52 protein-coding genes (1 of these 52 running past the window's edge) are annotated in these 57,671 nt (G+C 44.6%); 35 read left to right on the top strand and 17 right to left on the bottom strand.

Translation table 11 applies throughout. The features are described from left to right. On the bottom strand, nucleotides 1-249 hold a 249-nt coding region (panD, locus tag ABZD21_RS09700), incomplete at its 3' end, for an aspartate 1-decarboxylase (protein ID WP_372774778.1). An 82-nt stretch (nucleotides 250-331) separates the two neighbouring features. Then, on the bottom strand, nucleotides 332-1,171 hold the full coding sequence (gene panC / locus ABZD21_RS09705; protein ID WP_372774779.1) for a pantoate--beta-alanine ligase: 840 nt from the start codon (nucleotides 1,169-1,171) through the stop codon (nucleotides 332-334). 153 nt (nucleotides 1,172-1,324) lie between these two features. Here panC and ABZD21_RS09710 point away from each other — a divergent pair, with 153 nt between their 5' ends. The 5 genes from ABZD21_RS09710 (at nucleotide 1,325) to ABZD21_RS09730 (ending at nucleotide 7,560) form a co-directional block, all read left to right on the top strand. Then, nucleotides 1,325-2,128 carry a glycogen/starch synthase gene (locus ABZD21_RS09710; RefSeq protein WP_372774780.1) on the top strand — a complete coding sequence of 268 codons (804 nt, stop codon included), beginning with the start codon at nucleotides 1,325-1,327 and terminating at the stop codon, nucleotides 2,126-2,128. A gap of 533 nt (nucleotides 2,129-2,661) precedes the next feature. Beyond that, nucleotides 2,662-4,500, top strand: coding sequence for a glutamine--fructose-6-phosphate transaminase (isomerizing) (gene glmS, locus ABZD21_RS09715; RefSeq protein ID WP_372774781.1), 1,839 nt, complete (start codon nucleotides 2,662-2,664; stop codon nucleotides 4,498-4,500). Between the two features lie 86 nt (nucleotides 4,501-4,586). After that, a complete protein-coding gene (locus ABZD21_RS09720; protein WP_372774782.1) occupies nucleotides 4,587-6,488 on the top strand; it encodes an Ig-like domain-containing domain in 1,902 nt (633 codons plus the stop codon). After that, entirely contained in the window at nucleotides 6,403-7,269 is an 867-nt protein-coding gene (locus ABZD21_RS09725; RefSeq protein ID WP_372774783.1) for a DUF3108 domain-containing protein, read from the top strand. Before ABZD21_RS09720 ends, ABZD21_RS09725 begins: the two co-directional genes overlap by 86 nt. Nucleotides 7,270-7,272: 3 nt before the next feature. After that, complete coding sequence (locus tag ABZD21_RS09730; protein ID WP_372774784.1) at nucleotides 7,273-7,560, top strand: hypothetical protein; 288 nt, start codon at nucleotides 7,273-7,275, stop codon at nucleotides 7,558-7,560. Nucleotide 7,561: 1 nt separating this feature from the next. Here the strand turns inward: ABZD21_RS09730 and ABZD21_RS09735 are convergent, their stop codons facing one another. Then, nucleotides 7,562-7,963: a DUF3859 domain-containing protein gene (locus ABZD21_RS09735; RefSeq protein WP_372774785.1), complete on the bottom strand. Its 402-nt coding sequence runs from the start codon at nucleotides 7,961-7,963 to the stop codon at nucleotides 7,562-7,564. 410 nt (nucleotides 7,964-8,373) lie between these two features. Here ABZD21_RS09735 and ABZD21_RS09740 point away from each other — a divergent pair, with 410 nt between their 5' ends. The 4 genes from ABZD21_RS09740 (at nucleotide 8,374) to ABZD21_RS09755 (ending at nucleotide 11,188) form a co-directional block, all read left to right on the top strand. Next, entirely contained in the window at nucleotides 8,374-9,294 is a 921-nt protein-coding gene (locus ABZD21_RS09740) for a hypothetical protein (protein ID WP_372774786.1), read from the top strand. Between the two features lie 249 nt (nucleotides 9,295-9,543). Next, nucleotides 9,544-10,005 carry a hypothetical protein gene (locus tag ABZD21_RS09745; protein ID WP_372774787.1) on the top strand — a complete coding sequence of 154 codons (462 nt, stop codon included), beginning with the start codon at nucleotides 9,544-9,546 and terminating at the stop codon, nucleotides 10,003-10,005. Between the two features lie 15 nt (nucleotides 10,006-10,020). Beyond that, nucleotides 10,021-10,428: a hypothetical protein gene (locus ABZD21_RS09750; RefSeq protein WP_372774788.1), complete on the top strand. Its 408-nt coding sequence runs from the start codon at nucleotides 10,021-10,023 to the stop codon at nucleotides 10,426-10,428. 205 nt (nucleotides 10,429-10,633) lie between these two features. Continuing rightward, entirely contained in the window at nucleotides 10,634-11,188 is a 555-nt protein-coding gene (locus ABZD21_RS09755; RefSeq protein ID WP_372774789.1) for a ClpP family protease, read from the top strand. 69 nt (nucleotides 11,189-11,257) lie between these two features. Here the strand turns inward: ABZD21_RS09755 and mgrA are convergent, their stop codons facing one another. Beyond that, the gene (gene mgrA / locus ABZD21_RS09760; RefSeq protein WP_372774790.1) at nucleotides 11,258-12,247 is read right to left on the bottom strand and encodes an L-glyceraldehyde 3-phosphate reductase; all 990 of its coding nucleotides are present in this window, start codon (nucleotides 12,245-12,247) and stop codon (nucleotides 11,258-11,260) included. Nucleotides 12,248-12,360: 113 nt separating this feature from the next. On the opposite strand from mgrA, the gene ABZD21_RS09765 reads away from it, so the two are divergent. Continuing rightward, nucleotides 12,361-13,251 carry a pyruvate, water dikinase regulatory protein gene (locus ABZD21_RS09765; protein ID WP_372774791.1) on the top strand — a complete coding sequence of 297 codons (891 nt, stop codon included), beginning with the start codon at nucleotides 12,361-12,363 and terminating at the stop codon, nucleotides 13,249-13,251. A gap of 148 nt (nucleotides 13,252-13,399) precedes the next feature. Then, nucleotides 13,400-14,380, top strand: coding sequence for an ROK family protein (locus tag ABZD21_RS09770; protein WP_372774792.1), 981 nt, complete (start codon nucleotides 13,400-13,402; stop codon nucleotides 14,378-14,380). A 165-nt stretch (nucleotides 14,381-14,545) separates the two neighbouring features. Here the strand turns inward: ABZD21_RS09770 and ABZD21_RS09775 are convergent, their stop codons facing one another. The 7 genes from ABZD21_RS09775 to dusB all read right to left on the bottom strand — a co-directional run bounded on the left by ABZD21_RS09775 (nucleotide 14,546) and on the right by dusB (nucleotide 21,209). Continuing rightward, nucleotides 14,546-15,595: an NAD-dependent epimerase/dehydratase family protein gene (locus ABZD21_RS09775; protein ID WP_372774793.1), complete on the bottom strand. Its 1,050-nt coding sequence runs from the start codon at nucleotides 15,593-15,595 to the stop codon at nucleotides 14,546-14,548. 149 nt (nucleotides 15,596-15,744) lie between these two features. Then, nucleotides 15,745-16,227, bottom strand: a complete 483-nt coding sequence (locus ABZD21_RS09780; protein WP_372774794.1) for a pyridoxamine 5'-phosphate oxidase family protein — start codon at nucleotides 16,225-16,227, stop codon at nucleotides 15,745-15,747. A 13-nt stretch (nucleotides 16,228-16,240) separates the two neighbouring features. After that, a complete protein-coding gene (gene dnaG / locus ABZD21_RS09785; protein WP_372774795.1) occupies nucleotides 16,241-18,214 on the bottom strand; it encodes a DNA primase in 1,974 nt (657 codons plus the stop codon). Nucleotides 18,215-18,430: 216 nt separating this feature from the next. Next, on the bottom strand, nucleotides 18,431-19,183 hold the full coding sequence (locus tag ABZD21_RS09790) for a sulfite exporter TauE/SafE family protein (protein WP_372774796.1): 753 nt from the start codon (nucleotides 19,181-19,183) through the stop codon (nucleotides 18,431-18,433). A gap of 166 nt (nucleotides 19,184-19,349) precedes the next feature. Beyond that, nucleotides 19,350-19,685 carry a hypothetical protein gene (locus ABZD21_RS09795; protein WP_372774797.1) on the bottom strand — a complete coding sequence of 112 codons (336 nt, stop codon included), beginning with the start codon at nucleotides 19,683-19,685 and terminating at the stop codon, nucleotides 19,350-19,352. 130 nt (nucleotides 19,686-19,815) lie between these two features. Further along, on the bottom strand, nucleotides 19,816-20,199 hold the full coding sequence (locus ABZD21_RS09800; RefSeq protein WP_372774798.1) for a YkvA family protein: 384 nt from the start codon (nucleotides 20,197-20,199) through the stop codon (nucleotides 19,816-19,818). After that, entirely contained in the window at nucleotides 20,196-21,209 is a 1,014-nt protein-coding gene (dusB, locus tag ABZD21_RS09805) for a tRNA dihydrouridine synthase DusB (RefSeq protein ID WP_372774799.1), read from the bottom strand. The genes ABZD21_RS09800 and dusB overlap by 4 nt, the downstream gene beginning before the upstream one ends. Before the next feature lie 702 nt (nucleotides 21,210-21,911). Here dusB and ABZD21_RS09810 point away from each other — a divergent pair. After that, nucleotides 21,912-22,856 (top strand): lysostaphin resistance A-like protein, encoded by a 945-nt coding sequence (locus ABZD21_RS09810; RefSeq protein ID WP_372774800.1) that lies wholly within the window; start codon nucleotides 21,912-21,914, stop codon nucleotides 22,854-22,856. Here ABZD21_RS09810 and ABZD21_RS09815 read toward each other — a convergent pair. The 3 genes from ABZD21_RS09815 to ABZD21_RS09825 all read right to left on the bottom strand — a co-directional run bounded on the left by ABZD21_RS09815 (nucleotide 22,853) and on the right by ABZD21_RS09825 (nucleotide 28,150). Next, entirely contained in the window at nucleotides 22,853-23,581 is a 729-nt protein-coding gene (locus tag ABZD21_RS09815) for a hypothetical protein (RefSeq protein ID WP_372774801.1), read from the bottom strand. The genes ABZD21_RS09810 and ABZD21_RS09815 overlap by 4 nt on opposite strands. A gap of 174 nt (nucleotides 23,582-23,755) precedes the next feature. Continuing rightward, entirely contained in the window at nucleotides 23,756-24,748 is a 993-nt protein-coding gene (gene nadA, locus ABZD21_RS09820; protein ID WP_372774802.1) for a quinolinate synthase NadA, read from the bottom strand. Between the two features lie 180 nt (nucleotides 24,749-24,928). After that, nucleotides 24,929-28,150 carry a glycoside hydrolase family 2 TIM barrel-domain containing protein gene (locus ABZD21_RS09825; protein WP_372774803.1) on the bottom strand — a complete coding sequence of 1,074 codons (3,222 nt, stop codon included), beginning with the start codon at nucleotides 28,148-28,150 and terminating at the stop codon, nucleotides 24,929-24,931. A gap of 452 nt (nucleotides 28,151-28,602) precedes the next feature. Between ABZD21_RS09825 and ABZD21_RS09830 the strand changes: the two genes are divergently transcribed. The 6 genes from ABZD21_RS09830 to ABZD21_RS09855 all read left to right on the top strand — a co-directional run bounded on the left by ABZD21_RS09830 (nucleotide 28,603) and on the right by ABZD21_RS09855 (nucleotide 35,614). After that, complete coding sequence (locus ABZD21_RS09830; RefSeq protein WP_372774804.1) at nucleotides 28,603-31,896, top strand: TonB-dependent receptor domain-containing protein; 3,294 nt, start codon at nucleotides 28,603-28,605, stop codon at nucleotides 31,894-31,896. 428 nt (nucleotides 31,897-32,324) lie between these two features. After that, nucleotides 32,325-32,867, top strand: a complete 543-nt coding sequence (locus ABZD21_RS09835) for a hypothetical protein (RefSeq protein WP_372774805.1) — start codon at nucleotides 32,325-32,327, stop codon at nucleotides 32,865-32,867. A 60-nt stretch (nucleotides 32,868-32,927) separates the two neighbouring features. After that, nucleotides 32,928-33,263 carry a PadR family transcriptional regulator gene (locus ABZD21_RS09840; RefSeq protein WP_372774806.1) on the top strand — a complete coding sequence of 112 codons (336 nt, stop codon included), beginning with the start codon at nucleotides 32,928-32,930 and terminating at the stop codon, nucleotides 33,261-33,263. Between the two features lie 38 nt (nucleotides 33,264-33,301). Continuing rightward, nucleotides 33,302-34,915 (top strand): PspC domain-containing protein, encoded by a 1,614-nt coding sequence (locus ABZD21_RS09845; protein ID WP_372774807.1) that lies wholly within the window; start codon nucleotides 33,302-33,304, stop codon nucleotides 34,913-34,915. Beyond that, nucleotides 34,905-35,393: a DUF4252 domain-containing protein gene (locus ABZD21_RS09850; RefSeq protein ID WP_372774808.1), complete on the top strand. Its 489-nt coding sequence runs from the start codon at nucleotides 34,905-34,907 to the stop codon at nucleotides 35,391-35,393. Before ABZD21_RS09845 ends, ABZD21_RS09850 begins: the two co-directional genes overlap by 11 nt. Before the next feature lie 20 nt (nucleotides 35,394-35,413). After that, entirely contained in the window at nucleotides 35,414-35,614 is a 201-nt protein-coding gene (locus tag ABZD21_RS09855) for a PspC domain-containing protein (protein ID WP_372774809.1), read from the top strand. Nucleotides 35,615-35,797: 183 nt separating this feature from the next. Here ABZD21_RS09855 and dcp read toward each other — a convergent pair whose 3' ends face one another. Both dcp and nudC read right to left on the bottom strand, forming a co-directional pair. Continuing rightward, nucleotides 35,798-37,924, bottom strand: coding sequence for a peptidyl-dipeptidase Dcp (gene dcp, locus ABZD21_RS09860; protein WP_372774810.1), 2,127 nt, complete (start codon nucleotides 37,922-37,924; stop codon nucleotides 35,798-35,800). A gap of 202 nt (nucleotides 37,925-38,126) precedes the next feature. Beyond that, nucleotides 38,127-38,999 (bottom strand): NAD(+) diphosphatase, encoded by an 873-nt coding sequence (nudC, locus tag ABZD21_RS09865; RefSeq protein WP_372774811.1) that lies wholly within the window; start codon nucleotides 38,997-38,999, stop codon nucleotides 38,127-38,129. A gap of 375 nt (nucleotides 39,000-39,374) precedes the next feature. Here nudC and ABZD21_RS09870 point away from each other — a divergent pair, with 375 nt between their 5' ends. The 5 genes from ABZD21_RS09870 (at nucleotide 39,375) to ABZD21_RS09890 (ending at nucleotide 45,645) form a co-directional block, all read left to right on the top strand. Continuing rightward, nucleotides 39,375-40,223 (top strand): HAD family hydrolase, encoded by an 849-nt coding sequence (locus tag ABZD21_RS09870; RefSeq protein ID WP_372774812.1) that lies wholly within the window; start codon nucleotides 39,375-39,377, stop codon nucleotides 40,221-40,223. Nucleotides 40,224-40,245: 22 nt separating this feature from the next. Beyond that, entirely contained in the window at nucleotides 40,246-41,472 is a 1,227-nt protein-coding gene (locus ABZD21_RS09875) for a glucosyl-3-phosphoglycerate synthase (RefSeq protein WP_372774813.1), read from the top strand. A 96-nt stretch (nucleotides 41,473-41,568) separates the two neighbouring features. Further along, a complete protein-coding gene (locus ABZD21_RS09880; protein WP_372774814.1) occupies nucleotides 41,569-43,275 on the top strand; it encodes a sugar phosphorylase in 1,707 nt (568 codons plus the stop codon). Nucleotides 43,276-43,408: 133 nt separating this feature from the next. Beyond that, entirely contained in the window at nucleotides 43,409-44,542 is a 1,134-nt protein-coding gene (locus ABZD21_RS09885) for a glycerate kinase (RefSeq protein ID WP_372774815.1), read from the top strand. Between the two features lie 386 nt (nucleotides 44,543-44,928). Next, complete coding sequence (locus ABZD21_RS09890; RefSeq protein ID WP_372774816.1) at nucleotides 44,929-45,645, top strand: PmeII family type II restriction endonuclease; 717 nt, start codon at nucleotides 44,929-44,931, stop codon at nucleotides 45,643-45,645. Here ABZD21_RS09890 and dcm read toward each other — a convergent pair. Beyond that, nucleotides 45,614-46,864 (bottom strand): DNA (cytosine-5-)-methyltransferase, encoded by a 1,251-nt coding sequence (gene dcm, locus ABZD21_RS09895; protein ID WP_372774817.1) that lies wholly within the window; start codon nucleotides 46,862-46,864, stop codon nucleotides 45,614-45,616. The two genes, ABZD21_RS09890 and dcm, sit on opposite strands and share 32 nt — an antisense overlap. A 400-nt stretch (nucleotides 46,865-47,264) precedes the next feature. On the opposite strand from dcm, the gene ABZD21_RS09900 reads away from it, so the two are divergent. The 12 genes from ABZD21_RS09900 to ABZD21_RS09955 all read left to right on the top strand — a co-directional run. After that, nucleotides 47,265-47,564 (top strand): ArsR/SmtB family transcription factor, encoded by a 300-nt coding sequence (locus tag ABZD21_RS09900; RefSeq protein WP_372774818.1) that lies wholly within the window; start codon nucleotides 47,265-47,267, stop codon nucleotides 47,562-47,564. Nucleotides 47,565-47,622: 58 nt separating this feature from the next. Next, nucleotides 47,623-47,886, top strand: a complete 264-nt coding sequence (locus ABZD21_RS09905) for a thioredoxin family protein (RefSeq protein ID WP_372774819.1) — start codon at nucleotides 47,623-47,625, stop codon at nucleotides 47,884-47,886. Between the two features lie 11 nt (nucleotides 47,887-47,897). Beyond that, entirely contained in the window at nucleotides 47,898-48,335 is a 438-nt protein-coding gene (locus ABZD21_RS09910) for a nitrophenyl compound nitroreductase subunit ArsF family protein (protein WP_372774820.1), read from the top strand. 2 nt (nucleotides 48,336-48,337) lie between these two features. Further along, complete coding sequence (locus ABZD21_RS09915; protein ID WP_372774821.1) at nucleotides 48,338-49,036, top strand: aromatic aminobenezylarsenical efflux permease ArsG family transporter; 699 nt, start codon at nucleotides 48,338-48,340, stop codon at nucleotides 49,034-49,036. Nucleotides 49,037-49,087: 51 nt separating this feature from the next. After that, the gene (locus tag ABZD21_RS09920; protein ID WP_372774822.1) at nucleotides 49,088-50,215 is read left to right on the top strand and encodes a permease; all 1,128 of its coding nucleotides are present in this window, start codon (nucleotides 49,088-49,090) and stop codon (nucleotides 50,213-50,215) included. Nucleotides 50,216-50,226: 11 nt separating this feature from the next. Further along, nucleotides 50,227-51,060, top strand: coding sequence for a C-GCAxxG-C-C family (seleno)protein (locus ABZD21_RS09925; protein WP_372774823.1), 834 nt, complete (start codon nucleotides 50,227-50,229; stop codon nucleotides 51,058-51,060). 46 nt (nucleotides 51,061-51,106) lie between these two features. Continuing rightward, nucleotides 51,107-51,880: a pyrroline-5-carboxylate reductase family protein gene (locus tag ABZD21_RS09930; protein WP_372774824.1), complete on the top strand. Its 774-nt coding sequence runs from the start codon at nucleotides 51,107-51,109 to the stop codon at nucleotides 51,878-51,880. Nucleotides 51,881-52,202: 322 nt separating this feature from the next. Continuing rightward, on the top strand, nucleotides 52,203-52,781 hold the full coding sequence (locus tag ABZD21_RS09935) for a TetR/AcrR family transcriptional regulator (RefSeq protein WP_372774825.1): 579 nt from the start codon (nucleotides 52,203-52,205) through the stop codon (nucleotides 52,779-52,781). A 9-nt stretch (nucleotides 52,782-52,790) separates the two neighbouring features. Further along, nucleotides 52,791-54,317, top strand: coding sequence for a TolC family protein (locus ABZD21_RS09940; protein WP_372774826.1), 1,527 nt, complete (start codon nucleotides 52,791-52,793; stop codon nucleotides 54,315-54,317). Between the two features lie 37 nt (nucleotides 54,318-54,354). Then, nucleotides 54,355-55,341, top strand: coding sequence for an HlyD family secretion protein (locus ABZD21_RS09945; RefSeq protein WP_372774827.1), 987 nt, complete (start codon nucleotides 54,355-54,357; stop codon nucleotides 55,339-55,341). A gap of 1 nt (nucleotide 55,342) precedes the next feature. Then, nucleotides 55,343-56,524 (top strand): ABC transporter permease, encoded by a 1,182-nt coding sequence (locus tag ABZD21_RS09950; RefSeq protein WP_372774828.1) that lies wholly within the window; start codon nucleotides 55,343-55,345, stop codon nucleotides 56,522-56,524. Between the two features lie 5 nt (nucleotides 56,525-56,529). Beyond that, a protein-coding gene (locus tag ABZD21_RS09955) for an ABC transporter permease (protein WP_372774829.1) crosses the window boundary here: on the top strand, nucleotides 56,530-57,671 show its 5' portion. The gene runs 85 nt beyond the window's last position; 1,142 of the gene's 1,227 nt are visible here — the first part of the coding sequence; its start codon is at nucleotides 56,530-56,532; the stop codon falls past the right edge of the window.

Genomic DNA, 57,671 nt, shown 5'->3' on the forward strand with positions numbered 1-57,671 from the left:
GTCGCCAACAGCCACTTTACGGGCAGCCGGGCCATTCAGACAAATAACACCTGTGTCGCGTTTTCCCTTTATGACGTATGTTTCCAGCCGTTCGCCATTGTTGATGTTCACAATCTGAACCTTTTCATTTTCGATCAAATTGGCAGCATCCATCAAGTCCTCGTCAATCGTGATACTTCCGACATACTGCAAGTTGGCCTCCGTAACGGTCACTTTGTGAATTTTCGATTTACAAACTTCAATATACATCTCGTTCTTGTTTATAGTCTTTGATCTGCTTTTGTTTTCAAGCCCGGCCTTTCGGCCGTTTTTTTCGTTTAGAAATTCAGATTCAGAAAACCAGATTATCGATTAATCGAACCTCACCACAAAAAACAGCTATGCAAGCTACTTTGTTTACCGGGTCGTCCCATCGTAACACAGGTTTCAGATCTGTATCGTTCACAATTTCAAAATATTCAGTCTCTAAAAAAGCATTGGCGTTAATCTCTTCCACCACTTGCCTTTTAACTTCTTCTACGCTCAAGTCGGGTGCATTGTTCCTGGCTTGGCATAGTGTTTTATAGATCAGTGCCGCATTTTCGCGTTGCTCTTTGCTTAGCCGTTCGTTGCGCGAACTCATAGCCAAACCACTGGCTTCGCGAACAATTGGACAGGCGATAATTTCGACCGGCAAATTTAGTTGTTTTACCATTGCTTTCACAATTACGAGCTGCTGAAAGTCTTTTTGGCCAAAAAATGCCTTGTCGGGCTTTACAATTTCAAATAGTTTACTCACAATTTGTGCCACCCCATTAAAGTGCCCCGGACGAAACTGACCTTCCATTACTTGCTCCAGCTCACCAAATTGAAACTGGCGTTTGTCAGGCTCCGGATACATGGTTTCTACCTTGGGTGAAAACACAAGCTGACAGGGAGTTGATTCCAGTAGTTTCAAATCGGCTTCCAGTGTCCTGGGGTATTGATCCAAATCTTTTGGGTCGTTGAATTGGGTTGGGTTAACAAAAATACTAACCACCACAAAATCGGTCTGTTTGCCCGCTTGTTCCACCAACGATAAATGTCCCGAATGCAGGGCGCCCATCGTTGGAACGAATCCAATTGTTTTTCCTTCAGCTTGTTGGGCTTGAAGCAGCCCTTGTAAATCCCTAATTTCCCGTATCAGAATCATGGGTGAAAAATTTGGCTGCAAAGTAAATAAATTAATCCTTACAAAGTCGCCCGAATAGGTCGCTTTCCGCCAAATTCCTCGAACAATGGCGGTTCGAATTGAATATTCGCTATATTTTTACTAATTTTGCCGAATCAATTTCAGCATACTTCCATGGAAAAGAAAAGAATCTTATTCATTTCTCAAGAGATAACACCTTACCTTCCCGAATCAGAGATGTCCGTAAAATCCAGATATTTGCCACAAGGCATACAGGAGCGCGGACGTGAAATTCGGACATTTATGCCCCGTTACGGGAGTGTAAACGAACGACGAAATCAACTGCATGAGGTCATCCGCTTGTCGGGTATGAACCTGGTGATCAGTGATGCAGACCACCCTCTAATTATTAAAGTTGCGTCCATTCAGGCTGCCCGAATGCAGGTATACTTTATTGACAATGAAGACTATTTCCATCGCAAGCACGTGCTGAGGGATGGAAAAGGAAGAGAGTTTGAAGATAACGACGAGCGCGCTGTTTTCTTTGCCCGCGGGGTATTGGAAACCGTGATCAAGTTACGCTGGGCTCCGGATATCATCCACTGTCATGGCTGGCTCAGTTCGTTGGTGCCTTTATACATCAAAAAAGCTTACCACGACGATCCGTTATTTGCCAAATCGAAGGTGGTTTATTCGGTTTATAATGAAAACTTTAAGAAACCGTTAAATTCAAAAGCTGCGGAAAATGTCCTGATCGACGGGGTTGGAGCAGGAGATGTGGAAATTTTAAAGGAATCGACCTATGAGAGTATGTCGAAATTAGGTATTCAATATGCTGATGGCGTTATTCAAGGCAGTGAGGAAATTAACCCGCAGCTGGCTGAATACATAAGCGCTTCGCAGAAACTTAACCTGGGGTACCAACCGGAAGAAACCTATTTGGACGCGTATAACGAATTTTACGATAAAGTTTTATAAGCGTATAGCACGATTCTGAATCGTTGAAAAGTCATTCTGAAGAAAATTCAGGGTGACTTTTTTGTTGCTGGGCTATTGGTCCGAAAGCAGGCTGGTGATGATTTGGCTCCGGTGCAAACCAAGGAACGCCAATCGAACAAGTAAACCACAACAGCGTTACCGACTTTCAGCGTTTTGTGTCGCTTGTCTGCATCGTATTAAACCCGAACTTCGCTGTTAAGCTGATCGGTGGACAATCAATTTCATCCGGTTTTATCGCTGATATGCCATCTTGTGTTGCTTATTTGCGAAAAAAGCAAAGTGAATATTCGGTGAAGTTTGTAGCTTTGGGACATTTATTTTTCCGACTCAACGGCCGGGCTGGAGATTTACTTTCGCTTGCCGGAAGTTCTGCTTCCTGAAAAATTGGAGCACTAACGGAATAATTGACGAATTTAATCGTTGATTATTAAAGTTTTAGAGGCGGAAGGAATTTAGAAATAGGAAATTACGAACAGACAGTCATCTTTTATGCTGTCTCCAAACAGAAAAATATGTGTGGTATAGTTGGTTATATCGGCGATAAAAATGCTTATCCAATCCTGATCAAGGGCCTACAGCGGCTGGAATACCGTGGCTACGATTCAGCCGGAATAGCGATTTACAACGAGAATTTAAGGTCCTATAAAAAGAAAGGCAAAGTGAGCGAACTCGAAGCTTTCGTTGCCGATAAAGATGTTCACGGGCACATGGGAATTGGTCATACCCGTTGGGCAACACATGGCGAGCCCAGCGACCGGAATGCACACCCGCAGTGCTCAATGAACAACGATTTTGTGCTGGTGCATAACGGGATTATCGAAAACTATGCGGAGCTGAAGAAAGATTTGATGGCGAAAGGCTATTCGTTCCAGAGTGAAACCGATACCGAAGTGCTGGTTAACCTGGTCGAGTATTTTTATCGCATGGAAGAGGTAAACAGTGCTGAAATAGCGGTTCGTCTGGCCTTGTCGAAAGTAGTTGGCGCCTACGGTATAGTGGTGCTTTGTCAACACGAAAAGCATCGCATGATTGCTGCTCGTATGGGCAGTCCACTGGTAATTGGACTTGGACAGGGTGAATATTTTCTGGCTTCGGATGCCAGCCCCATTGTTGAATATACCGACAGCGTAATTTATATGAACGATGGCGACGTTGCCATCATCGAGAAAAATAGCCTGACCCTGAAAACGCTGGACAACGATCCGGCGAACTTCAAAATAACCAAAGTCGATCTGAGTATTGGTGATCTGGAAAAAGGAGACTTCGAGCACTTCATGCTGAAAGAAATCTTTGAGCAGCCCAATACAATTCGCGATACTTTCCGGGGTCGCATCCATGACGGTCAGGATGATATTGTGCTGGGTGGATTGATGGATGTTTTCCCAAAGATTGTTGCTGCTAACCGGATCATCATTCTGGGTTGCGGAACCAGTTGGCATGCTGCCTTGGTTGCCGAATACCTGATTGAAGAATATGCCCGTGTGCCGGTTGAGGTGGAATATGCCTCCGAATTCAGATACCGGAAACCGATTATCCATCCCGGTGATGTCATCATCGCTGTCAGTCAGAGTGGTGAAACTGCCGATACGCTGGCAGCATTGAAAATGGCCAAAGCGCAGGGAGCCATCATTCTTGGCATTTGTAATGTGGTGGGCTCCAGTATTGCCCGCGAAACCGATGCCGGTGTTTATACGCATGCCGGTGCCGAAATTGGCGTGGCTTCAACCAAAGCCTTTACAGCTCAGGTAACCGTACTCACCTTGTTCGCCTTTAAATTGGCTAAGGAGCGTGGAGAGATTGATGCTGAAACCTTAAAAATGTTTATTCGCGAAATGCTTGAAATTCCGGAGAAGGTGGAGAGCATTCTGTTAAAGCATCCGCATATAAAAGCGGTAGCCGAAAAATACTATAACGCTACAAACGCGCTCTACCTTGGGCGAGGTTATTTATTTCCCGTAGCACTTGAAGGCGCTCTAAAACTGAAGGAAATTTCGTACATCCATGCTGAAGGCTACGCCGCCGGTGAGATGAAACACGGACCAATCGCGCTTGTTGACGATAACTTGCCGGTGGTGGTGGTTTCGGCTAAAGATAGCTACTACGAGAAGGTCGTGAGCAATATTCAGGAAGTGAAAGCCCGAAAAGGAAACATCATCGCAGTCGTTACCGAGGGCGATAACGGATTGCGTAATATGGCAGATGATCTGTTTGAAATTCCCGAATCGCACCCTGCCGTAGCAGCATTGTTGACGGTTGTGCCCTTGCAGTTATTCTCCTACTACATTGCTCTCATGAGGGGATGCGATGTCGATCAACCGCGGAATTTGGCAAAATCGGTGACGGTAGAATAGTGATCTAGAAAGTAACCGTTTAACTTCAGAAGGAAAGGACAGAGACTGAAGTCCAGAACGGAAGGAATTATTTGGATAAAAAGCAAATGAAGAGATACATACTAACCATGATATTGGGCTACCTTAGCTATCTGATTTTCACAACTTCCTGTGCAAATCAAGGGATGCCTACAGGCGGCGATAAAGATTCGATTGCGCCGGTAGTTTTAAAAACGGTTCCGTTAGCCGGGGCCCGGAACTACAAGGGAAGCACGGTGAACCTTACCTTCGACGAGTTCATTGTGTCAACCGATGTTTCCTCGAATTTGGTGGTTTCTCCGCCCCTGAAAAAGCAGCCGATAGTCAGAACCAAGTCGAAAACGCTGATTGTTGATTTTGGCGAACAACTGAAGCCCAACAAAACCTATTCACTCGATTTTAAAAGTTCGATCGTCGACAATAACGAGAAGAATCCACTGGTCGACTATCGTTTCGCATTTAGCAACGGCCCGGAATTCGATAGTTTAATGGTTGGTGGCTATGTGCGTATGGCTGAAAATATGGAACCGGTAGAAGAAGTTTTGGTTTTGCTCCATTCAGTGGATAGTTTGCATTATTTCCGCGACAGTATTCCCGACTATATTGCCAAAACCGACGACGAGGGTTTTTATCTGATTTCGAATGTAGCTCCGGGGAACTATCGTTTGTATGCTGTTCAGGATGCCGACAATAGCCTCACCTTCAATCAAACGTCCGAATTAATAGCATTCTACGATTCCCTTGTTGTGCCGGCTGCACCAATTGTTGCGGATTCCATTCCGGGCGGGCACAAGGCTTCGGATCGAAACGGTCCGGGGAGGGAACACGAGCACGACCATAGTCAGTACAATACGAAGCCTTACTATTTGTTGTTGTACGAGGAAGAGTCTTATAACCAATACCTTGAAGATTCAAAACGAGATCGGGCGGATTTATGTCAGTTCTTTTTCGATGAATCTGTGACCGATTCGTTTCGGGTGGAATTAGTGAAACCGAAACTTGCAACCGATTGGGCTTTGCTGGAGTTTTCAACCAAGCGCGATTCGGTGAATCTTTGGATAAAAGATACAACGCTAAGCCAGCAAGACACCCTTATTTTTCAAGTTAATTACGAAGTACAGGATAGTCTGGAGAACCTGGTTTTGCGAACTGATACCGTGAGTCTGGTTTATACCAAACCAACGGAAAAAGAAAAGAAAAAGAAGAAAGAACAAGAAGAGGAAGAAGCTCCAAAAGTTCAACATTTTTCTTTTCGGGCGAACGGAAAAGAGGGTTTTGACGGATACCGAAAGCTGGTGCTCGAAGCGCCGGAACCGCTGGACTCTTTCGATTTCGGCATGGTGCACCTGTACCAAAAAGTTGATACGCTTGAAGAGGAGCGGGAGTTTACGATCGCACGTGATTCCGTTTCTCTTCGGAAATATATTATTTCCTATCCCTGGGAGTTTCAGGAGGAGTACCGGTTGGAGGTTGATTCCGCTGCTGCCACTACAATTCGAGGGTATCCATCGAATAAGTTCGGGCAGAAGTTGACGATTAAAGAAGAGGCTTACTATGCCAAAATTATCCTGACGGTGTCGAATCTTCATGGGCAAAGTTTTATTCAGGTGGTGAAAAACACCGACGATGAGGAAGTTATAAGCCAGATTGGGATTGATTCGGATGGAGAAATTGAATTTCCGTTTTTGAACCCGGATAAATTCAAAATTCGATTGGTAATTGACTCTAATAAGAACGGGAAATGGGATATCGGAAGAATCGACGAAGGCTTGCAGCCGGAGCGTGTTATTTACTATCCCAAAATTCTGAAATTACGGTCTAATTTCGAAATTCGCGAAAATTGGATCCTTCCCGACGACCTTCAGTTTAAAAAAGAATTGATTGATGAAGATCAACTTGAAAAAGATAAGAAAACGTCAAAAGGAGGTTCTGCAAAGAACCAGCAAGGCAGGCCGGGCGGCTCTCGTTAGTATAGTCGTACTACTTTGTTGGAGTCAGGCCCGGGGACAAAGCAAGCAGTTCGCGTTTTCTCCGGGTGAGGAAATCTCGTATGGAGCATACTACAACTGGCAGTTTGTATGGGTGAATGCAGGTGAAGTTACTTTCACGGCCGATACGCTCACTCGCGGCGGGCAGAAACAATGGTTGCTGAAAGCTACCGGACATTCGTTGAAAGCCTATGATTGGCTTTACTCGGTGCGTGATACGTTTTTCACCTACCTGTCATACCCGGATTTTCAGCCCAACTATTTTTACCGGTCTGTAAATCATGCCGGAGCTTTTTCGCGCGAATCTTATCTGTTTAATCATCCGCCGGGAAAGACCGCTTACTTTCATGAATCGAAAAGCGGGAGTCCGATCAACTCAACAATTCCTTATCAGGCTGGTGTAAACGACGTCCTGACTCAGGCTTTCCAGCTCCGGAATTACAAGTTCGATCGGTTGAAAGACGATGAGCTTGTCCGGTTTAAAATGCTGACAAATGATAAAACCAGCGAGTTGTATTTTCGATACAAAGGAATGGAGCCGGTGAAAACCAGGAACGGCCGAAAGTTTAACTGCCACAAAGTTGCCGTTCCGTTGGTGAAGGGCGATTACTTTCCCGAAGGAGAAGAGATGTATATATGGTTCACTGCCGACCAAAATCATATCCCGATTATGGTGGAGACGAATATCCGAATTGGTACGGTGAAAGCGATTTTTTTAGATGCAAAATCCGTAACTTTCCCCCTAAATTCTGAAATAGACTAAGATATGGCAAAATTAAAAAATCTGAAGAAAGACATCGACTTCCTGGTTGGCCAGGTCGTTTTGGATTGCTTTGAGTACATCCATCTGACAGTTGATGCCGATACCGAAGGCGCCTATTCCATTGTTGGTGAAGTGTTGGTGTTACGAAACCAACTGCGTAACCGGGTCAATCATCCGGACGGAAAAGACAATCCCGCTTTGACCAAACAATTCTACAAACGGATTGGAAAAGAATTGGTTGAGGGCTGTGATCAGTGTTACGAAAAACTGGCTAAACTACCCAACGCCTAGATCAAAATTCAGCGCCTTTGCGGACAAGATAAAGGGTTTTGTCCGCAATCGTTTTTCCATCCAACTCGGTAATTAATCGCCACTGACCGAGTTTGTCTTCCAAAGGCTCCCAGATGCAGTCTCCCAAAAAGAATTCATAGTCGTTGCTATTGATGTAAACTTCGCCGGTAAAATCATCCATCGGCTCCCCAAATTCGTCGTTGAATGGTGGATGAATGATGCGAAAGTCCAGTTTGTATCCTTTTGCTTTTTTAATCTTCAGCACATAGCCAAACTCAGTACCAATTTCGGCTTCAACCGTATTGCTAATAGCTAAGATTTTTGGTAAAGCTTTACTTTGTTTATCCCAGCCGGCGTATTCGCCCCAGGTATACAACTCGATGTCAAACTTCTTTTTACTCAATTTCTGTGTCTTTTCTTAAAAAACGATTGATTACTGAACAGCGGGAAAATCATGCGAAATTTAACGCTCCGGTTCGTCTGTCCAGTCGGGTTGTACAAAGATAAAAAAGTGGACAGAACAATGGGGTGGTTGTCGAGTTTGTTTCGGCAACTAGGCTGCTTCCCAAAGTCATCTTGTCTGATGGCAATTTAATCCAGGGAAGTCTCCGCGCTCAAGATCGATTTCTGAAAAATGACGCTTTAGCAAGAGTAGGGAGTGTTCTCGATCAGTGATTTTATTTGACTGCCCCGTAAAATAATGCTACTTTTGCAAGCGACTTTTTCAGTCGTGGAATGAAATTTGACGTGCTTCGGCAGCAGAAATTTAAACAAAAAAAAACGGACATTGATCGTCCGAAATTTGCTTGATTTATGACAGAACAGGAACAAAAGAAAAATAAAATCTCTTTAGGGAAAACCGATAAAGAGCGTCGGAATAATCTGATTGTGATCTTTCTGGTGACTATTTTAGTCGTTGTCGTAGTACTCCTGTTTATGCAACGACGGGAGCATAAAATGATAATGGAGTCGTTGAACGCCGAAAAAAATTCAATTCAGACCGAGTTGAATGACATGGTGCAAAATTACGATTCGCTAAAGACTGACAACGATACGCTGAATCAACAGCTTTTTGTCGCTCAAACAAAAGTAAAGGACTTGCTGCTTGAGGTCGGACAGATTAAAAAAGCCAGTTATGATCAGATCTCGCGCTACCAGGAGGAGGTCGGCTCTCTGCGGAGGATTATGCGAAACTACATTGTGCAGGTCGACTCGCTCAATCGTCGTAACCAACAGCTGATGGTTGAAAATGAGCAGGTGAAGCAGGATTTTATGGAGGCTGAAAACCGTAACCGCGAGTTGGAACAGGTGCGCAAGCAACTATCGCAAAAAGTTGAACGGGCAGCCATGCTCGAAGCCCGAAACCTGCAAGTAATCGCAATAAATCAGAAAGGCAAAGAAGTTAACAATAGTTCAAAAGCCGAACAGTTACAGGTTAGCTTTACGCTGAGTAAAAATATTACCGCAAAGCGGGGAGCCAAAAATATTTATGTGCGGATCTTACGGCCCGATCAGGTTTTATTGGTACAATCGAAAAACAACTTGTTTCAGTTTGAAGATTTAAAAATACCATTCTCTTCCATGCGCGAAGTAACCTACGAAGGAAGTGAGTTGCCGGTGAATATTTATTGGGACAACAGTGGGTTTGATGCCTTTATGACAGGCGATTATACAATTGATGTCTTTGCCGATGGAAACAACATCGGAACAACGACTTTCTCCTTTAAAAAATAAGAACACAAATAGTTTGTCAGATAGAAGCCGGGTCGATAGCCCGGCTTTTTTTGCGGTTTGTCGATTGTCGTTTTCTGACCTTTGTCTCAGAAAGTTCAGTTTACAATTGCTTTTTGATACCGTTTTATGCCAATTATTAGAACGCAAGTTCATAACTTGCAGAGAATTTAAGCGATAACTCTCGGGGAAGGATATATGGAGGAATTGCCGGATCTCTTCGGCCACTGCCATAAAAAAACTCACCATAGCATGAAACGGATACTCACATACCTCATTTTAGCGGCATTTGTCGTCGCTTCCTGTATTGATGATAGTGGAAAATGCGACGATGTAGCTTGTTTTACACCGCCAGATTCATTTGTTTTTGAAATTACCGATATGAGTAATGGTGAAAATCTGTTCACCAACGGCACCTACAATAAGTTAGAGATTGAAGTTGTAGATCAACTAAGTGGAGATCCGTACAGTGTTGAATTTATTGATGAAAATGACCTGAATTGGTTGGTGATTAGCTCCGTCGGCTGGAAAACGGAGACAGTAGAGCTGGAAGTGACTATTGGTGGAGAGCTCTTGTTCTCTTTTTATGTCGATGCAGATCGACTAAATGGTGATTGCTGTTCGTATACCCAATATAACGAGGTTCGGGTTGAAGGTGCTTCGTTTGAATTTGACCCTGCAACTGAACGCTATACCATTCTTATTGAACCTTAAAAACAATTGATAACTGTGGAAATTCGGATTGAAAAATTATGGAGTACGGCTAACATGATGCTCATTGTTTCTATCGTCGTTCTTTTAACGATCGGGATGATTGATCTGCTACCAGATCCGTATGCTGTATGGAATAGCCGGTTTTTAGGCCTGGGGCTTTTGCTGAGTGCGATCTTCTATTTGAAGTTGTTTCGTAAGAATTACATTGTTTACACCTCAAAAATGATGATGATTAATTGCGGCAGGCTGTCCCGAAAATTCATTCGGTTCAATCAGCTCGTTTATTGCGAAATTGAAAACGGACTGTTGAAAATTGAACTAAAAAGCGGCGAGCAGTTGGTAATCGACATGGATGAAGCGGACCAGGAGAAACTTCATCGGTTGGATGATCTTGTGCACCGGAAGACTAATTTTCGGGCCTGATTGGACGATTCTGCATTGCTGCTCCGGATAGCCTGACTGGTCGTCGGATGTTCTTCGAAAACGGAAAGATCTTAGGATTGTGAAAACAGGTAATGAGGATTAATATCGGAAGAGTGTTAATTTTCCTCCGGCAACACGCCATTCACTTTCCGATTTGAACGAAAATAATGTAATATTGTTGAAGAATATTCAAAAACGAAAATACATGAACGACAAATCAAAATTACAAAACCAGATAGATGCCAAAATTCTTGGCGAACGGAAAGTTTTTTTATGGGGACAAGTAGACGACCGCTCTGCAAAACATGTGGTTGAACGCTTGCTGTATCTCGAAATGCTCGATCCGGGTAAAGAAATTCAGTTAATTATTAACAGTCCAGGAGGCTACGTTACTTCCGGGTTTGCGATCTACGACGCGATGAAAAGCATCAGCAGTCCTGTGTCTACAATTTGTACCGGTTTGGCCGCTTCTATGGGATCAATTTTGTTGTCGGCAGGAGCAAAAGGCCGCCGATTTGTAATGCCTCACGGTCGGGTGATGATTCACCAGCCAAGTGGTGGCGCCGGAGGTCCGGCATCGGACATTGAAATTCAGATGCAGGAAATAATTAAAACTAAAAAGCTGGGTGCAGAGATTCTGGCCAATAACTGCGGACAGCCTGTTGAGCGCATCATGAAAGATTTTAATCGCGACTACTGGATGTCGGCTGAAGAATCTGTCGAATACGGTATCGTTGACGGCATTAAAACAGACTTATAAACAAGAGCTATAAATAAGAAAAATCCGACTCGACAGAGCCGGATTTTTTTATGCTGTCTTGTACTCTCGCTAGCCGATCAATATATTTTCTATTTGGGCGAGTTCGTCGCTCGAGAAGGTCAAATTATTGACCGCGGTAACGCTATCCTCAAGTTGTTTTACCGAGCTGGCTCCAATAAGCACCGAAGTAACCCGGTGGTCCTTTAGCAACCAGGCCAGCGACATCTGCGCCAGCGATTGTCCGCGTGTGATGGCAAGCTCGTTTAACTTTTTCACCTTTAAAAGTGCAGGTTCTACCATCTCAGGTTTGAGGAATCCCCATGATTTTGCGGCTCTGGAACCTTCGGGAATCCCATTCAGGTATTTATTGGTGAGCAGGCCTTGCGCCAATGGCGAGAAGGGGATGCAACCAATTCCTTCCTCTTCCAACACATCGAGCAAACCACCTTCAACCCAACGTTCAAACAGGCTGTATTTTGGTTGGTGAATCAGACAAGGAGTTCCCAGTTCCCTTAAAATCCGGGCGGCTTCGCGTGCCTGATCTGCCGGGTAGTTCGAAATTCCTGCATATAAAGCCTTTCCCTGACGGACAGCTTGGTCTAATGCCATCATGCTTTCTTCGAGCGGGGTTTCCGGATCGGGACGATGGTGATAGAAAATATCAACGTACTCGAGGCCCATTCGCTTTAGGCTTTGGTCGAGGCTGGAGAGCATATATTTGCGGCTTCCCCAGTCGCCGTAGGGTCCCGGCCACATTCCATATCCGGCTTTGGTTGATATGATCAGCTCATCGCGATAGGCTGAAAGGTCTTGGTGAAGAATCTTCCCAAAATTTTCCTCCGCAGAGCCCGGTGGAGGACCATAATTGTTGGCTAAATCAAAATGTGTAATCCCGAGGTCGAAAGCCCGGTGAATCATGGCGCGTCCATTCTCGAAAATATCAACTCCTCCGAAATTATGCCAGAGTCCGAGTGAAAAGGCCGGGAGTTTAATTCCCGAGCGGCCGCAACGTTTGTATGGCATCGATTCGTAGCGACCTGGTTTTGCATGGTAGGACATGGGTTTTCAGTTTAAACAGATTAGAAACCAAAGTTAGCAGTTCATGTTCAATAACAAAAAGGTAAACTGGTAATAAGTATGTATTTTAGCGTGAAAGGATAAAATACAAACTGATGGCTTCAAACGAAAAAAACAACCAACCTTCGATCATTTATATTGTATCCGGAGGGAAAGGATTAGCCGGTAATAATATGGTGCAGTCCATGCTGATTCAGTATCCCAACAACAATGTTCGGGTCGTCATTGTCCCGCATGTAATGGACGAGAGTTTAGTGATTGAGACTGTGATGAGAGCAAAAAGTAATAACGGACTAATTGCCCATACAATGGTTCAACACGATCTGCGACGCCGGCTGATTGCGCTGGCTGAAGAACACGGAGTTCCGCAGATTGATTTCATGGGGCCGTTGGCCGAGTATCTGGACGAGAAGCTCGAAATTCCTTCTTTGCAGTCTCCCGGCCTTTTTCGCGAAATTAAACAGCAGTATTTCGAACGAATTGATGCCATTGAATTCACTTTGGATCACGACGATGGAATGAGCCCCCAACGACTAAATGAAGCAGAGATTGTACTTTGTGGGTTGTCGCGCGCCGGAAAGACGCCCTTGAGTGTTTACCTGGCCTTGTATGGTTGGAAGGTGGCAAACGTGCCTTTGGTTCCCGGAATTGATCCGCCCAAAGAATTGTTTAATATCGACCCCGGCCGGGTGTTTGGACTGCAAATTAGCATGAATCAACTAATTGCCCATCGGATAAAGCGTTTGCGGAACTTTAAGAATACAGACAATACAGCCTATGTGGATGAGGATCGGTTGCGGGAGGAAATTCGCTATGCCAATTTGGTGTTTCTACGCGGACGGTTCACCGTTATTCCGGTTACCAATAAGCCTGTTGAGTCGTCGGCCAACGAGATTATTGGCCATATGAGTTCGCGCTATGATTTTGGCGGAAGGAAGATTCATTCCCCTTTCCATGGCTCCGGACACGATGAGGTGTCCGGTTAACCGCTGTAGTAATCTGAAAAACACGATTTATTCAATAAAAATTGAGCGGTTGGTTACTGGTTTTTTGAAGTTGTTTTTTCGACTTTATTATCTTTACGAATCGAACAACAGAAATCGTTTGAACTTAAAACAACTAAATCATTGTAATATGAGTAAGAAAGCAACTGTCGGTGTTGATGTCGGCGGAACAAATACGGCAATCGGAATTGTTGATGCTGTAGGAAATGTACTGGTTAAAGGTGGCATTGAAACTCCGGCGCACGGAGATATTGATCGTTACATGACTGATTTGGCGAATGCCATTAATGAATTAATAAAGTCGGTAAAACTGGTTAACAGCGATATCGAAATTTTAGGAATTGGTGTTGGAGCTCCGAATGGAAACTATTACAACGGGACGATTGAGTACGCTCCAAACCTGTCGTTTAAAGGAGTCATTCATTTTGTTTCCTTATTGAAAAACAAGTTCCCCGAATTACCAGCCATTGCACTAACCAACGATGCCAATGCGGCTGCTATTGGCGAAATGATTTATGGTGGTGCAAAGAATATGAAAAACTTTGTGATGTACACTTTGGGAACCGGTGTTGGTAGTGGTGTTGTTGTAAACGGCGACTTGGTTTACGGGCACGATGGCTTTGCCGGAGAATGCGGTCATACAATCCTGATTCCGGGAGGCCGTTTGTGTGGCTGTGGTACCAAAGGTCATTTGGAAGCATATTGCTCGGCTGGTGGCATGAAACGGACTGCTTTCGAGATCATGGCTCGCGACAATGCCGGTGACAGCCTTTTGGCAGACAAATCATTTAAGGAACTAAGTTCGAAAATGATTTTTGATGCCGCGGAAAAAGGAGATAAAGTGGCGTTGGAAGTGTTTGAACAAACCGGTGCGTGGTTAGGACAAGGTTTGGCGGATACAGTTCACCATCTTAGTCCGGAGGCGATCTTCCTGTTTGGAGGGCCAACAGCAGCCGGCGATTATATTTTCAAGCCAACTAAAGCGAGTTTGGAAGCGCATTTGTTGCCAATCTTTAAAAACAAGATCAAAGTTTTACCGTCTGAACTGAGTATGGGTGATGCCGCTATTGTTGGCGCCAGTGCTCTGGTTTGGAAGGAACTGGAAAAATAAGCCGTTCGAAATTGAATGAGGCAAATAAGGGAGTTTCTTCGGAGGCTCCCTTTTTACGTTGTGTCCGCAGCTTTGAGACCTTTTCCGTCACCTTTTTTGACGCGGACGGATAGGTCGCTTCGAAAAGGCCCCAAAACGATTCTATTTTAAGTAAATGCAGAGCAGCTATCTTTTCTTCGTTGCGGGTGTTAGTTGCTCAACGTCTTTCAAAAAAAGCTGAGAGATATTTTGAATAGTCGTATTTAGGCTGCGGTATTGAAATCCTACGCCGGTGGTAATTTTGGTGCCATTGTAGCGATTGATGGTATTGGATCCGGAAACTGCTTCCCGAGTAATTACCGGGCGTTTGCCGGAAAAGAAACTGGCTAAACGTGCAGCTCGCCAGGCTACATGCAGAATTAGGTCTGACGCGAAATTTTTAGGTCGTGGACGTTGCAGTCCATCGGCAATTTGGTAGAAGAAATCCTGGTAGCTCATATTGCCCGCGTTTAAAATAAAACGCTGATTTTTGTTGGCGCTGAATGTGTCGGCCTGCATTAACCGGGTCATCGCTGACGCGACATCCAGAACATCAACAAAGCCGGTTTCTCCTTTGGTGTAGTATTTCATACCCTTCCAGATCGACTGAAAAAGTTTCGGGCTGCCAATGTCCCAGTTTCCGGGACCCAGTATAATGGACGGATTTACAATCACCGCATCCAGTCCTTCTTCAATACCTCGCCAAACCTCCATTTCGGAGAAAAACTTGCTCAAGCTGTACGCCGACTTCCGTTTCGACGGAGTCCAATAGGTTTCTTCATTAATTTCTGTTCCATCCTGCGTTTTTCCTAAGGCAGCAATTGAACTGACATGACAAAAACGTTTTACATGGTTGAAAATGGCCGCGTCGATCAGGTTGGCAGTGCCTTTGACATTGTTGTTGAGCATGCTGTCGTGGTCGTTCGGGTGGAATGAAACCATCGCGGCGCAGTGGTATACATCGGTTACTCCGTCCAGCAGTTCCTCCATGCTGTGGTAGTCCAAAATATCCCCTTCAACCCATTGAATCTGATGGAATAGTTCTTCGGCTTGATCGGAATAGTAATTAAAGATTTTAAGAACTGATTTTAAGTTGCTGTTCGCCCGTCTGAGCGCGTGAACCGGCTTGCCCGATTGCACCAGATTTAAAAGCAGATGGGAGCCTACTAATCCTGTTCCTCCGGTTACAAAAATCATTGTTTCCCTCCTTTCTTGTTAATAAGGAAATTTAACTGATTTTGTTTAATAAGATGGTGATTTCGTTGGCAATATATCATGTTCAACAAAAATAGTGAACTTGTTGAATTCGCAGTGCTACTTTCAGTAAACTACGGCAAAGAATCGTTTTATTTACTCCAGGGAGTAACCGCTTTTGCTCCAAATTCTTTAGCTGAGATCCGGTCGATGTGTACTTTCATTATCCCTACATTGACCACCGCTGGTTTGCCGAACTTGAAATCGCGGTCGCTGTATTGCGCCATCGTTTCTTCCAGGCATTTAACCTTCTCGTCGTAGTCATCAATAAATTCAATGGTACCTTCAACCAATACTGTTTTCGATTTCACGCGGTAGCTGCACCCAACCTGAACATCCTGCCAGGCCAGTTCTTCGCCTAGGGTCCAGTTGATACATACTTTGGGATTCTTTTGCAGTGTTTCCCACATACGTCCGTGTTTTGCCGAATGAAGGATGACGTGCTCGCCGTTGTATCCAAAGTTCATCGGTAACAGGTATGGCATGCCATCGTTGCTCATGGCGACATAACAGGTTTTGCATGCCCGGATTACTTCGTCAATTTCTTCGCGGTTGTCAATGATTAACGTTCTCATCTGCGGAATAATTTTAAAGGATGGTACGGTTGCCTAGCTGTTCACTCAGGTCTTTGGCTACCTTTTTTAAATTGATATGTTGGTTTTGGCAGTCCATTACAGCGTCCCAGTTTCCGGTAGCTGCAGCTGACTGTATTTGTTTTTCAAGCTCTTTTAGCATAAAACGAACCTTGCTGAGTTTGTATTCCTGAACAATTTTTGGAACCAGCAGATCCAGTATTTCATGTTCTTCCTCGACAAAAGCGCCGCCTTTTTTCCAGCGTTTACTTTCAATGTATTTGTCGGCCAGTAAATCGGTTGCCAGTTGGCTGATTTGCGGGTCGCTGTGGTGAATAAAGAATGGAGCCGGTTTAAAAGCCGGATTGTCGAGGTTCTCAGCAAATAAATCGAGTACCCGGTTTATTAAGTCATTGTCGGAGCTTAACCCGTCGTTGTCAATCTCTTCCAACACAAATTGCCCTACCGACAGGCTGATTGGCTCACCGTTCTCGTCTTCTTCCTCAAATACTTCTTCATGGAAATATTTTAGCATGATGCGGATAATTTCGCGCTCTTCAATCTCGCAGGTATACTGAGATTTAACAGCAGCTACCTGAGGTTTTTGATTGTGTTGTTCAGGGTCGAAATCAGGATCGAAGGGGTTTTGGTGGTTGTCCCGATAGCTTTTCTTTTGAAGATCCTCGGTTTGTTTTTGAATGATTTTTCGAACCTGATCGTAAAGAACTTCTTCCTGAACATCCATTAGCCGGCTGCAATCCTGAATATAGATTGACCGGGTGATGGCATCGGGAACAATGGCGATGGACCGGACGATGTCGTTCACCAAACGGGATTTTTCAATCGGGTCGTTGTTTGCACCCTTCATCAGCAGTTTGGTTTTGAATCGAATAAAGTCGGTTTCGTTTTCGGCGATGTAGGCTGTTAACTGACTGGAACTCATCGATCGAGAGAATGAATCGGGATCTTCGCCATCGGGAAGCAGCAGTACTTTTACGTTGATGCCTTCTTCAAGAACCAGGTCGATTCCTCGCAGCGAAGCTTTAATCCCGGCAGCATCGCCATCGTAAATAATGGTAATGTTGGGAGTGAAGCGTTTGATGAGCCGAATTTGGTCGTGTGTGAGCGCTGTTCCCGATGAAGCCACAACATTTTCAATGCCAGCCTGATGCATCGAAAGCACATCCGTGTATCCTTCAACCAGATAACATTTATCCAGTCGGGTAATGTCGCGTTTTGCCTGGTAAATTCCGTACAATACCCGACTTTTATGGTAGATCTCCGACTCGGGCGAGTTGAGGTATTTCGCGATGTTTTTATCACTTTTAAGTGTTCGGCCGCCAAAGGCGATTACCCGGCCGGCCACATTGTGAATCGGGAACATTACCCGTCCGGCAAAACGATCGCGCACCCAGTCGTCGCGCTTAATTGTGAGCCCCGATTTCTCGAGGAACTCCATTTTGTAGCCCTGTTTTTGGGCATTCTGGGAGAAAATGTCCTTTCCGTCGGGGCAAAAGCCGAGGTCGAATTTTTTAATGATCTCGTCCCGAATTCCCCGTTCACGAAGATAGCTGAGCCCAACGCTCCGGCCTTCAATTTCCTCATTCAGGTATCGGCTGAAATACTTTTGCGCGTAAGCCGACACGATCATCATGCTTTCGCGATCGTCTTTTTGCTTGATTTGTTCCGGAGTTTCTTCCTCCTCCTTTACATCGATACTGTACTTCTTCGCCAGCCACTTTAGCGCTTCTGGATAGCTGAGCGACTCGTGCTCCATGATGAAATTGACCGCATTACCGCCTTTGCCGCAACCAAAGCACTTGAAAATACCCTTGGCCGGCGATACCGTGAACGATGGAGTTTTTTCGTTGTGAAAAGGGCAGTTTCCGAGCATGTTTACCCCTCGGCGTTTGAGGGTTACAAACTCGCCAACTACCTCCGAAATCTCGGCGGCATCAATAATTCGATCTATCGTATACTGGTCAATCATGTGTTACAAAAGTAGCAAAAAATGGCGCTTTTTTGGGAGCAAAAATCGGGTTGCAGTCGCTTTTTGGGCCGGTGGCCGATCAATTTTAGTGCATCGTTCGTGGCGGTTCTCTACCTGAGCTGGTTGGGGCTGAATTTGCTTCAAATTTAGTTATGAACATTTAAATACATGGCTGTATGTAGAGGAGGCTTTTGAGCCTTGTTGCTACGTTCAAAACTACACCAGCAACAAAAATGCGGATAGTGCTGTGATGATAATAACCGCTGAGCGATAGACTTTTTCGGGAAGTACTTTTACCAGTTTAATCCCCAGCATGGCTCCAAGCGCAATAGCCGGAAGGGTTACTAGATCGATTGTCAGCGATTGCCAGCTAATTGTTTTCCATACGAAAATATGCAACGGAAATTTAAAATAGTTTACAATGAGGAAAAACCAGGCTGAGGTGCCAATGAAATTATTTTTCGGCAAGTGAATGGCTAGCAGGTAGATGGCAAATATGGGGCCGGCCACATTACCAATCATGGTAGCAAATCCCCCCAGAACACCCATCGATGCTGCAAACCACCATTGGTCGGGAAAGAACTGTTTCCCCTTTTTGCGATCGTGCCACAGCATAATTCCGATGCACAGAAACACCAAAATGGCGATGATGTCTTTAAATTGCTCATCGTTGACAATTTCACCCACCCAAAGAGCCAGACCAATTCCAACAAAAGCCCAGGGGATAATTTTCCACAAATACGACCATTCGGCATGCCTTCTGTAGTATAACACCCCAAACAGATCGGCGATCATCAAAATGGGCAGCAAAACTCCGGTTGACTGTTTTCCTCCGAAGATGATGGCCAAAACGGGAACGACGATCATGGATACGCCCGGAACGCCAACTTTGGACATGCCGATGAGCATGGCACAAAAGGCCATGAGGAGCCACTGAATGAGGTTGAGGTCGAAAAGGTGAAATTCCATGCCGTTTGTTTGGTTGCATCAAAGTTAAAAAAGAAGACCAAACTAAGTCCGATCTTCCTTCTCAATTAAACATTTCACACCAACAAGTGTCGAAAATGCACCTTGCTTAAAGTGTTTTATCTTGTTGATTGTCAAATTTAGCGGGGGTGGAGCGCTTTCATTCTGCTTATTTGGAAAACCATCTTTTTTTGTCGATTCGCTCCCAATGGCCGGAAATCCATTTCCAACCTCGCGGAACCTCTTTCCAGTAGCCGGGAGCCCAAGTGTAGTCTTCTTTTGATGGAACCCAGCCCGGAACGACCCAAACATAGATTTTGTGCTCGCGCGACCAAATCCAGTGGCCCGGAATTAGCACATAGCCTAGTCCCGGTTTTGGCGGTGGTATCATATACTGGGCAGGTGGTTGCGGCTTTTGTGCGACAGTAACCTGCGCGCTACTATTTTGGCTGCTCAAAAGCCAGCTTGATAAACAAAGGAACAGGATTAGCGTTGCTTTTTTCATTGGTGTTGAAAATTGATACCGAAAAAGTTACAGCCCAAAAATAATGCCACAATCTGTTCATCGAATGTCGTTTTAATTTCGGTTGGGGATGGCCTGATAACGGGGGCGCAAATTGATTGGTGTGAGGGGATTAGAACACTTTTTGTTCCAGATCGTGAATGTCCTTTTTGCTCAGATTTTTAAACAGGCGCTGTAGTTGCTGTGTGGCTTTCACTTTAATTTCGGGAGTGATGTGATCGCTAATTTGGTTGAGGGCAAAAATAAGCACGCCGAGATCGTCGCTGAATCCGACCAATGGCGCCAGATCGGGTATTGCATCGGTTGGTAAAATGAAATAGCCCAAGGCAGCAGTAATGGTGATCTTCGCCGTTAACGGAACCAAGGGATCTTTCATCAAATAATAGAGTAGCAGTGCAGCATAAACAACCTTAGCGCCTGCCAGTTCGGCAACCTGCTGCAATTTCTCTTTGAACGATATTTCGGAGAAGTATTTTTTATATCCCAGATCCGTCATTTTAGTCTAATGTCTGTATAATCAACCCTCAAGTCGCCATAGAGTTCAATTATTTCATTCATTATTTTGTCGAGCTCGTCGACTTGTGTTGCCTGAAGCATTTTGATTCGGTGAGTCCGGAAGTTTGGAACGCCCGGGAAATAACGCGCGAAATGCCGGCGCATCATCAGAATCGCACTCAGCGGGTTGCCTTTCCAGTCGGCAGTTATTCGGAGTTGCTCCTGCATGTGGTGGACAATTTCGGTAACAGTAGGAGGCGGCAGTAACTCGCCGGTTTTCAGGTAGTGTTTAATTTCGTTGAAAATCCACGGACGACCAATAGCCCCGCGGCCAATCATCAAGCCATCAACGCCTGTTTGCTTTAGTAATTCAGCCGCTTTTTCGGGCCCGTTGATGTCGCCATTGCCAATAATGGGAATGTGGATGTGCGGACTGTTTTTAACTTCGCCAATAAGCGTCCAGTCGGCTTCGCCGCTATATAGCTGGCTGCGCGTTCGTCCGTGAATAGCCAGAGCCGCAATTCCAACATCTTGCAGGCGTTCGGCAACTTCAAGTATTACTTTCGAGTTTTCGTCCCAGCCCAAACGGGTTTTGGCGGTAACGGGCAACGACACATTTTTGACCACTTCGGCGGCCATTTGTTGCATCTTTGGTAGATCTTGCAAAAGCGCTGAACAGGCTCCTTTTCTTACAATCTTTTTCATTGGACAACCAAAGTTGAGATCGATAAAATCCGGTTTCAGCTCCTCGGCAATGCGAGCTGCGTTGGCCATCGATTCAACATCGTAGCCGTATATTTGAATGGCAATCGGGCGATCCTCATCCGAAAGCTCCATTTTCATCCGTGTTTTTTCCACCTCCCGGATGAGTGCCTCCGACGACACAAATTCGGTGTACATTACATCAACGCCATTCAACTTACAAATGCGTCGAAACGATTTGTAGGTTACATCCTCCATCGGCGCCAAAAAAAGTGGCGTCCCTTCCAGCTCAATTGATCCAATCTTCACGTTTTCAAAAATTTATTTCGGGGCAAAGATAGTCGATTATCGCATTCGGCGAAAGTAGCCAATACCAGGGCGTTTATCGGGCTGATTTTCATTGCGATTTCTCTGGATGGCAAAACTTGTGGGTGAAGCTGATTCCTACGTTGAAGTGTTGCCTGCAGGATCAGCGCGAATTTCTTTCTAAAAAATATTTTCCTAAAAGAAGTTAATAGTGAAACAACCGATTTAAAAATGGCGTAATTTTCATTCGGATATTTGGAGTGAGTTTATCGTTAAGTTAGAACTAATTTTTAAAAAATAAAGGTTATGGCAAAAACACCGGAAGTAAAGAAAAGCGTCAAAAAAGAAGCCACAAAGTCGTTGAAAGAAAAGCGACTGGAGAAAAAGGAAAAGAAAGCGAATAAGCCAAAGGCCTAATCGATTTCCATAAATAAACGCTTAAACGATGCTCTATGTCAGACATGGAGCATCGTTTTTTTATGGCTCATAGCAGGCGGGCTTTAGAACTAAAATGCCCGGATAGATTGTCAAATCCTATGTTCGTGCTCAATTTAACTCATCCTGTCGGTGGGGAATCTAGCCCAAACTACCTCGGTCTTGTTTTAAGCTGTTTGGGTGAATGTGTTTTGCTGGTTTTGGCCTTTTCGGGCTGGAGAATTTGTATTCGGCAAGCTTTCCCTATATTTGGATTCTAAACTAACGTATATGCTTTTTACTGCTTTTCAGGAGATGCGATCGGGGTCTCAATTTATCATGGCTTTATTCGTCATTCTGGTGTCTGTGCTGGCAGTCATGGTGTTGTCGGTTTTTGCTGCTATTCCGTTTTTTGGGTTCGATGGATTTTTAGCTGTGTCAAGTGCAGCCGATCTGGATAACCCGGATCACATTTTTGTATTGAAATACATTCAAACGATGCAGTCAATAGGCATGTTTGTACTCCCTCCATTTGTTATTGGATGGCTGTTCGCGGGCGATTCTCTGAAGTATTTGTCAATGAAGAGGCCCGTTCGTGGGCGCCTGTTGCTGATGGGGATTCTTGGATTGTTGGTTAGCACGCCCTTTATCACAGTCGTTGGCTATCTGAATCAGGAAATGACCTTTCCTAACTGGCTTTCGGGGGTTGAACAGTGGATGCGGGGCATGGAAGATCAAGCCGAAATGACGATTGAGAAGTTTATCGAAGTGCAGAGTACTGGCGGGTTGATGTTCAATCTGTTTATGATTGCTGTTATTCCGGCTTTAGGCGAGGAGTTTTTGTTTCGGGGTGTGATTCAGCAAATATTCACCAAGATGGCGCGAAACTATCATGTCGGCATCTGGGTTTCTGCTTTCCTGTTCAGCGCATTGCATTTGCAGTTTTTTGGTTTTGTACCTCGCTTGTTACTGGGTGCTTTGTTTGGCTATTTCCTGGTGTATAGCGGATCGATCTGGGTTCCGGTAGCCGCCCATTTTATTAATAATACCATTGGAGTGCTGAGTTTGCACGCAGCCCGAAACGGACAATCCGGTTTGGAAAAAGTTGTCGACCCGGATTTTTCGGCCGGCATATCCTTCTATTGGCCGGTTGCGCTTGTGAGCCTTCTGGTTACCATTCGGTTAGTCTATCTGATGAAAAAGCGTTTGAATGTAGTCCCTGCCGGTTTGGATTAAAAGAGATTTGCCTGAAGTTTTTCGGCTTCAATTTTTTTAAGTTCCGACGGACGATAGACGTAGGTTACACCGTAATCGGCTGCTTTTTCTCGTTTTATGTCTTCTGAAAGAGTACTGAACTTTTGTTCTATCTCGTTCCATACGAGCTGAATCAGTGCGTCAGCCTCGTCGCGAACCTGAATCATTTGTTCCGAAGCCCGGTTGGTAATATTTTGAAGCATCTTTTGGTTGCGGTAGGCTTCGACAAAAAAATCGAAATGCACTTTTACCAAGGCGATTGACGGGCTGTAGATTGGGCTTCCACCTTTCATGCATCGTTGGTGTTCCCCGTTAATAATTCGTTCGCCCCATTCAAGAACATCTTTTTCCAGATTCATAGCCGGAATTCGCTGCGAATCTACCTCGAGGCCATAGAACGCCCGAACTTCGGGTTTCATTTCTTCCCGAATAACAGCAAAAGTAAGGACTTGTGCAAAGTGGGTTAAATAGAGTTTTGCTTTTTTGAAAATTTCGCCGTATTCACGCGACTTGTCAAACTGATTTTGCTTCGCATTATTTAGCTGACGGATTGCTCCGGAAAGTCTTGGGTAAATTGATTGGAGTTTCTCTAAGCTCAGGTAGCTGAAAGCCAAGTCATTGTAGGGGACGCGTTTCCCTTTTTCCAATGCGGTCTCAATGGCACGCATTCTGGCCTGATCTGTATTTGGCAACCTTCGGTACGGCATAATCGCAAATTTTTCTGATATCACGAAGTTACGAAATCAGACAGGGGCCTTGGATTAGTCGTAAAAAAACTAATTAACAAACTGCTGTTCAAAACCCGTTGTTTTCCATGTGTTTACGTTCTTACTTAGACATAAGCAAGAATATTGGCTTGTAAATAAGGATGTTCTTGTCGCTTATTTGGAGATTTCGAGCATCCTGAAAATTGGCTTTTGGGCTTCTCTAATGATGTTCTCAGGAAGTTGAATTTCAGGTTGTTCGTGTTTTAAACAGATGTAAAGTTTTTGTAAGCTGTTCAGTTTCATGTAGGAACAATCGTTGCAGGCGCAAGTTGAATCGTTTGATGGTGCCGGGATAAAGATTTTGTCAGGGCAAGCTTTCTTCATTTGGTGCAAAATGCCACTTTCAGTTGCCACGATAAACTTTTTAGCCGGGCTGTCTTGTACGTATTGTAAAAGCGATGCAGTCGACCCAATATGTTTGGCGACTAAAAGTACCGGTTTTTCACATTCAGGATGCGCGATGAATTCTGCGTCCTTATGTTGATCCATCAAATCGATAATTTTCTCAAGCGAGTATTGCTCGTGTACCATGCAGGCGCCATCCCAAAGCACCATATCGCGGCCGGTCAGGCCGTTGAGGTAGTTTCCCAAATTTTTATCGGGAGCAAAAATAAGCTTGGTATCTTTGGGGAAGCTATTCACAATTTTAACAGCGTTGGATGAGGTGCAAACCACATCGGTAACCGTTTTAAGGTCGGCCGTACAGTTGATATACGAAATAACCTTGTGGTCGGGGTAGTTGGCCTTGAAAGCTTTGAATTTCTCGATAGGTGCAGATTCGGCCAACGAACAGCCCGCTTTTAGGTCGGGTAGAATTACTTTTTTCGTTGGGTTGATAATTTTGGCGGTTTCGGCCATAAAATGCACTCCGACAAAAACAATCAGGTCAGCTTCTGTTTTTTCAGCAGCCTGGGCCAATTGTAAACTATCGCCAACGAAATCGGCAATGTCCTGCAAGTCGGCGTCCACGTAAAAATGGCTCAGGATGACAGCATTCTTTTCCTTCTTCAAGCGGTTAATTTCATCAACCAATTTCAGAGTCGGATCAATTGGTTCAACAATATGCCCGTTTTGCTCTAACATCACTTGTATCTGTTCTCTTTCCATGTTGCTAATTTCTTTGCTGAAAAAATGTGGGCGCAAAATTACGAATTCCTATTAAAAAAACACGTAAACATCTGAAATGTTTTCCGGTGCATTGTGTTCATTTGATTGTGTTTCGGATTCGTTAGGGGTAAAAAAGCCCCGATCGGAACCGATCGGGGCTGCCTGTGGTGAATGTTAATTTTACTTGAAAAGCTGTTTGGCCAATTCGTTTTTATTGTCTGATTTGATGATAGGTCGTATACGAAAGGAGTAGGTATACGATTTCTCAGTCAGTCGGTATTCCGGGTGAGTTAAAGCCCCCCAACTGGTGTCGCCGCCAACTCCCATTTGTTTATAATTGAGGTTGATTGAGGTTAGATCGCGTTCTTTCACGTCGGTTGTGTGCCGGTTTACAGCTTTCACGCCAGCTGCCTGACGGCCGTCGGTACGTTCCGGCGATTCAAAATCTTCCATGATGTTATGGTGAGCGCTAATCTCAAACAACGGTTCGCCAACGAACAGCAGGCCGATCCCTTCGGCGTTGGTGATGCTTGCCCAGCGAACATCGGTTTTATTGCCGTTTTCCTGTGGGCGAACATAGGCGAAATACTGGTCGGCTACTGAGCCGCTGTAAAGGCCAACAAAGGCCGCTGTTTTGCGATCCTGGTAGCTTTCGTGTGGCCCGCGACCCAGCCAGCTCATTTGGTCGAACGTACGTGGCATCACCATGTTCATCCCAATCAGCGGAATTTCGGGTAGCTGATCCGCTGTCATTTCGAAGGCGTTTCTTACGTTGATATCGCCTGATCCGTAAATTGTATAAACAGTCGTGTAATCCGCGACTTTAGCTGATTGGTCTTCGTTCATCAGGTCGAAATAGAAGGTAATTACTGCTTTGTTGTTACCTGCTTTTTGCAAACTGCTTTTTACCAGTTTCGCTTCCTGACCGGCTTTGCGCCATACGCGGGCTCGTTTGTGCAGGTTGTTTCCGTAGTCGTTATCGATCGGTGCCCTCCAAAAGTTTGGAACGAATCCCTCCTGAATTAATTCGGTTTCCGCACTTTTCAGGCTACTTAAAAGACCCCGTTGAGTGTCGAAAAAAGCGGTGAAATTTTCACCTTTAATCTCAATGCCTTGCTCGCCTTCACTGATTTCGATGGATGGCAAACTGCTTAAAACGGTTGGTTTAGTTGCTTTATAATCAGGAAGTACGAACTGTTCTGCAGCCAATTCCGTTCCGGCTTCAACTAAACCTTGAGTGGTTTTTGTTTTTGCCGAAAAGTTGATGAAATATTCGACACCAGGCTGATGGTTTTCAATCTGGCAATCGATTTGAATCGTGGCTTTGTCGCCCGGTGATAGATTAAAGTCTTCCAGTTTTCCAGTTTTTACTGCAGCTCCTTCACCGGTAATTGTCCAGCCAAGGTCGAATTCATTCAGATTGGTGAAAGCATATTTATTCTGAATTTCAAACTCTCCTTTATTCAGATTGATCGCTTTGAATCCGATATTTTGATAGACTTTTTTCACCTCGAGAAGTTGTGGTTTTACGCCGCGATCCGGGTCAACGAGCCCGTTGATACAGAAGTTGCCGTCGGAAGGAACCGTATCCGGGCCAAAGTCGCCACCATACGCCCAGTATTTTTCACCGGCCTCGTTGGTGGTTAACAGTCCCTGGTCAACCCAGTCCCAGATACAACCACCTTGCAGAATGTCGTAGCTTTCAATTAAATCCCAATAGTCCTGCAGGTTTCCGACACTATTTCCCATGGCATGCGCATATTCACACTGGATCATCGGTTTTTGAGGATTTCCGTCGGCATACTCCTTCATTCTTTCCATTCGGGCATACATTGGGCAGTTGATGTCGGTGTTGTCGCCGCCATGGGCTTGTTCGTACTGAACAGGCCGGCTTTGGTCGGCTGTTTTCAGGAAGTTGTAGGTTGCATTGAAATTGATCCCGTTTCCGGCTTCGTTACCCAGCGACCAGATAATGACTGACGGTTGGTTTTTGTCGCGCTCGAACATGTTTTGAGTGCGATACAGGTGTGCCGGCCCCCAGATGCTGTCTTTGGCCAACGATTCCGGTCCGTAGCCCATTCCGTGCGATTCAATGTTCGCTTCATCAATCAGGTAGAGCCCGTATTTGTTGCAGAGTTTGTACCATGCTTCGGGTTCCGGGTAGTGCGATGTGCGTACTGTGTTGATGTTGTGTGTTTTCATGAGCTGAATGTCTTTCAGCATAGTCTCTTCATCCTGCACCTGACCGGTGATGTGGTTGTGTTCGTGCAGGTTTACTCCTTTTACATAAATGGCTTTGCCGTTCACCATCAGTTGTTTGTTCTTAATTTCGATGGTACGGAAACCTACATCCTGTTTCAGGGCTTCAATGGTTGAACCATCCTCTTTTTGCAGACTGATTAGCAGCGAGTAAAGATTTGGATGTTCAGCGCTCCAGTGGTTTATGTTTTCGAGTGTTTCGCTCAGACTGATTATCGCTTTGCCTTCGGCGAAGGTGATGGGAGCTTCCATTGTTTTCAGTATTTGATCACCATCCAGCAAATCGGCTTTCAATTTTAAACCTGAAACGGAGGGATCCAGATTGAGCACTTCTGCGCTGACGGTTAGCAACCCATTCCGGTAGTTTTCGTCCAAGGGTGAGCTAACCCGGAAGTCGCGGATGTATTGCTTTTGACGAGCTATGAGATAAATGTCGCGCGTGATCCCGCTTAAGCGCCAGAAGTCCTGATCTTCGAGGTAGCTTGCATCGCACCACCGGTGTATTTCCACCGCTAATCGGTTGCGACCGCTTTTCAAATAAGGTGTAAGGTTGAATTCGGCCGGAGTTTTGCTGTCTTCGCTGTAGCCAACAAACTGCTCATTCACCCAAACCTGTACGTTTGAGCTTGCCGCGCCAATGTGCAGGAATACTTCTTTTGACTTCCAGTCGGAAGAAATCTCAAAGTCGCGTTTGTAAGATCCCACCGGATTGAAATCTTCCGGTATAAAAGGCGGATTGACCTTGAAGGGATACTTTACGTTGGTATAAATCGGATAGTCGAAGCCTTGTCGTTGCCAGTTTGAAGGCACTTCAATTTCGCTCCAATCGCTGATGTTGTAATCATTCTTGAAGAACCAGTAGGGACGTTCGCTCAGGTTTTGAGCAAGATGAAATTTCCAGATTCCGTTTAATGACTCGATGAACGGGGATGACCAGATGTCATCGATTTTAGCCTGTTCTTCGGATGCATACGGAATAAACGAAGCCCGCGGAGCTTCTTTGTTGATTTGTACAATGGTTGGATCGACCCAAGGTTTTGGACTTGCTTCCTCGAAAGGAACATTTTCGTACTTGCTTGTGCAGCTCGACGCGATAGACAGAACTATCGAAATTAGAAATAAGAATACGAATGACTGTTTCATAGTTTATTAAGTAGTTTAATCACCTCAACTGGTTGGTACAGGTGGGTATGTAAAAAACGGCAAAAAACTTATGAAATGCAAATGGATTTTGACGTGTACAAACGGTAAATTTCCAGTCATTTATTCGTAATTTTAGATGCTTCTTGCCTGTTTTATTTGAATTTTTATCAATGTGCATTTTGTTTCATATTGTTGGTTTTAATTATTGTAGTCGATAAAATCATCGTATTTCAACGATGTAGATTCAAAATATGTTTCGAGTTGGATTCGGATCGTCACGAGTATTTGTCAGAACGACAGGCGGTTATGTTGGTTTTTTGGTTTGGTTTTTCGTGTTGTCGTGTAAGATGTTGTTTTGTTTCCATTTTTTAACAAAAACATTATGTGGATTTAATCTAATCCAGATATTTAATCTTTTTTTTTGTTCGATAACATTAATCCATTTTTATGCTATGAAAAATTCAGTTAAAAACTTTGCATTGCTACTGTTGATGCTGGTGAGTTATACGGTAGCAACTGCTCAGGTGACTACTTCCGGTTTGAGTGGTGCGGTGACAGACGATTCGGGTGAACGTTTGCCGAATGCTACGATTGTTGCCGTGCATGAACCTTCTGGTTCTCGTTATAGTACAATAACAAATACGGATGGCCTGTATGACCTTCAGGGGATGAGATCAGGTGGACCGTATCGGATTGAAGTTTCTTTTATTGGCTATTCAAAGGGAACTTTTACTGATGTTCGGTTGCGGCTGGGTGAAACCTATCTGTTGAATGTAAAATTGAGAGAGAGTACCGTTGATATGGCCGAAGTGATTGTTGTTGGAACCAAATCGGCTTTTCAGTCAAACAAAACCGGTGCCACAACGAATATCTCAAGCGAGCAGATGGCGATTATGCCAACGATCAACCGGAGTATTTCTGATTTGGCCAAGGTTTCTCCATATGCCAATGGGATGAGCTTTGCCGGTGGCGACGGTCGTTCTACGAACTTCACTGTTGACGGTGCTAACTTCAACAATAACTTTGGCTTAAGTTCCAGTTTGCCCGGAGGTGGCAATCCAATTTCAATGGATGCCATTGAAGAGATTCAGGTCGTAATTGCGCCTTTTGACGTGCGTCAAACCAACTTTATTGGTGGCGGTATTAATGCGATTACAAAATCGGGTACAAACACATTCGAAGGCTCAGCTTATACTTATTATCGGAATCAGGATATGCGTGGTAATAAAATAGGGGATAAGTATTTTGGCGACCCGGCCGAAGAGTCAAAAACCACCTATGGAGCTTCGTTGGGAGGCCCAATTATCAAAAATAAATTATTCTTCTTTGCTAACATTGAAAAAGAGAAAAGCCCGGAACAAGCCGTAACTTGGCGAGCCTCCACAGATGGAGTCACTGATGGACAAACAATTTCACGCGTAACAGAGGCAGATTTGACCACCGTGTCAGATTTTCTGAAAAGTAAATACGGCTACGAAACAGGTTCGTTCTCGGATTTTCCCGCTGATCAGGAAAACATGAAATATTTGGTTCGTTTGGACTGGAACATTAACGACGCCCATAAACTAAATGTTCGGTACAACTATACCAAGAATACAGCCTGGAACGCTCCAAACGGGAACTCAACAGATGGAGCATATCGCGACCGGAATAAAGACCGGGTATCACAGTACTCCATGTCATACGCGAACTCGATGTACTCAATGGACAACCTGGTGAAATCAGGAACGATTGAATTGAACAGTCGGATCAACGAGAAAATGTCGAATCAGGTTATTGCCACTTATTCCGACATACAGGATATTCGCGGAACAAACTCTTCTGTGTTTCCTTTCATCGATATTATGAGTGGTGACATTGCGACAGGGGCTGAAGCATTGGATCCATATATCTCGGCAGGGTACGAGTTGTTTACTTATAATAATGGTGTAAAGAATAAGATCTATACCATTACTGACAACTTTACGTACTATTTAGATAAGCATAAATTAACAGCGGGAATTAGCTACGAGCATCAGTCGGCGAGTAATTCCTACATGCGCAGTGGTACCGGTTATTACCGTTATGCCAGTTTAAGTGACTTCTTAACCGGCGCTGCTCCGGTAGATTTCGCATTGACTTACGGTGCCAATGGTGTTAAGAACCCGGTCAATGAGGTTGTATTCCAACAATTGGGAGCCTATATTCAGGATGATTGGTCTGTTAACAGCAATTTGAAATTGACTGTTGGCTTGCGTGCTGACAATGTTACGTTCCTGAACGACATTATGCGCAACCAGGCCATTTATGATCTTGATTTTGGGGGGCGTAAAATTGATACCGGTGCCTGGCCGGATTCTAAGATTAATCTTTCACCACGTATTGGAGTGAATTGGGATGTGAATGGAGATAAATCAGTTGTTGTTCGTGGTGGTACTGGCTTGTTTACCGGTCGTTTGCCGTTGGTATTCTTTACCAACATGCCTTCAAACGCCGGAATGAATCAATTGCTTATGAAAGTGCAAACCCGATTCAACTCAGACGGAACGGTGGCAAGCCGTGATGCTCGGTTGGATCTGTTGGAAGGAGGCTTGATCACCGACGTGGATGAAATGATTTCAACTTTAGGGTTCCAAACAGAGGTAACACCTGAGGATGGAAGTATTGCCAGTTCAGTAGCCGGTGTCGATCCCGACTTTAAAATGCCACAGGTGTGGAAAACAGGTTTGGCTGTCGATTACCAGGTTCCGGTCGACTTCCCATTGGCCATTACTGCAGAAGGTATCTATACCAAAAACGTGAATGCTGTAATGCAGGAAAACTACCTCGTGATGAATCCAACCAGCAGTTGGGATACTTTCGCCGGGCCGGATAATCGTTACATCTATTCAGATTACCTCTATTCACCCTCGGCTGAAGGCGTGCGCGATGCCTGTGTATTAACCAATACAAGTAAAGGTTATGGTTATACCTTGAACCTGACGGTTAATGCTGAGCCAATGAAGGATCTGAGAATTATGGCGGCCTATACACATACCGAAATGAAAGAAGTTTCGGGTATGCCCGGAAGTTACGCCAATTCGGCATGGAGTGGTGTAGCTTCAGTGAACGGACCAAATACGGCAGATGCTCAACGCTCTCAGTATGTTACTCCGGATAAGGTTATTGGTTCACTTAGCTATCGTTTCGGCTCTAACGAATCTAAAGTAATGCGAGGGACAACAATTAGCCTGTTCTACTCTGGTTACAGCCCTTATGGAAACTCATTCACATACAGCAATGATATGAATGGTGATGGGGTGAATGCTGACTTGATATATATTCCGAAAGCAAAAGGCGATATTCAGTTTGTATCAACTGCTGACGAAGATGCATTCTTCGCTTTTATAGAGCAAGATAACTACTTAAGTAAGCACAAAGGAGAGTACGCAGAGGCAAATGCCGCACGTGCGCCTTGGGTTCATAAGTTTGACTTACGTATTTTAGAAGACTTTTCGGTGAAGGTTGGAAACAAAGCCCATACGATTCAATTGAGTGCCGATGTGTTAAATGTTGGCAACTTAATTAACTCGAAGTGGGGTGTTAACGATAACATGGCAGCAAGTAATTATGGCTCAGTTTTGAAGTACGAGGGTAGGGATGCGAGTAGTGTTCCTTCGTTCTCGGTGGTTAAAGTTGGTGGCGAGTACCCTACAAAAACGTACTCGACTTACGAAAACTACAGTCAATGCTGGCAGCTACAAGTTGGTGTGCGCTATATGTTCTAATCGGTTAATAAACGACAATATTGAAAAGGCTTCCTTCGGGGAGCCTTTTTTTGTTGATTAAATTTGCCGATTCAGTCTCTATATACCGATGTTTTCATGCAATTCACCGATTTTTAAAAATTCAACAATTAATGAGAAAACGATCTAATAGTCAGTAGTGCAATGTGTTAGGTGTATTGCATTCTGCATAGCTAAAAATAAATACACTACTATGTATTGCATGGTAATATATAATGGTTGTATATTTGTAATACCAAATACGAGGTAACAAATAGAAATAGTTTAAAAAAAGTTCTATATCATATGTAACGAAACAGAAGAACAGTCGTCATAAAAACAGAAACAGAAAACAAACAGGGTCTCAAAGCAAAACAAAAAAGAACAATTAAACATCGAGAAAACAAACGAAAACAGTAGGAGGCAAGATCATGAAAACCAGAAACAACACAACAGGAAACAACAAACAATTATCAGGAGTATTGTTACGTGCAGCTGCTATTTTAGTCAGCGTTGTTCTGATAAGTTTTACAGTAAGCGCACAAAATCTTTGGGCGGAATTATTGAACTACCACAGCCTTGAAAAAGTGGCTTCCATCTTAGTTGATGCTTCTACCGAAGAAACAGCAACCGAACTTCCCTCAAAATCAGCTACCATCGCTTTCAATATAAATGAGGAAAACGAGTTGCCGCTGGAGGTTGAAAGTTGGATGAGCAATGATAATTACTTTGGAGCGTCCAATGTTTTTAACCAGGTATCGACGGACAAATCGTTGGAGGTTGAAGGCTGGATGTCAAGTGACTACTACTTCGGAGCATCTAATATTTTTAATGAGGAGGCACAAGACGAAACATTGGAAATTGAAAGCTGGATGACTGAAGCAGGCTATTTTACAAACCGCTACGTTGCCGAACCCGAAGCAGAATTACAGGTAGAAGCTTGGATGTGTAATGCGCAGTATTTCATTAATTGAATGCTGGCATAGGGTGGCAATGAAAGAGAATAATGAACTGACGAAGAAAGGGAAATAACAATGAAAATAGAGAATACAAAAGCGCAAATGCGTAAAGGGGTTTTGGAGTACTGCATCTTACTGGTGCTGGAGGGCAAACCCCTCTATGCCAGCGATATCATCGATGAGCTGAAAAACTCAAAAATGATTGTGGTTGAAGGAACACTTTATCCCTTGTTGACCAGGCTAAAAAACGATGGTTTGCTTGCCTACAACTGGGAAGAATCAACACAGGGGCCGCCGCGTAAATATTATGAACTAACCGATGATGGTAGACAGTTCCTCGAAGGTTTGGGTGAATCGTGGAGTGAATTAGTTGACGCTGTCGAAACAATCAAATCGCGAAAAGCAGTCTGAAAATTGAACCAAAACTGAAAACACAAAATACGAAGACAATGAAAAAGACATTCACAATAAATATTAGCGGCAGTGTTTTTCACATCGACGAAGATGCCTACGAAAAACTACAAAACTACCTGCATATGCTCACCGGTCATTTTGGCTCCGATGCTGATGGTCGCGAAATTTTGCAGGATATTGAAGCACGCATTGCTGAATTGTTCAGCAAACGAATGGAAGAAGAAGACAAAGATGTTGTAAACGACGGTTGGGTCGACGAGGTGATTGCCCGCATGGGAAAACCTGAAGACTTTTTGGAAGCCGAGGGTGAAGACATGGAAGAACAGGGTAAAACGAATGAAGCCGGTACGGGGCAACATCGAACAAGGCGAAGGATGTACCGCGATCCCGATCATCGGGTGCTGGGAGGTGTTAGTTCCGGTATGGGTGCCTATTTCAACATCGATCCGGTGATGCTGAGGGTGATCAATGTAATTCTGTTTTTTGTCACCGGAGGTACATGGGCATTTGTTTATCTGGTGCTGTGGATCGCTGTGCCTAAAGCAAAAACAACAGCACAACGACTGGAAATGCGCGGACAGGAAGCCACCGTTTCCAACATCGAAAAATCAATCAAAGAGGAGGTTCGGGAGGTGAAAGAAAGTTACGATCGCTTCCGCAGTTCCGACTCGTATAATAAAGGGCGCGAGAGTGTATCCCGATTTGGTGAAATTGTTTACAACGTGATGAAGGTGTTGTTGAAAGTCGTCGGCGTCGTTTTAGGAGCGATCATGATTTTGGTTGGATTTCTTGGGCTGCTCGGCTTTCTGGTGTCCATGATGGTTGGTCATTCAATCATCGGAGCCGCACCTTGGCTGGGTCATCTTGGCGGTCAAATTGCTGTACCCGAGATGGTTCATTTGTTTGTAGCTCCGGCATCAATCACAATTTTAATGATCGCGGTGGCCTTTCTGGTAGCAATCCCGCTACTGGCAATCCTTTACATCGGAACCAAAATTGTGTTCCGCTACAAGTCGAATAACAAGATTATCTTCTTGTCGAGCTTTGGGGTTTGGTTGGTTGCACTCGTAACGGTTATCATTGTTTCTGTCGGACAGCTGGACGATTACCGCGAGCGCTCTACGGTTAGCCAGAACATAGTTTTGGAACAACAGGACTACAAAACCCTTTATTTGGAGTTGAATGACGACCACTATAAAAACAGCAGAACACGTTCGGTGAGTATGGATCGGATGAAAGTGGTTGACGTAAATGGAGAGCCCGTTTTGTTCGGCCGTCCCCGGTTTGATGTTGAAAAAAGCAATACCGGCGAATTTGTGATGATCATTCGCAAACAGTCGAGAGGCGGAGACGAAGAGGAGGCGAATCAGTCGGTTCAGGAAATCGAGTACAATTTCAACCTGAAAGATTCAACCCTGATGTTTGATCCTTATTACACCCTGAAAGACAGCAAGCGCTGGCTTGGGCAGGAAGTAAATCTGACGTTGAAAGTTCCTGAAGGGAAGAGCATCTATTTGAGTGATAAGATGGTGCGAATTATTTACGATATCGAAAATGTATCGAACACCTGGGATGGCGACATGGTGGGTAAATATTGGGAAATGAAGCCCGATGGATTAACCTTAAAACACGAAAACGATGAAGACTAAAATCAGCCTGTTACTAATCGCTCTTATGATGAGCGGAAGCCTGATGGCTCAAAGCAAATCGGATAAGTTGTTCGATACCTTCCGGAACAAACCCGGGGTCATGTATTTCGCGTTCAATAAAAGTATGACCGACGCGTTCAACATCGATTTGGATGAAGAAGGTAAAAACATTGAAGGAGATTTGTCTGAAATTCGATTTATGACTTATACCTCCGAAAAAGGGCAACTTGGGATGGCTGAGTTTTGCCGTAAATCAGCAGATTTGTTGCCTTCGGCATATCGGTTAATTGAAACGGATGACGACGACGATGCCAAAATCTGGATGCTCGGCAACGGGAAAAAAGCCAGCGAATTTCATATTCTGATAGGCGGTGATTATTCCGAAGTGTGCTTTTGGATTTCGTTCTACGGCGATTTTAAGATCGACGATCTGGATGGAGTCAAATCAATCAGCCGGGAAATGGCTTCTGGTAACTAACCCATAAAAACAATTAAGCAATGAAACGATTAATGAAATCTTACGACCGCGTTTTAGCCGGTGTTTGCGGCGGCATATCCGAGTATATTAACCCCGAAATAGATCCGGTGATCATCCGTTTGCTATGGGGAGTGTTTAGTTTCTTCAACCCGGTGCTGATTTTGGTCTATTTCATTCTGGCCGTAGTGATGCCCGATCCATCAGCAGTTCGGTCAAAATAGAAGCATACGCCTTTAGGGTGGTTTTTTTCAATTAAACAGCAAGCAAAAAACCCGGCCTTTTCGAAGTGCCGGGTTTTTTATAGGGTGGCTTGTCCGTCATCCCGAGTTTGCTTCAGCAGCTGTTACTGAACCAGTGAGAGGCGCTGAAGCAAGTACGGAATGAAGAATTACCAATATCATTGGTTAGAGTAATCCCCGCTTTTTCAGCAATGGTTCGATTGTAGGATCTTGACCTCTGAAATCGCGGAACATTTTTGTGAAATCTTCGGTGTTCCCACGCGAAAGAATCATATCACGGAAACGTTGGCCGTTTTCACGAGTCAGGCCACCGTTCTCCTCAAACCAGGCAAAGGCATCGTTGTCCAGCACTTCGGCCCAGCAATAGGCATAGTAGCCTGCCGCATAACCGCCACCCCAAACGTGTTTGAAGTAGCTGGTGCGGTAGCGTGGAGGAACTTCGTCCAGATAGGCACCATTCTTTTTCAAAGCTTCCACTTCAAAGGCATTAACATCTTCTACCTTGTCGGCAGTTGTAAGTGTATGCCATTCCATATCGAGTATCGCTGCTTCCAAAAATTCTGAAAAAGCATACCCTTGGTTGAATGTGGCTGATTTCTTAATTTTTTCGACCAGCTCTTGTGGCATTGGCTCGCCGGTTTTGTAATGCTTCGCGTAATTCGCAAAAACAGTTGGGTATAAAGCCCAGTGCTCGTTGAATTGCGATGGAAGCTCAACAAAGTCGCGGGCTACATTGGTTCCCGATAGGCTTGGGTAGGTTTGGTCGGCAAACAATCCATGGGTGGCGTGGCCAAACTCGTGGAACATGGTTGTTACATCGTCGTAGCTGATTAGGGCCGGTTCGCCCGGGGCTGGCTTAGCAAAGTTACATACATTGTAGATAACTGGTTTGTCGCCTAGCAGTCTCGATTGTTCTACGATGTTTCCCATCCATGCGCCACCCGATTTGTTATCCCGTTTGAAAAGGTCAACATAGAACAGTCCGATCGCTGAGCCATCTTCGTTGAAGATCTCAAAAACGCGAACATCTTCGTTGTACACCGGAATGTCGTTACGTTCTTTGAATGTGATTCCGTAAAGTTGAGTAGCGGCATAAAACACGCCATTCTCCAATACATTGTACATTTCGAAGTAGGGCTTGATCTGGCTGCCGTCCAGGTCAAATTTCTCTTTGCGCACCTGTTCGGCATAGAAATTCCAATCCCAGGCGGCCAGTTTGAAGTTACCGCCTTGCTTGTCAATCAGTTTCTGAATGTCGGCGGCTTCGGCTTTAGCCTTGGTTGTTGCTTGCGGAGCCAGTTTGCTTAGTAATCCAATCGCAGCTTCCGGTGTTTTCGCCATTTGGTTCTGCAGTTTCCATTCGGCATAATTCTGAAAACCATTTAATTCGGCCTTCTCAGCACGAATTTCGGCCATGCGAAGAATCATCGCGCGTGTGTCGTTTTCGTCGCTCTGTTCGGCACGACTCCATGATGCTTTGAATAGTTTCTCTCTGGTCTCGCGGTTTTTCAGTGACTGCAGAGCCGGCTGTTGGGTTGTGTTCAGAATCGGAATCATGTATTTCCCGGTCATCCCTGCAGCCTCGGCTTTTTGAGCTGCCGCGGCAATCTCGCCATCCGAAAGACCTTCCAGTTCAGCTTTATCATCCACTACCAGCGCGCTGGCATTGGCTGCTGCCATCATGATGTTGGTGAATTTGGTATTCAAAGTCGCTTCTTCACCGTTCAGCTTTTTCATTTGTTCTTTGGCTTCAGCCGAAAGGTTGGCGCCGGCCTGTTCAAATTTTTTGAAGTAGTAGTCAACCAGTTTCAGCGACTCGGCATCCAGTCCCAGGCTTTCGCGTTGCTCATAAATGCTTTTTACGCGTTGAAACAGTTTGTCGTTCATGTAAATGGCATCGCGATGAGCAGACAATTTGGGGGCCATCTCTTCTTCAATCTGTTGGATTTCGGGATTGGTGTTTGCACCGGCCAGCAACCCAAAAACTCCGCTGGCGTGATCTAGCAACCGGCCACTTTTTTCCATTGCTACCAACGTGTTGTCAAAGGTCGGTTCTTCGGTGTTGTTGGCAATGGCTTCAATTTCAGCCAGGTGTTCGTTCATTCCTTGCTCAATAGCAGGCTGAAAGTGCTCGTTTTTGATGACTGTAAAATCGGGCGCGCCGTATGGTAAACTGCTGGCGCTGAGTAACGGGTTTTCTCCCATTGTGCTGTTTTTTGATTGTTGATTTGGGCCGCATGCTGCTGTGAGCAGCACCAGTAATACGGCCGGAAAATAAAGAACTTGTTTCATGCTTATAGAGTTGTAAGTAAAATAGATTCAACAATGTTTCTGTAACATAGGTCGTAGGTTGAAGCAATTAATTACAACAAATTGTTGAAAAAAGCTTTCGTCGGGTTAGTGTTTCGTGGTTTGGCGGCGCGAAAATAGTGATTCTTTCGAGTCTGTCGTTTGCGTTGAACTGGAATAATTCGGCGACGGAAACTGGCCGCTATTAACGCATCTGTTCCTCTGTAGGGCAGAATGATTGACTCAGCAGCTCGCCCCGCTCGAACCTGGCAATCAGCTCGCCGGCAATGCTGGAGGTGTTCGGATGATTTGGAAGGTTTCCCCTCGAAAACCAACCCGCTTCAACAATTTCTTTGTTGTCGATCACAATCGGTTGTTCCTCGTCGGCTTCAGCAATAAAGCCAATCATAAGCGATCCGGACAGGGGCCAGGGTTGACTGTCGTAATAACGAATGTTGGTGACGCTGAGTCCTACTTCTTCCTTAATTTCGCGCCGGACAGCTTGTTCAATGGTTTCTCCAACATCAACATAACCGGCAATTAAAGCAAAGCGGTTGCCGGTAAAGCTGGCGTTGCGGGCCAGCAGTATTTTGTCGTTGCTAAGGATGGCGACAATAATGGCCGGTGATATTTTTGGAAAGAAAACAGTTTTGCAAGCCGGGCACATCAGCGCCCTTTCATCAGTTTTGTGTTTGGTGGGCGACCCGCACTGTCCGCAGAACTTATTTAGCGCATACCAGTTTTTCAATTGGAAGGCCGCCACGGCAACCCACGCAACTTCGGGCTGATCGATGGTTCGGAAAAAACTCATGTCCTTGTATTCCAGCCCCTCTTGGGAGTTCTCACGGAGGTTCGTTATCAGGAAGCAGGACCGCTCATTTAGTTGAAACAAAAAGGTAGCCGGTGTTTGCTCCGAGAGCTCCGGAAAATCCTTTCGTTGCGGAAGTACAACCGTGTTTCCTTCAATCTTTACCAATAATTCATTTCCCCGAAAATGAAATACCCAATCCGCTTCGTTCATTCGTTGGTTGGCGAGATACTGGTTGTTAAATCGATGGGGGAAAATATCCTGTATCATAGTTGTTCGTTCGTTGAATTCAACATTTGCAGTTGGACAAAGGTAATCATCCAAATGAGTAAAAATGCCAGCGAGACCAGGCGGTTAGTTGTAATTAAACAAGAATTCAGAAACCGTTTGTCGATGAAACAGCGATGAAAATTTCTTCCGTTCAGAACCGGGCCAACTTTGTTAACTTTTCACCAATATTTTGGGCGCGAAGCAAGCCAAAAGATAATAATCGAACAGATTTTGATATCTTGAGAACGCACAATTTTAAATGCGGCCTGTTATAAATAGGTGCCACATTTTGTTTTATGAATCTCATTTTAATATCGTCCTATGAATTTGTCGTACCTCGATCATCTAGCACCTTTTTTACATCAAATACAACCGATGGAGTTGATTCCAACCGGTGCTGTCCCTTCTTTTTCTGCGGATAAAAATATCAAAGCAGTAATTTTCGATATTTACGGAACGCTGATTATTTCGGCCTCGGGCGATATTATGCAAGCCGGCTACGATGCCGGCATGTTTAAACGGTCGCTGGATGCAGCCGGTTTTGAAACGCTGGTTCCGAAAGCCGGACTGATGGCGATTCATCCTCTTTTTGAGGAAGAAGTGATTCGTGGAAAAGAAGATGCCAAAGCTGCGGGAATACCGTTTCCCGAACTGAATATTGTAGACATTTGGCGAAAGACACTTGGCCGGGCTGAAGATCAAGGCTTGATTAAAGGCTTGGAGCAGGCCGACTTACGTTTGTTTACCTTTATTTTCGAGCTCAGTAGTAACCAGGTTTGGCCAATGCCAAAAATGAAAGAAACCATCGACGCGTTGCGGGATAAAGGCTATCCGCTGGGAATCGTGTCCAATGCGCAATTTTACACACCGGTGATGATGAATTATTTCTTTTCAGGAAAAATTCATGGTGAAGAATTTCTGGATGGATTTGAACGCGATCTCTCCGTTTTCAGCTATAAAATGTTGAAGGGGAAACCGGATACGGCAGTGTATGAAGCGTTGGTTGAACCCTTGGCCAAACGGGGCCTGAAACCACAGGATGTGCTGTATGTTGGAAACGATATGCTGAAAGATATCTACGCGGCGCAACAAGTGGGCTTTAAAACCTGTTTCTATGCTGGCGACAAGCGAGCTTACCGACTGCGGAAAGATCATCCTCAAGCCTCAAAAATTCAGCCGGATTATGTGATTACAGAACTTAGACAGCTACTTGAAATAGTTTAAAAAAAACCTAAAAAAACCGAATATGGGCGATTTTCATCAAAACGGAGGAATAACAACCTTGCACAACCTGAACTACTCAACTCAGGAGTATTTAGAGAAAAAACTTGTTAAGTTCTCCAGAAAACGCAAAATGGGATTAATAATCCCGGCGTTGTACAGCGAGCTGGAAAAACCGGCCCTGAAACATATTGTTGATACCCTGAAAGAAGTTCCCTATCTCACCGAGATTACAATCGGTTTGGATCAGGCGTCAAAAAGCCAATACCAACATGCGAAACAATACTTTGCCGAGCTAAGTAACGAAAATTGCCGATGCCGGGTGCTTTGGAACGACGGCCCCCGAATGATGCAATTGCGAAAGCTGTTCGAGGAAAAGATGATCTTTATTGGCGACCCCGGTAAAGGACGAAATGTGTGGCTTTGTTTTGGATACATGATTGCCTCGGGCCGGTCAGAGGCCATTGCACTGCACGATGCCGATGTAATTACCTACAACAAGGATATGCTGGCGAGGTTGCTGTATCCGGTGGCCGACCCAACTTTCAACTATAAATTCTGTAAAGGATTTTACTACCGTTCCGATGGCGTTAAACTGAACGGGCGGGTTACCCGCCTGATGGTGACTCCATTGATCCGTTCCCTGAAAAAGATATTTCCGGCTAATGAATACCTCGATTTTCTCGATCATTTCCGCTATATCCTGGCCGGGGAATTTTCAATGCGGGCCGATATTATGAAGACTGTTCGTATTCCTTCAGACTGGGGGTTGGAAGTTGGAATTCTATCGGAAGTACAACGAAATAACGCGACCAATCGCATTTGTCAGGTTGAAATTGCCGACGCTTACGATCATAAACATCAGGAAGAATCGAACAACGATCCCACACGCGGACTTTCGAAAATGAGTTTCGATATTGCCCGGAGTATTTTTGCCAAGTTGGCCACACAAGGTTCTGTATTCAGCAAAGGAACCGTTCGCACTGTGAAAGCGGTTTACTTACGTCTTGCGCTCGATATGGTGGAGCAATACGCAGCCGACGCGTCAATCAACGGGCTGAGTATGGATCGCCACAAAGAGGAACAGTCGGTTGATATGTTTGCGCAGAATATTTATCGCGCCGGAGTCGACTTTTTAGACAATCCCGATCTCATTCCTTTCATTCCTTCGTGGAAACGGGTTATTGACGCGATTCCGGATGTGTTGGAACAATTTAACGAGATTGTGGAATTAGATAATAGCGAGGTCTAACGCCCGATCGCAGACAGGCGGCATCTGTGTCTGGATGTTGGCCTTTCATGAACCCGAACCCCGAAATTCAAAAGATTGAACTTAAAAAGCCAGGCAATGGACATTCGCACGAAGTCGAAAATACGCAACCGGTTGAACCGGATTTATAAGAAGAACCTTTCGGAAGATTGGATTAATGAACTTTGCGACTTTATTGACGAGCGCAAAAATAAAACACCCCGGAAACGTCCGGGCTGGGACGAAAAACAAGTGTTCCTGATTACCTACGGCGATGTGATCAAACGCAAGGGCGAAGCCCCGTTGCATACACTCCATCAGTTTGCCACCGATAAATTGAAGAGCATGATTTCCACCATTCATATTCTTCCATTTTTTCCGTACAGTAGCGATGATGGGTTTTCAGTGAAGGATTTTTATGCGGTGGATCCGGAATTGGGTCATTGGGATGATATTGAGTCACTGGAGACTGATTTTATATTGATGGCTGATTTGGTTGCCAATCATGCCAGTAGCGTGGGCGTGTGGTTTAAACAATTTCGGGAAGGGAAAAAGCCCGGGCGGAATTATTTCTTTGTGCCTCCCGATGACTTTGATACCACTCATGTTATTCGCCCAAGAAGCAGTCCGCTGTTGACCGAATATTCCACTGTGAACGGACCTAAAAAGGTGTGGACAACATTTAGCGCCGATCAGGTTGACCTGGATTACTCGAATCCCGAGTTGCTGAAGGAGATGCTCAGTGTTTTCCTCTTCTACATGGCGAAAGGAATTCGGGTGGTTCGTTTAGATGCCATCGCGTTTTTATGGAAAGCTTCGGGAACCGCCTGCATGCACGAAAATGAAACGCACGAAGTCGTGAGCCTGTTCCGCGATGTGATGGACTATTGTTATCCGGGGGCGCTGTTGCTGACTGAAACGAATGTGCCGCATCGCGAAAACATTACCTATTTTGGCTTGGGCGACGAGGCGCATCTGATCTACCAGTTTGCCCTACCTCCGCTCATTTTGCATGCGCTGCATACCGGCAACGGGTCTTACTTTACCAACTGGGCGAAAGAGTTGAGCGATCCGCGTCGCGGAACTACGTATCTCAATTTTACGTCGTCGCACGATGGAATTGGGGTTCGACCACTAGAGGGAATTATGCCCGACGAAGAGAAGCTGCCCATGATCGAAAAGCTGAAGGAGTTCGGCGCGCGGGTTACCACCCGGCAATTGGGCGATACGCATGTGCCGTACGAAATTAACGTCACGTTCTTCGACGCGCTAAAAGGAACGCGCGATGGAGTGGACGAATATCAGCTTGACCGGTTTTTGCTGTCGCAAACCATCATGTTGTCGTTGCAGGGCGTACCGGCTTTCTACTTTCTAAACTTGTTCGGCATTCCGAATGATAACGAAGGGCTGGAAAAAACCGGAGTAAATCGTTCGATCAATCGGAGAAAGTTTGAACTTGATGAGCTGACTGATTTGTTGCAAGACAATTCGCAGCATGCCACCATTTTGGCTGAGTTGAATCAGCGAACGGGTATTCGGCGCAATACGGTTGCTTTTTCGCCCGAAACCCAACAGTTGGTCATCGATTTGGGGAACGAGTTTTTCTGTCTGCTTCGAAAAACCGATCGGATGGAAGAGTCGGTGGTTTGCCTCTTTAATCTTACCAATAAGAAGCAGGAGGTAGTGCTCCCGGCCGGATTGATGGAGTTTTGTCGCGATATGCTTACCTGGGATTTGCTGAATCCCGAGTGCATCGAAATGAAACCTTATCAAAGCTTATGGTTGCGTACCCGATTTATGATTTAAACAGAGTCAGAAACAATGGAATACATCTCCGGAAGTGAAATTGAAGATTAAAAAGTGCTCAGCCGATTTCAAGCTTTCGGAGGCTGTTCGATATTAAAAATATGAAACATCAGTACCGCAAAACTACCATGCCATGAAGATATTAATTGCTCCCGATTCATTTAAAGATTGCCTGGAAGCTGCTGATGTAGCTCGTTTTCTGGCCGATGGTGTACGCCGCGTATTTCCTGAGGCCGAGATTAAATCGATCCCGGTTGCCGATGGGGGCGAGGGGTTTGTGCAAACCATGCTTTCAGCTTTAGGTGGCGAACGGGTGAGCATTCAGGTGTTCGATCCGTTGAGGCGTCCGGTACTGGCTTTTTATGGTATTCTTCCCGATGGAACGGCGGTGATTGAGATGGCGGCTGCCTCGGGGATTGAATTGCTGAAGCCGGAGGAGCGCGACCCCCTGCAAACAACAACCTTTGGAACCGGACAACTGATGGTTGACGCGATGAAAAAGGGGTGCGGACGCATTATCATTGGCATTGGCGGAAGTGCAACAAACGACGGAGGGATGGGCATGGCTCGGGCGTTGGGTTACCGTTTCCCGGATAAGAATGGCGATAAAGTGTCGCAGGGAGGCGGTTCGTTGGGTCGAATTGAGTCGATTGATGCGAGCGAACTGAATCCATTACTGGCGCAAACCGAAGTTTTAGTGGCTTGCGATGTAAGCAACCCGCTTACCGGCCCAAACGGAGCGTCGGCTGTTTACGGCCCGCAGAAAGGTGCCACCCCCGAAGTGGTTGATATGCTCGATCGGAACCTGGCGCATTTTGCAGAGATTATTCGTCGCGATTTGAAGATTGATGTGCTCTCGTTGCCCGGAAGTGGCGCGGCCGGGGGATTGGGCGCCGGATTGGTGGCCTTTGCCGGTGGCCGTCTGCAAGCCGGATTCGATATTGTGAAAGAACAAACCAAGCTGGAGGCAGCAGTCATGGAAGCCGACTTCGTGTTGACAGGCGAAGGTAAAATGGACAGCCAGACCAAACACGGAAAAACACCTTGGGGAGTAGCACAGCTGGCTAAAAAATACAAAAAACCGCTGTTCGCTTTTGCCGGATTCTTAGGTGAAGGCTACCGCGAACTTTACGGCGAAGGGTTTACCTCCATCTTCGCGTTGCCAAAGGGCCCGGCTTCGCTCGATGCCTGCATTGCGAATGCGCCCGAATTGCTTGCCGATACAGCCGAGCAGGTATTTCGTGTGTTGAAAGCCAAAATCGTATAAATTCCTCGCTCTTCGAAAGCCAGAATTAGATCCATCGATGCCGGAGGCATCGCATGTTTATAGCAAGAATGTATCCAGCCGGGTTTGTGATTCGACTCCGGCCGGAGTCGAACAAGCCGCATGTTCCGGCGAGTTCTATAAACATTCAAATCCTCTGGATTTGATTTTATTTCGCCGTGCGTGTTTGACCATCTTTCCCACAAATTTGAAAACAGTCTAAAGAATATTTATCGTAAATTGGGTTGGCCTTTATAAAGCGATCTGAGAAATCATGAGGTGTTTTGTTGGGTAGCTTTTTGAGACTCTGGCGTTGGATGCAACTAGAGAAAAGAGCGATGGTTTAACAAAACGAAAATTGTTATCTTTGAATTTATAGAGAATAGAACATGAAAGAGAAAATACTGGTACAGAAGATTGTTGAATATTTTGAGATAAATATTTTCAATAATCATATTGAAGCATCACTAAAAAGGAATTCCAGATTAAAGTCATATAATATAAATCCCATAGTCGTAAAATACTTATCAAGAGTTCTTGAAGGTAATTATAGTCCTGAAGGAGTAGCTAAAGCTTTGTTTTACCCGCGTGTGCTAGGGACTTCTATAAATACATCTTTTGGGACAAGAATTCAAAACATGTTTGTTGATCTAGAAATTGCAAGTGGGTCTTTAATAAAAGGAATGGATATTGAATTTATTGATCAGATTGATCAAAGGAAAAAATGGTGTCAATTAAAATCTGGTCCAAATACAATTAACTCGGAAGATGTGAAACCATTAGTTCAGAAATTTACTAAGACCATTAATTTAGCGAGAACAAATAATGCTTTTAAAGGAATAAGCAACTCGGACTTTATAGTTGGAGTTCTATATGGCGAAATAAATGAATTAAGTATGCATTATAAAGCTATTGATAAAACTCATCCTGTTATTGTTGGAAAAGAGTTTTGGCACAGAATTACGGGTTATCCAGATTTCTATAATAGCTTAGTTTATGAACTGCACAAAAGTATTAATAACATTGATACAAAAGACTTAATCAACAAAGGGTGTGAAATTTTAGCATCTGAAATTAATGCTTCTTCACTTTTTGATTTTTCATAGAATAAAATTCATTCAAAAACTTGACAATTGAGAACCCTACTTCTTGCCCTAAATTAACCGGCACAGCATTGCCAATCTGTTTGTATTGCTGCGCAATTGAACCCGAAAATTTCCATTCGTCAGGAAAGGTCTGAATCCGAGCGTATTCTCGAACAGTGAAAGGGCGAGTTTCTTCAGGGTGGCATCTCTCAGTTTGTTTTTGAGCAGGGCTACAGGTTAGTGTCAACGATGGTTCATCCCATCCAATTCTACGTGCCATTCCTGTTTTTCCTCCACCCAAATAAAAACTTCCACCCATGTATTCTTTTTGGATATCCGTAGGTAAGTCTCGCCAGTATCCCTTTGGTGGAACTAAGTCTAGAATCCTTTTTTTATACTCTGGGTAACTTGCACCTTGAGATTTTGGAACATCAGTATCGAAAAGTTCACTCTTTTTTAGTGCATCTTTGAGATTATAAACTTTGTTATGTGGTTTTGGATATTCAAAAGTCAGGTTAATATCTTTTCTAACTCCTACTAAGATTAGCCTTTCTCTTTTCTGTGGCACTCGATAATAGATAGCTTTCAAAACTTGTATTGGCATGACATTATATCCGATTTCATCAAGTATTGAAATCATTCCTTGTAAGGTTTTTCCATTCTCATGACTTAAAAGGCCACGTACATTTTCACCGATACAAATTGGGGGATTGACTTCTTTAACAACTCTGGCAAATTCATAAAACAGAGTTCCTCTTGCATCATCTAAACCCAGTTTTTTGCCTGCATAACTAAAAGCTTGACAAGGAAAACCTCCGGTTACTACATCAACAGAATTATAAAAATGTGAAAAATTGAAATCTTTAATATCACCCTCTAAAACATTCCATTTCGGTCTGTTCTTTCTAAGAGTTTGACATGCCCATTTGTCAATTTCGTTTAGTGCGACACATTTTATTCCAGCTTTTTCTAAACCAATGGCCAGACCTCCAGCACCTGCAAAAAGTTCTAGTGCAGAATATTGATTTTGAGGTTCTGCATAATTTGAAACGTTATCTTTAATATCTTCATCATAAAACAAACCTAACAGTGCCTGAACATCAGTCTTTTTGTAAACCCTATAATTTGAAACTGGTTCACGGATGGCATTTAGTATGCCTTCTTTATCCCATCTTCGCAATGTTTCTTTACTTTTGCCGATAAGAGCAGCTGTTTCCGATAATGATAAATAACTATTCATAACCACGTTGTTAAACATTGTTCAATGGTTACAAATATACAGTTATTTTTGAAGTTGCAAAATTAGATAAGCTAAAAGAATTAATGGTTGCTATTAAAGAGGGGGCGAGTGCTTCATTCTTTGCAGGAATGTAATGCGAACCTAGTCTGCGAATGTTATAAGATGCCGGAGGCATCGTATGTTTATAGGAAGAATGTATCCAGCCGGGTTTGTGATACGACTCCGGCCGGAGTCGAACAAGCCGCATGTTTCGGCGAGTTTTATAGGCTTTCAAATCCTCCGGAGTTGGTTTTGCTAACTTGCAAAAAGCTCAATCGTTCCATTGCGCGAAAAAAAAATGACAATTGGTTATCGCAATTCAAAAAAAGCATTTACCTTTGTTCGCAAATTTACGAACAGGATGAGTTTAAAATCAGTTACAACAGACAAACAAATTAGAGCTGCAAGGTACGCCAAGGCAATGGGGCATCCGGTACGGATGTATGTTTTGGAATTGCTTTCAACCCAAAGTTGTTGCTACAGTGGCGATTTGAGCGATGAATTACCGATTGCAAAATCTACCTTATCGCAACACCTCAAAGAATTGAAAGACGCTGGACTAATTCAGGGCGAAATTGAATCGCCAAGAATAAAATATTGTATCAACAAGGAAAACTGGAAAGAAGCGCAACAGCTTTTCAAACAGTTTTTGGGAATCTAAAAAAATTTGAAACAAACGTTCGTTGTTTTGCGAATAGCGAACTAAAAAAAGAAAACACATGGACTTAAACAATTTGAAACTTGCAAACATGGAAATTAAAGTTCTGGGTACAGGATGTGCCAAATGCAAATCGCTTGAAAAAGTAACAAACGAAGCCGTCGCAAAAACCGGTGTAAACGCTACCGTAACGAAAGTGGAAGATATTGTTGAAATTATGCAGTTTGGCGTAATGACAACTCCAGCTTTGGTTATCGACGGTAAAGTTGTGGTAAAAGGAAAAGTTCCTTCGGTCGATGAAATCTCAAAATTATTAACCAAATAATCAGTCAGACCATGATGAAATTAGTTTATACTTTAGTTTTTGTACTGTTAGTGGGAGTAATCTCAGTTTCGGCTCAATGTTGCAGCGGTACGGCAGCCGAAAATTCGGCCAGTACTAAAGTCGCTTGTAGCGGCACTCAAAAATCAAGTGAAGTTAAAGCCTATTATTTTCATGCAACCCGCCGTTGCGAAACCTGTCAGGCAGTAGAATCGGTTGCAAAAGAGGCAATCAAAGAGTACTATGGCGACAAAGTAAGTTTTGAATCCATAAACAGAGAAGAAGAAAAAAACAACCCGTTGGTTGGAAAATATAAAATTAGCGGGACAGCTCTAATAATTGTCAGCGGAGACAAGAAGTCTGATGTTACGAACGATGCGTTTTTAAATGCGCGAACCAATCCCGCCAAATTGAAAAGCAAATTGAAATCGACCATTGATTCAATGTTGTAAGCATGGAGGTATTACAAAACTTTTTGGAAACATCGCAGTTTCCAATCTTTACCGCATTTATTTTGGGACTTATGACAGCCATAAGTCCCTGCCCTTTGGCAACCAACATTACAGCGATCGGCTTTATCAGTAAAGATATTGTGAGCCAGCGAAAGGTATTTGTTAATGGGTTGGTCTATACCCTGGGTAGGGCTATTTCATACACAGGCATTGGGTTACTTTTCTTTTTTGGAGCGAGCCAGTTCGAGTTTGCAGGCTTCTTTCAGGAGTGGGGCGAAAAGGCACTGGGGCCGCTTTTGATCATCATCGGCTTGTTTATGCTTGGCGTATTACGACTTAAAATACCCGGTATCGGTTCGTTGACCGAGAAAATGGAGAACAAAAAGAACAGCGGATTCTGGGGAGTTCTTTTATTGGGAATTGTTTTCGCCCTGGCATTTTGCCCCTACAGCGGCGTACTTTATTTCGGTATGCTAATGCCCATGACAATCAGCAGTGCGAGTGGATTGTATTTACCGCTGTTTTTTGCCATTGCTACCGGAATCCCCGTGATCATATTTGCCTGGCTTATCGCATTTAGCGTTGGTTCAATCGGCAATGTTTACAATAAACTAAAAACATTTGAACTGTGGTTCAGACGAGTAGTGGCGGTAGTGTTTATCGTTGTCGGACTGTATTACATTTTCACCATTTATTTCTAAAAAATTTGCCTTGTATGTTCGGTGTTTAACGAACAATAAAAAGAATGAAGAATGAGTATAACTAGTATTCTACAAAAAAACAGAGACAAAGGACAGGATGTTGCTGTAGCCCTCGAAAAACCCGACGCAGAAAATCAGGGGAGTAATAGCAAAGCCCGGTTGGTAACATTGATTGCGATTGTTTTACCGCTTTTGCTGGCACTGTATCATTATTTGCCTGGTCTGGTTGATGCTTTTACGTTTGATTTATTGAAACTCAATCCTGAATCACATTTAGGTGAAGCGGTCAACTTTTTCTTTTACGATACCATTAAAATAGTCATCCTGCTATTCCTGATTAGCAGTTTAATGGGCGTGGTGAACGCGTATTTCCCGGTTGACCGGTTGCGTATTTATTTGACCACAAAGAAATTGTATGGTTTGGAATATTTCTTTGCCTCGTTTTTCGGGGCAGTAACACCTTTCTGCTCGTGCTCTTCAATTCCTTTGTTTATCGGTTTTGTAAACGGTGGAATTCCTCTTGGCGTTACTTTTTCTTTTTTGATTACTTCGCCATTGGTTAACGAAGTAGCGGTAGCCATGTTTCTGGGTTTATTTGGGATAAAACCAACATTGGTTTACGCTGCAAGTGGAATTTTAATGGGCGCTATCGGTGGTTTTGTGTTAGGGAAATTGAAACTCGACCGCTATCTCAGCGATTGGGTCAAGCAGATACAGTCGAATTCTCAACAGGCTTCGGAGGAATGGGAATCGGAAAAAACTCCTTTTATCGAACGCCTGCCCGGAATCATTAAGGAAGGATGGGAGATTGTGCGAAAAGTGCTTTTGTATGTGATCATTGGTATTGCGATTGGCGCGACTATGCACGGGTTTGTTCCCGAAAACTTTTTTACCGAATACCTATCGGCTGACAAGTGGTATGCTGTTCCGTTGGCTGTTGTTCTTGCTGTTCCCATGTATGCCAATGCTGCGGGAATTGTTCCCGTTATTCAGGTTTTTGTTGCCAAAGGTGTTCCGCTGGGCACTGCCATCGCGTTTATGATGGCCGTAGTGGGCTTGTCGTTGCCGGAGGCCACTTTGTTGAAAAAAGTGATGAAGTGGAAGCTGATCGGTATTTTCTTTGGCACCATTACCGTATTTATCATTTTGCTGGGATTTTTATTTAACTGGATACTATAGAACCAAGAAAAATGGATAGACGAAAAGCAATGAAAGTAGCGGCCGGTGCTTTTGCAGGTACTGGAGTCGGTTTATTTGCACTTTCTACAGCGTTTAAACCCGAAAAACAACCCGAAGTCGAACCCGGCAAAGTTGATTACGACCAAACAACGGAAACCAACTGGAAGTATGTCTTGCTTGACCCTGCTGTTAGTGCCCAATTGGCTTATGGGTTTTACAACGAAGGAAGTTGTATGTACGCAACCGTAAAGAGTATTATTTCGCAGTTGTCAGAAAAAATAGGCGAGCCATTTACATCATTTCCTATGCATTTGTTTAAATATGGACATGGCGGAGTTGGCGGTTGCGGAACGATATGCGGAACGCTGAATGGTGCGGCAGCGCTTATTGGTTTGTTAGTAAGCGCTAAGAGCATTCAGGACAAAATGATTGCCGATATTTTTAGGTGGTACGAGCAGGAATCATTGCCGGCATTCAGTCCGCAAAACCCTAAACTGGACTATATTCCTGAGCAGAGTATTTCAAATTCAGTTTTGTGCCATGCATCAAGTACAAACTGGTGCAAAGCCGCAGGATTTAAAGTCGACAGCAAAGAGCGCAAAGAAAGGTGCAGCCGGATGACCGGCGATGTAGCTTACAAAATTACCCAGGCACTTAACGACATTTACAACAATACGTATATTGCTGATACAACTAGTAACTTAGAGGCGAACACCTGTCTGGCCTGTCATGGCAGCGAAGGCAAAGTAAACAATGCTTCAGTTAAAATGAGCTGTACCTCGTGCCATCCTAAATCGTTGGGCCATCGTGTTTTTGCTGATATCCATTACAAAATGATGAAGTAAAATCAAGGCGTAGTAAAGCTTTATTTTTCAACTAAACTTTAAAATAATGAAGACGAAATCACTCGGTTTTATTGGTGGCGGAAGAATAACTAAAATTTTTCTGCAAGCGTTGGCAAACAAACAAATCGACCTGTCATCAGTGCTGGTTTGCGATACCAATGCAGAAGTTCTGAACGCGCTGAAAAAGCAGTTCCCGAAAATTCAGACCACTGATTCGTGTACTGTGGCGGCAAAGCAAGACGTAGTTTTTATAGCCTTGCACCCTCCGGTTATTATGGACGCTTTAGAGCAAATTAAAGCAGCTGTTTCAGAAAAGACACAGGTGGTTTCGTTCGCCCCGAAAATCAGTATCGAAAAGCTTGCGTCCAAGCTGCTTTCGAAAAACATTGCACGGATGATTCCGAACGCCACTTCTTATATCAACGAAGGTTTTAACCCGATTTCGTTTTCAGCCGAATTCCCGGCAAACGAGAAACAAGCACTTGTTGAGTTGCTGAATATTCTTGGAAACACGTTTGAAACGGAGGAATCAAAACTGGAGGCTTATGCACTGGTTTCGGCCATGTTGCCCACCTATTTTTGGTTTCAATGGCAGGAAATGCAGAAGCTGGGCGTGCAAATGGGATTGACCGCATCGGAGAGCAAGGAAACAATACAGCAAACTTTATCGGCTGCTATTGATTTGTACTTCAATTCGGGATTGAGCGGCAACGAAGTCATGGATTTAATTCCTGTAAAACCCATTGGCGAGCACGAAACCCAAATTTCAGAGATCTACCAAACCAAACTTATGGGATTGTTTCAGAAAATTAAACCCTAAGGTGCGGTCGAAAAACCGTCACCGGATAAGTATAGCTTTAGTTTTCCCCGTGGAATCTGTTTTCCGTGCCAGGATTATTGATGTCGAGAAGTTCAATAGTCGTGGCACGCTTTGTTTAAGTGCGGCAACATTTGATGTCGTGCATTCCCATTATTCCTAATCCAGCCAGCCCCCTCCATCCGGTTCTTTATTTCGTAGCGGTCTGCTCATTAACAATCATTTAAATCGGGATTAAATTTTTGAACCGTGAATTCCTGTTGTGAGAAAAGTTTTTACTTTTGTGTCATAAATGAATGAATATTCATTTATTAAAACGCGAATAATGGCACGAATCACAGATCAAAATAAGGTAGACCGGCTCAAGCAATCGACCATGAAGTTGGTGGTTGCTCACGGTTTTGGTGGTGCATCGGCAGCGTTGATCGCCAAAGACGCGAGAGTTGCCTCCGGATATTTCTACCGGCACTACAAAGGCAAATATGAAATGGTGAACGCGATTTTGCAGGAAGTTTACCAAGAGGTTTTCAATAAGTTCGGCGAGTTTATAAAAGAGGATTCTTCCTTCCCGGGAAGCATTGAAAAGATGATTCGCTACTTTGTTGGAATTGCCAACTCGGAGCCGATTAAAGTGAAATTTTTGTATGTGCTCACCAATGATTACAACTTTGTTATCGACGATGAGATTCGCAGCAAGAACCTCCGGTTTATTGAAACCATACGCAACATTGGTGTGGCATCGGGTTGTCTCGATGAGGAACTGGGTGTGGATGATTTGTATCTGATCCTGTTTATCATGACCATTCAGTTCATCAACCAGAAATATAAATACGCCGACCAGGAGCAAATTACCGAGGCGGATATCAATCACTTACTAAGCATACTCCAAAAATTTTTAAAATAACAGAGCTACATGAGAACAATTCAAAAACGACTGACATGGACGATGCTTCTGGCGCTATTTGTTGCTTGTGGATCGGTTTTCGGGCAGGAGCAAGCGCAATTGCTGTCGTTCGATCAGGCTATGCAGATGATGCTGAAACAAAATCCGGCACTTCTTCGCCAAAAAGAAGAAATCCGCCAGAAAGAATTTGAGATGAAATCGAAAAAAGGGCTGCATCTGCCGTCGGTGTCAATTAGCGCACAGGCAGTGGCCATGTCCGATCCGCTTCACCTCGACCTAACACCGGTGAGCGAAGCAATTACCCCGCTTTATGAAACTCTGGGGACTTACGGTGTATTTAGCGGGGTGGCCAATCCCGATCCGGCAACCAGTAGCCTGATGCCTACGCTGACTGATGAGTTAAGCACACAGGCTGTTCGTTCGCAGTTGCTCGATGCCGCCGAGGAGATTGAAATGGCCAACTGGGATGAAACAATTCAGGAAGAAAACTTCGCTCTGGTGTCGGCAAGTTTCTTATGGCCAATTTTTACCGGAGGAAAAATTGATGGCGCCAATAAAGCGGCTGATGCTGAGTTTAAGATTAGCAAGGAGGAGTTGCGCCATACCGAAGGCCTGCTGCTTACCGAGTTGGTGACCCGATACTACGGTCTGGTTTTGGGGCTGCAGGTGGTCGATCTGCGAACTGAGATGCTTGTGAGTATGGAGAACCATTATTCTGACGCGCAAAAACTTTTCGAAAACGGGATGATTGCCCGGGTTGAATTGCTGCATTCGGAAGTTGCCCGCAACGAAGCCGAGCGTGAATTAAAAAAAGCCAAACGAAATGTGGAGATCCTGCGCACCGGCCTAAATGCGACTCTGGCGGGCGACTCGTTACCGGTTGTTATTCCGGCCAGCAACTTATTCATCAACCCCGACGTCGCAGAATTAAAGGCGTGGATCGACAACGCGAAGGACTTGAACCCGCAGCTGAACCAAATTCAACAGAAAAAAGAGTTGGTGGATATTAAGCACACGATTGAAAAGAATGAGTATTTGCCAACGATTGCCGCAATGGGAAACTACAATCTGGTTGATAAAGATTTTTCGCCCTACATGCCCGACTGGATGGTTGGTGTTGGTATGCGATGGACTCTTTTCAATGGAATGGCTCGCAAAAATAACCTTCGTGCCAGCGAAACCAGGCACAATCAGGTTGCTTATGCCGAAGAAAAAGCCAACGATGATCTGGAAGCTTATTTGGTGAAACTGTTTCACGAACTTCAGATGCAGATTGAGCAGAAAGATGAACTGGAGACCACCCTCGAACTGGCAGTCGAGTATCGGTCGAGTGCCGAAAAGGCTTTTAACGAAGGCTTTGCCACATCGACAACTGTAGTTGAGGCGAATACGAAAGTCATGGCTGTGAAAACGCAACGGTTGAATGTACTTTATCAGTACGACGTCGCGCTGGCCTACTTCATGCAAACGGCCGGCGTCCCTGAGCAATTCATTGCTTTCTCGAAAGGTGAATGCGTAATCACCGAAACGTTGTAGTCATTCAATTTAAAATGTAACCAAAAAAACAAGCATAATGAACAAGAGAACATTAACCACCATAATCGTTTTGGTCGCCATCGTTGCCTTTATCGTGTACACGCTGATTACCGTTATGAGGCCCCGACCCGTTGTTTTGCAGGGCGAGGTGGAAGCGCAGCAATACAATGTTGCCTCGAAAGTGCCCGGCCGGATTAAAGAAATCGCGGTAGAAAAAGGAGAGCAGGTTCAGAAAGGCGATTTTGTATTTTCGATTGACAGCCCCGAGATTGATGCCAAATTAGCGAATGCCAATGCTGCCCGTTCGGCTGCCGACGCGCAAAGTCGTAAAGCACAAAATGGCGCGCAGGCCGAAGATATTACCGCTGCTTACAGCACCTACGTAAAGGCTGAGGCCGCAGCACAATTTGCCGAAAAAACCTTTGCCCGGGTCGAGAATCTTTTCAACGACGGAGTAGTGCCTGCGCAACAGCGCGATGAAGCCGAAACCCGAATGAAAGCCGCCCGCGAAACAGCTAATGCAGCGAAGGCCATTTGGCAAAAAGCGGAGAAAGGTGCCCGCGAAGAAGATAAAACGGCTGCTGCCGCAATGGTGAAACGGGCCGATGCCGCCATTGCCGAGGTGATGGCTTATATGAACGAAACATCGATTAATGCCATTGCCGGAGGCGAAGTGTCGGGGGTGAATGTGGAAGAAGGCGAATTGGTGCCCACCGGATTTCCGGTTGTTACGGTGTTGGATTTGAACAACATTTGGGTGACCTTCTACATTCGCGAAGATTACATGAGCCACTTTAAAATGGGAAGTACTTTTGAAGCTGTCATCCCGGGTCTTGAAAGCCAATCGTTCGCGTTTAAAGTAAGCTATATCAGCCCAACCGGCGATTTTGCACGTTGGAATGCAACCAAAACTTCCGGCCAATTCGATTTAAAATCGTTTGAAATTGAAGCTCGCCCGGTTTCAAAAATTGAAGGACTGCGCCCCGGAATGACAGCCGTTGTTACCTTATCCGAAAAAGAATAATATGAACAGGCTGAAGAACCATCCGATATTTGCAGTCTTTAGTCGCGAAGCCGAGAGCATAAAACTCAATCCGGCTTACCGGTTTTTGCTGTTCGGTGGCCCACTGATTGGTATTTTGCTGCTGTTCTACATCTTTCATCAGGGGGTGGCAAAAGATATGCCTGTTGCCGTGGTCGATCAGGACAATACTCCGCTGTCCATCCAACTCAGCAATGCCATTACTGCCTCGCCCGATGTTGAGGTGCTTGCTGAAGCGCACGATCTGTTTGAAGCGCAGGAATGGATGAAACAGGGATTGGTGCAAGGCATTGTGGTGTTGCCCAACGACCTTCAGAAGAATGTCTTACAGGGGGTGGAATCTCCGGTTCCTGTGTACATTAATGGTACAAACGTTACGGTGGCGGGTGTGGTTCAGCGTTCGCTTTTAACAACCTTGGGAACTTTTTCCGCAGGCATACAGTTGAAAAAACTTGGGATGGCGGGCAACAACCACGAGCAGGCAATGGCTCGGGTAGTGCCGGTGAATATTCAAAAACACGTGCTGTTTAATCCCTACGCTAACTACGGATATTTTCTGAACTCGGCCATGCTGTACCTAATTCTGTTCCTGTTTGCCTTTATGAGTTCGGTTTACTCGTTTGGGAACGAACTAAAGCGAGGCACCGGATCCGATTTGCTGGAGACAAGCACGAATAGCATTCGGTTGGCCATTGTAGGAAAAATTCTGCCCTATACGGTTATTTTCTCGGGCTTTGCCATGCTTATTGCCTACTTGCTGTATGTGGTTGAAGGGATGCCGATAAAGGGTAGTTTTATGCTCCTGTTTTTCGGACAACTGATTACCATTGTCGTTTATCAGGTGCTGGGATTGATGTTTGTGGCCGCCACCAAAAACATGCGCCTGTCGCTATCAATTGGGGGTGCTTATCTGATGATGAGCGTTACCTTTGCCGGTCTGACATTCCCAATGGAGGGAATGCCGGTATTCGCCCAAATGATGACTGCCATCTTCCCGTTTACCTGGTGGGAAAAACTTCTGATCTCACAATCGTTGCGCGGAGCCCCAATTCTTGAATCTTTGCCCTACCTGTGTTATATCCTGGTTTTTATGCTTGTTGGAATGACTTCGTTTGCAACCTACAAACGAGTTTTGGCCGATCCTAATCATTGGGGAAAATCATAAGTGTCATGAAAGAAAATAGATCTAACAATAATAGTTTCGAGCTAATCGCCATTCATTTTAAAAAAGAACTGAAAGCGATTTTCGGTGATAGCGGTGCCTTGTTAATTCTGATTGGTGCTTTGCTAATTTATCCGTTGGTGTATTCGTTCGGCTACTTCAACGAAACGTTAACCGATTTACCGATTGGGGTGGTTGATTTGGATCAAACAACAAGCAGCCGCAAATACACCGGAATGCTCGATGCCTCGAAGGAAATTAGCGTAGCCTGCAAACCGCTCAGTTTACTGGAGGCCGAAGACTTGTTTATGGCCAACAAAATCAGTGGGGTCGTTCTCATCCCAAGGGATTTTCAGAAGACGATCCTGTCGGGTAGGCAAACCAACGTGGCTGTTTATGCCGATGGCAGTTATTTGCTGAAATACAAGACAATGTACACGGCTGCCTCGTATGTAAACAGTTATTTTAACGGTGGCATTGGGGTGAAACATTATCTGGCCGAAGGCAAATCGCTGCAGCAGGCTAAGATTTCGGCCTCGCCACTCAGCGTACAATCACATACCTTGTATATTCCGGCCGGTTCGTACGGAAGCTTTATCATGCCGGGCATGATTATAATTATCATTCAGCAAACCTTGCTGATTGGAATCGGAATTATGGGCGGAACCTTTTCCGAGTCGAAGGGCACGCCCTTTGTTCTTCCGGAGCAACAACGAAACCGTGAAATTCTACCGCATATTCTTGGACGTGTGGGCGCCTATTTGTTGATCTCGGCTTTTAATATTTGTCTGGCCTTGGTGCTGGTGCACGACTGGTTTCAATACCCCGATAAAGGTAGCATGATTGAAATTCTGATGTTGCTGTTTCCCTTTCTGCTGGCGGTTATTTTCTTCGGAATCGGATTGTCGACCTTGCTAAGGCACCGCGAGTCGGCCATCGTGTTTATGATGTTTCTTTCGCCCATCGCCTTGTTTTTAAGTGGCGTTTCGTGGCCCGTATCAGCTATGCCCGAATGGTTGGTGGGCCTGTCGAAACTATTGCCCGGCACAACAGCCATCCCGGCTTACCTGCGTTTGCGAACCATGGGCGTAGACATTAGCTATGTAAGAACGGAGTTGCTGACACTGTACCTGCAAGCGGCAAGCTATGC

It is taken from the genome of Mangrovibacterium sp., assembly GCF_041596335.1.
Lineage (GTDB): Bacteria > Bacteroidota > Bacteroidia > Bacteroidales > Prolixibacteraceae > Mangrovibacterium.

Coding starts and splice junctions, on each gene's coding strand:
- panC (WP_372774779.1), bottom strand. CDS start 1,171: ATGATTCTGATACGGGAAATTAGGGATTTACAAGGGCTGCTTCAAGCC.
- ABZD21_RS09710 (WP_372774780.1), top strand. CDS start 1,325: ATGGAAAAGAAAAGAATCTTATTCATTTCTCAAGAGATAACACCTTAC.
- glmS (WP_372774781.1), top strand. CDS start 2,662: ATGTGTGGTATAGTTGGTTATATCGGCGATAAAAATGCTTATCCAATC.
- ABZD21_RS09720 (WP_372774782.1), top strand. CDS start 4,587: ATGAAGAGATACATACTAACCATGATATTGGGCTACCTTAGCTATCTG.
- ABZD21_RS09725 (WP_372774783.1), top strand. CDS start 6,403: ATGAAGATCAACTTGAAAAAGATAAGAAAACGTCAAAAGGAGGTTCTG.
- ABZD21_RS09730 (WP_372774784.1), top strand. CDS start 7,273: ATGGCAAAATTAAAAAATCTGAAGAAAGACATCGACTTCCTGGTTGGC.
- ABZD21_RS09740 (WP_372774786.1), top strand. CDS start 8,374: ATGACAGAACAGGAACAAAAGAAAAATAAAATCTCTTTAGGGAAAACC.
- ABZD21_RS09745 (WP_372774787.1), top strand. CDS start 9,544: ATGAAACGGATACTCACATACCTCATTTTAGCGGCATTTGTCGTCGCT.
- ABZD21_RS09755 (WP_372774789.1), top strand. CDS start 10,634: ATGAACGACAAATCAAAATTACAAAACCAGATAGATGCCAAAATTCTT.
- mgrA (WP_372774790.1), bottom strand. CDS start 12,247: ATGTCCTACCATGCAAAACCAGGTCGCTACGAATCGATGCCATACAAA.
- ABZD21_RS09765 (WP_372774791.1), top strand. CDS start 12,361: ATGGCTTCAAACGAAAAAAACAACCAACCTTCGATCATTTATATTGTA.
- ABZD21_RS09770 (WP_372774792.1), top strand. CDS start 13,400: ATGAGTAAGAAAGCAACTGTCGGTGTTGATGTCGGCGGAACAAATACG.
- ABZD21_RS09775 (WP_372774793.1), bottom strand. CDS start 15,595: ATGATTTTTGTAACCGGAGGAACAGGATTAGTAGGCTCCCATCTGCTT.
- ABZD21_RS09780 (WP_372774794.1), bottom strand. CDS start 16,227: ATGAGAACGTTAATCATTGACAACCGCGAAGAAATTGACGAAGTAATC.
- dnaG (WP_372774795.1), bottom strand. CDS start 18,214: ATGATTGACCAGTATACGATAGATCGAATTATTGATGCCGCCGAGATT.
- ABZD21_RS09790 (WP_372774796.1), bottom strand. CDS start 19,183: ATGGAATTTCACCTTTTCGACCTCAACCTCATTCAGTGGCTCCTCATG.
- ABZD21_RS09795 (WP_372774797.1), bottom strand. CDS start 19,685: ATGAAAAAAGCAACGCTAATCCTGTTCCTTTGTTTATCAAGCTGGCTT.
- ABZD21_RS09800 (WP_372774798.1), bottom strand. CDS start 20,199: ATGACGGATCTGGGATATAAAAAATACTTCTCCGAAATATCGTTCAAA.
- ABZD21_RS09810 (WP_372774800.1), top strand. CDS start 21,912: ATGCTTTTTACTGCTTTTCAGGAGATGCGATCGGGGTCTCAATTTATC.
- ABZD21_RS09815 (WP_372774801.1), bottom strand. CDS start 23,581: ATGCCGTACCGAAGGTTGCCAAATACAGATCAGGCCAGAATGCGTGCC.
- nadA (WP_372774802.1), bottom strand. CDS start 24,748: ATGGAAAGAGAACAGATACAAGTGATGTTAGAGCAAAACGGGCATATT.
- ABZD21_RS09825 (WP_372774803.1), bottom strand. CDS start 28,150: ATGAAACAGTCATTCGTATTCTTATTTCTAATTTCGATAGTTCTGTCT.
- ABZD21_RS09830 (WP_372774804.1), top strand. CDS start 28,603: ATGAAAAATTCAGTTAAAAACTTTGCATTGCTACTGTTGATGCTGGTG.
- ABZD21_RS09835 (WP_372774805.1), top strand. CDS start 32,325: ATGAAAACCAGAAACAACACAACAGGAAACAACAAACAATTATCAGGA.
- ABZD21_RS09840 (WP_372774806.1), top strand. CDS start 32,928: ATGAAAATAGAGAATACAAAAGCGCAAATGCGTAAAGGGGTTTTGGAG.
- ABZD21_RS09845 (WP_372774807.1), top strand. CDS start 33,302: ATGAAAAAGACATTCACAATAAATATTAGCGGCAGTGTTTTTCACATC.
- ABZD21_RS09850 (WP_372774808.1), top strand. CDS start 34,905: ATGAAGACTAAAATCAGCCTGTTACTAATCGCTCTTATGATGAGCGGA.
- ABZD21_RS09855 (WP_372774809.1), top strand. CDS start 35,414: ATGAAACGATTAATGAAATCTTACGACCGCGTTTTAGCCGGTGTTTGC.
- dcp (WP_372774810.1), bottom strand. CDS start 37,924: ATGAAACAAGTTCTTTATTTTCCGGCCGTATTACTGGTGCTGCTCACA.
- nudC (WP_372774811.1), bottom strand. CDS start 38,999: ATGATACAGGATATTTTCCCCCATCGATTTAACAACCAGTATCTCGCC.
- ABZD21_RS09870 (WP_372774812.1), top strand. CDS start 39,375: ATGGAGTTGATTCCAACCGGTGCTGTCCCTTCTTTTTCTGCGGATAAA.
- ABZD21_RS09875 (WP_372774813.1), top strand. CDS start 40,246: ATGGGCGATTTTCATCAAAACGGAGGAATAACAACCTTGCACAACCTG.
- ABZD21_RS09880 (WP_372774814.1), top strand. CDS start 41,569: ATGGACATTCGCACGAAGTCGAAAATACGCAACCGGTTGAACCGGATT.
- ABZD21_RS09885 (WP_372774815.1), top strand. CDS start 43,409: ATGAAGATATTAATTGCTCCCGATTCATTTAAAGATTGCCTGGAAGCT.
- ABZD21_RS09890 (WP_372774816.1), top strand. CDS start 44,929: ATGAAAGAGAAAATACTGGTACAGAAGATTGTTGAATATTTTGAGATA.
- dcm (WP_372774817.1), bottom strand. CDS start 46,864: ATGAATAGTTATTTATCATTATCGGAAACAGCTGCTCTTATCGGCAAA.
- ABZD21_RS09900 (WP_372774818.1), top strand. CDS start 47,265: ATGAGTTTAAAATCAGTTACAACAGACAAACAAATTAGAGCTGCAAGG.
- ABZD21_RS09905 (WP_372774819.1), top strand. CDS start 47,623: ATGGACTTAAACAATTTGAAACTTGCAAACATGGAAATTAAAGTTCTG.
- ABZD21_RS09910 (WP_372774820.1), top strand. CDS start 47,898: ATGATGAAATTAGTTTATACTTTAGTTTTTGTACTGTTAGTGGGAGTA.
- ABZD21_RS09915 (WP_372774821.1), top strand. CDS start 48,338: ATGGAGGTATTACAAAACTTTTTGGAAACATCGCAGTTTCCAATCTTT.
- ABZD21_RS09920 (WP_372774822.1), top strand. CDS start 49,088: ATGAGTATAACTAGTATTCTACAAAAAAACAGAGACAAAGGACAGGAT.
- ABZD21_RS09925 (WP_372774823.1), top strand. CDS start 50,227: ATGGATAGACGAAAAGCAATGAAAGTAGCGGCCGGTGCTTTTGCAGGT.
- ABZD21_RS09930 (WP_372774824.1), top strand. CDS start 51,107: ATGAAGACGAAATCACTCGGTTTTATTGGTGGCGGAAGAATAACTAAA.
- ABZD21_RS09935 (WP_372774825.1), top strand. CDS start 52,203: ATGGCACGAATCACAGATCAAAATAAGGTAGACCGGCTCAAGCAATCG.
- ABZD21_RS09940 (WP_372774826.1), top strand. CDS start 52,791: ATGAGAACAATTCAAAAACGACTGACATGGACGATGCTTCTGGCGCTA.
- ABZD21_RS09945 (WP_372774827.1), top strand. CDS start 54,355: ATGAACAAGAGAACATTAACCACCATAATCGTTTTGGTCGCCATCGTT.
- ABZD21_RS09950 (WP_372774828.1), top strand. CDS start 55,343: ATGAACAGGCTGAAGAACCATCCGATATTTGCAGTCTTTAGTCGCGAA.